Annotated in this window: 58 protein-coding genes and 2 pseudogenes (1 of these 60 only partly in view); 50 read left to right on the top strand and 10 right to left on the bottom strand. The window is 61.4% G+C overall.

What is annotated here, in order from left to right:
• The 16 genes from FHW96_RS23230 to FHW96_RS23155 form a co-directional block, all read left to right on the top strand.
• A protein-coding gene (locus FHW96_RS23230; protein WP_172342951.1) for a 4Fe4S-binding leucine-rich repeat protein crosses the window boundary here: on the top strand, positions 1-545 show its 3' portion. 328 nt of this gene lie to the left of the window's left edge; only the last 545 of its 873 coding nucleotides appear in the window; the start codon falls outside the window, past its left edge; its stop codon occupies positions 543-545.
• Complete coding sequence (gene nifT / locus FHW96_RS23225) at positions 542-754, top strand: putative nitrogen fixation protein NifT (RefSeq protein ID WP_172342950.1); 213 nt, start codon at positions 542-544, stop codon at positions 752-754. The genes FHW96_RS23230 and nifT overlap by 4 nt, the downstream gene beginning before the upstream one ends.
• Before the next feature lie 5 nt (positions 755-759).
• Complete coding sequence (locus FHW96_RS23220) at positions 760-1599, top strand: SIR2 family protein (protein WP_172342949.1); 840 nt, start codon at positions 760-762, stop codon at positions 1597-1599.
• 261 nt (positions 1600-1860) lie between these two features.
• A complete protein-coding gene (nifB, locus tag FHW96_RS23215) occupies positions 1861-3414 on the top strand; it encodes a nitrogenase cofactor biosynthesis protein NifB (RefSeq protein ID WP_371815794.1) in 1554 nt (517 codons plus the stop codon).
• Between the two features lie 12 nt (positions 3415-3426).
• Complete coding sequence (locus FHW96_RS23210; protein WP_172342948.1) at positions 3427-3654, top strand: 4Fe-4S binding protein; 228 nt, start codon at positions 3427-3429, stop codon at positions 3652-3654.
• Positions 3651-4175, top strand: a complete 525-nt coding sequence (locus FHW96_RS23205; RefSeq protein WP_172342947.1) for a hypothetical protein — start codon at positions 3651-3653, stop codon at positions 4173-4175. The genes FHW96_RS23210 and FHW96_RS23205 overlap by 4 nt, the downstream gene beginning before the upstream one ends.
• A complete protein-coding gene (locus FHW96_RS23200; protein ID WP_172342946.1) occupies positions 4168-4518 on the top strand; it encodes a nitrogen fixation protein NifZ in 351 nt (116 codons plus the stop codon). The genes FHW96_RS23205 and FHW96_RS23200 overlap by 8 nt, the downstream gene beginning before the upstream one ends.
• Positions 4515-4784, top strand: coding sequence for a nitrogen fixation protein NifZ (locus FHW96_RS23195; protein WP_172342945.1), 270 nt, complete (start codon positions 4515-4517; stop codon positions 4782-4784). Before FHW96_RS23200 ends, FHW96_RS23195 begins: the two co-directional genes overlap by 4 nt.
• Positions 4775-5134, top strand: a complete 360-nt coding sequence (locus FHW96_RS23190) for a hypothetical protein (RefSeq protein WP_172342944.1) — start codon at positions 4775-4777, stop codon at positions 5132-5134. Before FHW96_RS23195 ends, FHW96_RS23190 begins: the two co-directional genes overlap by 10 nt.
• 19 nt (positions 5135-5153) lie before the next feature.
• The gene (locus FHW96_RS23185) at positions 5154-5453 is read left to right on the top strand and encodes a hypothetical protein (protein WP_172342943.1); all 300 of its coding nucleotides are present in this window, start codon (positions 5154-5156) and stop codon (positions 5451-5453) included.
• A complete protein-coding gene (locus FHW96_RS23180) occupies positions 5450-6652 on the top strand; it encodes a DegT/DnrJ/EryC1/StrS family aminotransferase (protein ID WP_172342942.1) in 1203 nt (400 codons plus the stop codon). The genes FHW96_RS23185 and FHW96_RS23180 overlap by 4 nt, the downstream gene beginning before the upstream one ends.
• Before the next feature lie 18 nt (positions 6653-6670).
• Positions 6671-6970: a 2Fe-2S iron-sulfur cluster-binding protein gene (locus FHW96_RS23175; protein ID WP_172342941.1), complete on the top strand. Its 300-nt coding sequence runs from the start codon at positions 6671-6673 to the stop codon at positions 6968-6970.
• Complete coding sequence (locus tag FHW96_RS23170) at positions 6970-7236, top strand: BolA/IbaG family iron-sulfur metabolism protein (RefSeq protein ID WP_172342940.1); 267 nt, start codon at positions 6970-6972, stop codon at positions 7234-7236. Before FHW96_RS23175 ends, FHW96_RS23170 begins: the two co-directional genes overlap by 1 nt.
• A complete protein-coding gene (gene grxD, locus FHW96_RS23165) occupies positions 7223-7540 on the top strand; it encodes a Grx4 family monothiol glutaredoxin (protein ID WP_172342939.1) in 318 nt (105 codons plus the stop codon). Before FHW96_RS23170 ends, grxD begins: the two co-directional genes overlap by 14 nt.
• The gene (locus FHW96_RS23160) at positions 7540-7881 is read left to right on the top strand and encodes a ferredoxin (RefSeq protein ID WP_172342938.1); all 342 of its coding nucleotides are present in this window, start codon (positions 7540-7542) and stop codon (positions 7879-7881) included. The genes grxD and FHW96_RS23160 overlap by 1 nt, the downstream gene beginning before the upstream one ends.
• Positions 7882-7894: 13 nt before the next feature.
• Positions 7895-8371, top strand: coding sequence for a molybdopterin-binding protein (locus tag FHW96_RS23155; protein WP_172342937.1), 477 nt, complete (start codon positions 7895-7897; stop codon positions 8369-8371).
• A gap of 63 nt (positions 8372-8434) precedes the next feature.
• Here FHW96_RS23155 and FHW96_RS23150 read toward each other — a convergent pair whose 3' ends face one another.
• The gene (locus FHW96_RS23150) at positions 8435-8638 is read right to left on the bottom strand and encodes a molybdopterin-binding protein (RefSeq protein ID WP_172342936.1); all 204 of its coding nucleotides are present in this window, start codon (positions 8636-8638) and stop codon (positions 8435-8437) included.
• 58 nt (positions 8639-8696) lie between these two features.
• Complete coding sequence (locus FHW96_RS23145; protein ID WP_172342935.1) at positions 8697-9128, bottom strand: response regulator; 432 nt, start codon at positions 9126-9128, stop codon at positions 8697-8699.
• 494 nt (positions 9129-9622) lie between these two features.
• On the opposite strand from FHW96_RS23145, the gene nifH reads away from it, so the two are divergent.
• From nifH to FHW96_RS23080, 13 genes are all read left to right on the top strand, one after another.
• Positions 9623-10498, top strand: coding sequence for a nitrogenase iron protein (gene nifH, locus FHW96_RS23140; protein WP_172342934.1), 876 nt, complete (start codon positions 9623-9625; stop codon positions 10496-10498).
• Positions 10499-10583: 85 nt separating this feature from the next.
• On the top strand, positions 10584-12083 hold the full coding sequence (gene nifD / locus FHW96_RS23135; protein ID WP_172342967.1) for a nitrogenase molybdenum-iron protein alpha chain: 1500 nt from the start codon (positions 10584-10586) through the stop codon (positions 12081-12083).
• Between the two features lie 60 nt (positions 12084-12143).
• A complete protein-coding gene (gene nifK, locus FHW96_RS23130; protein ID WP_172342933.1) occupies positions 12144-13703 on the top strand; it encodes a nitrogenase molybdenum-iron protein subunit beta in 1560 nt (519 codons plus the stop codon).
• A 54-nt stretch (positions 13704-13757) separates the two neighbouring features.
• A complete protein-coding gene (nifE, locus tag FHW96_RS23125) occupies positions 13758-15440 on the top strand; it encodes a nitrogenase iron-molybdenum cofactor biosynthesis protein NifE (protein WP_172342932.1) in 1683 nt (560 codons plus the stop codon).
• A complete protein-coding gene (nifN, locus tag FHW96_RS23120) occupies positions 15437-16816 on the top strand; it encodes a nitrogenase iron-molybdenum cofactor biosynthesis protein NifN (RefSeq protein ID WP_253951183.1) in 1380 nt (459 codons plus the stop codon). Before nifE ends, nifN begins: the two co-directional genes overlap by 4 nt.
• A complete protein-coding gene (nifX, locus tag FHW96_RS23115; protein WP_172342931.1) occupies positions 16813-17220 on the top strand; it encodes a nitrogen fixation protein NifX in 408 nt (135 codons plus the stop codon). The genes nifN and nifX overlap by 4 nt, the downstream gene beginning before the upstream one ends.
• A gap of 2 nt (positions 17221-17222) precedes the next feature.
• Positions 17223-17678, top strand: a complete 456-nt coding sequence (locus FHW96_RS23110) for a NifX-associated nitrogen fixation protein (RefSeq protein WP_172342930.1) — start codon at positions 17223-17225, stop codon at positions 17676-17678.
• Positions 17679-17690: 12 nt separating this feature from the next.
• Entirely contained in the window at positions 17691-17894 is a 204-nt protein-coding gene (locus FHW96_RS23105; RefSeq protein WP_172342929.1) for a CCE_0567 family metalloprotein, read from the top strand.
• Entirely contained in the window at positions 17891-18175 is a 285-nt protein-coding gene (fdxB, locus tag FHW96_RS23100; protein ID WP_172342928.1) for a ferredoxin III, nif-specific, read from the top strand. Before FHW96_RS23105 ends, fdxB begins: the two co-directional genes overlap by 4 nt.
• Before the next feature lie 2 nt (positions 18176-18177).
• A complete protein-coding gene (locus tag FHW96_RS23095; RefSeq protein ID WP_216651025.1) occupies positions 18178-18819 on the top strand; it encodes a nitrogen fixation protein NifQ in 642 nt (213 codons plus the stop codon).
• Complete coding sequence (locus tag FHW96_RS23090; protein WP_172342927.1) at positions 18816-19265, top strand: group III truncated hemoglobin; 450 nt, start codon at positions 18816-18818, stop codon at positions 19263-19265. Before FHW96_RS23095 ends, FHW96_RS23090 begins: the two co-directional genes overlap by 4 nt.
• Complete coding sequence (locus tag FHW96_RS23085; RefSeq protein ID WP_172342926.1) at positions 19262-19690, top strand: Rieske 2Fe-2S domain-containing protein; 429 nt, start codon at positions 19262-19264, stop codon at positions 19688-19690. The genes FHW96_RS23090 and FHW96_RS23085 overlap by 4 nt, the downstream gene beginning before the upstream one ends.
• 27 nt (positions 19691-19717) lie before the next feature.
• On the top strand, positions 19718-19924 hold the full coding sequence (locus tag FHW96_RS23080) for a zinc ribbon domain-containing protein (RefSeq protein WP_172342925.1): 207 nt from the start codon (positions 19718-19720) through the stop codon (positions 19922-19924).
• 63 nt (positions 19925-19987) lie between these two features.
• Here the strand turns inward: FHW96_RS23080 and FHW96_RS23075 are convergent, their stop codons facing one another.
• On the bottom strand, positions 19988-20593 hold the full coding sequence (locus tag FHW96_RS23075; protein WP_172342924.1) for a hypothetical protein: 606 nt from the start codon (positions 20591-20593) through the stop codon (positions 19988-19990).
• Between the two features lie 340 nt (positions 20594-20933).
• Here FHW96_RS23075 and FHW96_RS23070 point away from each other — a divergent pair, with 340 nt between their 5' ends.
• The 12 genes and pseudogenes from FHW96_RS23070 to FHW96_RS23015 form a co-directional block, all read left to right on the top strand.
• Positions 20934-21260: an iron-sulfur cluster assembly accessory protein gene (locus FHW96_RS23070; RefSeq protein WP_172342923.1), complete on the top strand. Its 327-nt coding sequence runs from the start codon at positions 20934-20936 to the stop codon at positions 21258-21260.
• A gap of 13 nt (positions 21261-21273) precedes the next feature.
• Complete coding sequence (nifU, locus tag FHW96_RS23065; protein WP_172342922.1) at positions 21274-22200, top strand: Fe-S cluster assembly protein NifU; 927 nt, start codon at positions 21274-21276, stop codon at positions 22198-22200.
• 14 nt (positions 22201-22214) lie between these two features.
• Complete coding sequence (nifS, locus tag FHW96_RS23060; RefSeq protein WP_172342921.1) at positions 22215-23423, top strand: cysteine desulfurase NifS; 1209 nt, start codon at positions 22215-22217, stop codon at positions 23421-23423.
• Between the two features lie 34 nt (positions 23424-23457).
• Entirely contained in the window at positions 23458-24597 is a 1140-nt protein-coding gene (gene nifV, locus FHW96_RS23055; protein ID WP_172342920.1) for a homocitrate synthase, read from the top strand.
• Positions 24598-24611: 14 nt separating this feature from the next.
• Positions 24612-25382 (top strand): serine O-acetyltransferase, encoded by a 771-nt coding sequence (gene cysE / locus FHW96_RS23050; protein WP_216651026.1) that lies wholly within the window; start codon positions 24612-24614, stop codon positions 25380-25382.
• Positions 25369-25710, top strand: a complete 342-nt coding sequence (nifW, locus tag FHW96_RS23045; protein WP_172342919.1) for a nitrogenase stabilizing/protective protein NifW — start codon at positions 25369-25371, stop codon at positions 25708-25710. The genes cysE and nifW overlap by 14 nt, the downstream gene beginning before the upstream one ends.
• A gap of 1 nt (position 25711) precedes the next feature.
• Positions 25712-26581 (top strand): electron transfer flavoprotein subunit beta/FixA family protein, encoded by an 870-nt coding sequence (locus FHW96_RS23040; RefSeq protein WP_172342918.1) that lies wholly within the window; start codon positions 25712-25714, stop codon positions 26579-26581.
• Between the two features lie 13 nt (positions 26582-26594).
• A complete protein-coding gene (locus FHW96_RS23035) occupies positions 26595-27689 on the top strand; it encodes an electron transfer flavoprotein subunit alpha/FixB family protein (protein ID WP_172342917.1) in 1095 nt (364 codons plus the stop codon).
• Between the two features lie 10 nt (positions 27690-27699).
• Positions 27700-29022 (top strand): FAD-dependent oxidoreductase, encoded by a 1323-nt coding sequence (locus tag FHW96_RS23030; protein WP_216651024.1) that lies wholly within the window; start codon positions 27700-27702, stop codon positions 29020-29022.
• Between the two features lie 12 nt (positions 29023-29034).
• On the top strand, positions 29035-29331 hold the full coding sequence (locus tag FHW96_RS23025) for a ferredoxin family protein (protein ID WP_172342916.1): 297 nt from the start codon (positions 29035-29037) through the stop codon (positions 29329-29331).
• Between the two features lie 191 nt (positions 29332-29522).
• Positions 29523-31295 (top strand): nif-specific transcriptional activator NifA, encoded by a 1773-nt coding sequence (nifA, locus tag FHW96_RS23020; protein WP_305849712.1) that lies wholly within the window; start codon positions 29523-29525, stop codon positions 31293-31295.
• A gap of 690 nt (positions 31296-31985) precedes the next feature.
• Positions 31986-32449, top strand: a pseudogene (locus tag FHW96_RS23015) (transposase); the annotation flags it as partial.
• Here the strand turns inward: FHW96_RS23015 and FHW96_RS23010 are convergent.
• The 3 genes from FHW96_RS23010 to FHW96_RS23000 form a co-directional block, all read right to left on the bottom strand.
• The gene (locus tag FHW96_RS23010; RefSeq protein WP_172342915.1) at positions 32422-33726 is read right to left on the bottom strand and encodes a family 1 glycosylhydrolase; all 1305 of its coding nucleotides are present in this window, start codon (positions 33724-33726) and stop codon (positions 32422-32424) included. The pseudogene FHW96_RS23015 and the gene FHW96_RS23010 sit on opposite strands and share 28 nt — an antisense overlap.
• Positions 33727-33829: 103 nt before the next feature.
• The gene (locus tag FHW96_RS23005) at positions 33830-35329 is read right to left on the bottom strand and encodes a cellulase family glycosylhydrolase (RefSeq protein ID WP_253951182.1); all 1500 of its coding nucleotides are present in this window, start codon (positions 35327-35329) and stop codon (positions 33830-33832) included.
• 63 nt (positions 35330-35392) lie between these two features.
• Positions 35393-38710, bottom strand: coding sequence for a glycosyl hydrolase (locus FHW96_RS23000; protein ID WP_172342913.1), 3318 nt, complete (start codon positions 38708-38710; stop codon positions 35393-35395).
• Between the two features lie 221 nt (positions 38711-38931).
• Between FHW96_RS23000 and FHW96_RS22995 the strand changes: the two genes are divergently transcribed.
• The 7 genes from FHW96_RS22995 to FHW96_RS22965 all read left to right on the top strand — a co-directional run bounded on the left by FHW96_RS22995 (position 38932) and on the right by FHW96_RS22965 (position 51163).
• Positions 38932-41433, top strand: coding sequence for a TonB-dependent receptor (locus FHW96_RS22995; RefSeq protein WP_172342912.1), 2502 nt, complete (start codon positions 38932-38934; stop codon positions 41431-41433).
• A 104-nt stretch (positions 41434-41537) separates the two neighbouring features.
• The gene (locus tag FHW96_RS26825; RefSeq protein ID WP_172342911.1) at positions 41538-42272 is read left to right on the top strand and encodes a TetR/AcrR family transcriptional regulator; all 735 of its coding nucleotides are present in this window, start codon (positions 41538-41540) and stop codon (positions 42270-42272) included.
• Between the two features lie 114 nt (positions 42273-42386).
• Positions 42387-42683, top strand: a complete 297-nt coding sequence (locus FHW96_RS22985; RefSeq protein WP_172342910.1) for a hypothetical protein — start codon at positions 42387-42389, stop codon at positions 42681-42683.
• Between the two features lie 134 nt (positions 42684-42817).
• Positions 42818-45433 carry a glycoside hydrolase family 2 TIM barrel-domain containing protein gene (locus FHW96_RS22980; RefSeq protein ID WP_172342909.1) on the top strand — a complete coding sequence of 872 codons (2616 nt, stop codon included), beginning with the start codon at positions 42818-42820 and terminating at the stop codon, positions 45431-45433.
• Between the two features lie 150 nt (positions 45434-45583).
• On the top strand, positions 45584-47014 hold the full coding sequence (locus FHW96_RS22975; protein ID WP_172342908.1) for an efflux transporter outer membrane subunit: 1431 nt from the start codon (positions 45584-45586) through the stop codon (positions 47012-47014).
• Entirely contained in the window at positions 47014-48087 is a 1074-nt protein-coding gene (locus FHW96_RS22970; protein ID WP_172342907.1) for an efflux RND transporter periplasmic adaptor subunit, read from the top strand. Before FHW96_RS22975 ends, FHW96_RS22970 begins: the two co-directional genes overlap by 1 nt.
• A gap of 1 nt (position 48088) precedes the next feature.
• Positions 48089-51163 carry an efflux RND transporter permease subunit gene (locus FHW96_RS22965; RefSeq protein ID WP_172342906.1) on the top strand — a complete coding sequence of 1025 codons (3075 nt, stop codon included), beginning with the start codon at positions 48089-48091 and terminating at the stop codon, positions 51161-51163.
• 45 nt (positions 51164-51208) lie between these two features.
• On the opposite strand, the gene FHW96_RS22960 is transcribed toward FHW96_RS22965, so the two are convergent.
• From FHW96_RS22960 to FHW96_RS22950, 3 genes are all read right to left on the bottom strand, one after another.
• Positions 51209-52282 carry an NAD(P)-dependent oxidoreductase gene (locus tag FHW96_RS22960; RefSeq protein WP_172342905.1) on the bottom strand — a complete coding sequence of 358 codons (1074 nt, stop codon included), beginning with the start codon at positions 52280-52282 and terminating at the stop codon, positions 51209-51211.
• A 199-nt stretch (positions 52283-52481) separates the two neighbouring features.
• The gene (locus FHW96_RS22955) at positions 52482-52793 is read right to left on the bottom strand and encodes a hypothetical protein (RefSeq protein WP_253951181.1); all 312 of its coding nucleotides are present in this window, start codon (positions 52791-52793) and stop codon (positions 52482-52484) included.
• The gene (locus FHW96_RS22950) at positions 52787-53470 is read right to left on the bottom strand and encodes a hypothetical protein (protein ID WP_216651023.1); all 684 of its coding nucleotides are present in this window, start codon (positions 53468-53470) and stop codon (positions 52787-52789) included. The genes FHW96_RS22955 and FHW96_RS22950 overlap by 7 nt, the downstream gene beginning before the upstream one ends.
• Positions 53471-53535: 65 nt before the next feature.
• Between FHW96_RS22950 and FHW96_RS22945 the strand changes: the two genes are divergently transcribed.
• On the top strand, positions 53536-53931 hold the full coding sequence (locus FHW96_RS22945) for a hypothetical protein (protein ID WP_172342903.1): 396 nt from the start codon (positions 53536-53538) through the stop codon (positions 53929-53931).
• 181 nt (positions 53932-54112) lie between these two features.
• On the opposite strand, the gene FHW96_RS22940 is transcribed toward FHW96_RS22945, so the two are convergent.
• The gene (locus tag FHW96_RS22940; protein ID WP_172342904.1) at positions 54113-54715 is read right to left on the bottom strand and encodes a TetR/AcrR family transcriptional regulator; all 603 of its coding nucleotides are present in this window, start codon (positions 54713-54715) and stop codon (positions 54113-54115) included.
• 183 nt (positions 54716-54898) lie between these two features.
• Between FHW96_RS22940 and FHW96_RS22935 the strand changes: the two are divergent.
• Positions 54899-55059: pseudogene (locus FHW96_RS22935) on the top strand (electron transfer flavoprotein subunit beta/FixA family protein); the annotation flags it as partial.

The following is a 55059-nucleotide window of genomic DNA, read 5'->3' as shown; positions in this document are numbered from 1 at the left end:
AGCGCATCCGCGATATGATTCATGATACTGATACCGATGTGCGGATTGCCGCCGCCTCGCGCCTTTCGGGCCGGGCGCTGATGCCCGCCATCCATGACAGCGCCTATATGGTGCGGCTGACGGCGGTGCGGCGCATGCCGCCCGAATTGCTGCCGCTGGTGCGCCATGATCCGGACCCGGAGGTGCGGCAATGGGTGGCGCGGCGGATTGATCTGCGCGCCTTGCCCGACATGGCCTTCGATCCCGACCCGCTGGTGCGCCGGGCCGTGGCGGAAAGGCTGATGCCCGATCAACTGGTGCTGATGGTGGCCGACAGTGATTTTCGCGTGCGCTTTTGCGTGGCGGAACGGATCGTGGAGGATGAGCTTTTTGCCCTGCTCGATGATCCCGAGGAGGCGATCCGCGATCTGGCCCGCCAGCGCATTGCCGCCGTGCCGCAACTGGCCTCCCGGCTTGCATCACCGGTTTCGTATCCGGTGTCCCATCTGCGCCTTGTGGCGCCCGAACCCGATTCCAGCCCGTCCTCAACGGAGAATGCCCGATGAAAGTGATGATCCGGCGCGCCGAGGGCGCCCTTTCCGCTTATGTGCCCAAAAAGGATCTGGAAGAGCCGATCGTCGAGGTCGAGCATGACAGTCTGTGGGGCGGCTGGGTGCGCCTTGCCAATGGCTGGGTGCTGGAACTGCCCGCGATGGCCGAGGACACACACCTGCCCATCACTGTCGAGGCACGCAAGCGGGCCGGGGAGGAGTGAGCGTCATGACCACGATACTGACCGAAAATCGCGATGAGGTTCTGGCGGAACTGGGCGAATTGCTGGCGGGGCGGAGGATTGTGCCCTATCTTGGCCCCGGCCTTTCAGCGTACGCGCCGGTGCCCATGACCCCGGAGGATCTGGCCACCTTTTTCGCCGCCAAGACAACTTTGCCGCGCCGGGCGGTGGGCAATGCCTGGGCCGCGGCGCAATATATCGAGAGCCATCGTTTCCGCGATACGCTCACCGCCTGGATGCGCGAGGCTTTTGCCCCGCGCGTTGCGCCCGCACCATGGCATCGTTGGCTGGCCGCGCAGGGGCTGCCGCTGATTGTGGACAGCTGGTATGCGGGCGAAATGCGCGAGGCGCTGATCGAGGCGGGCGGAAACTGGGCCGAGGTGCAGGGCATCAGCCGGGCGCTCATCGGTGAGGACAAATGGTTCCGCTTCTTCGATGCCGCCGGGGCGCCGATCAGGCCCGAGCAGGGCGCCATCGCGCAGACCTTGCTCTATGCCCCCCATGGCAGCGCGCGACCTGCGGTCAATTTCCTGATTTCCGATGCAGACTATGTCGAGGTGCTGACCGAGATCGACATCCAGACCCCGATCCCCGAGGAAGTCCGCCGCCGGCGGACGGGGCAGAGCTTTCTCTTCATCGGCTGTCGCTTTCATGACCAGATGCTGCGCTCCTATGCGCGCCAGATCATCAAGCGCTCCTCGGACCGCCATTTCGCCATCGTTGATCTGGCAGGCCTGACCCGCAACGAGCAGCGCTTTCTGGATGAGCATGATTTTGCCGTCATCGATTTGCCTGTCGATGAAGCTTTTGCCGCCCTGACAGCCTGACCCGGCCGGCGGCAACAACCCTGCGGCGTCGGCGGCCCGGGCCATGGGCCGCCGACGCCGCTTTTTTGTTGCGACTTTGTGCTTTCCGCCTTGTTTCCGCTTCTGTCTCTTTCCCGACAATGGCGCAAAACCCACAAGGGCAGGACATGAAAACCCTCTGATTTCGGCCATTTTTGGTTTGGCACGGGCTTTGCTTTCTCTGGTCTCGCATGGCCTTTCCCGCACCCCCGCAAAGGGAAGGCCCGGATCAGGGAGCAACTTGTGGCCAGTTCCGCTTTGGATAGCTCCGGCAATCAGCCGGTCGTCGATATTGCCGATGTGATGCAGAAGATCGCCGAGCATAAGGGCTGCGGCACGAGCAGCGATGATGGCAAGGCCTCTTGCGGTTCTTCCGCAGGCCCGGCCGACATGGCGCCCGAGATCTGGGAAAAGGTGAAGAACCACCCCTGCTACAGCGAGGAAGCCCATCACCACTATGCGCGCATGCACGTGGCCGTGGCGCCCGCCTGCAACATTCAGTGCAACTATTGCAACCGCAAATATGACTGCGCCAATGAAAGCCGCCCCGGCGTGGTTTCCGAGCGTCTGACGCCCGAACAGGCCTCGAAGAAGGTGCTGGCCGTGGCCTCCACCATTCCGCAGATGACCGTGTTGGGCATTGCCGGGCCGGGCGATCCGCTGGCCAATCCGAAGAAGACTTTCGAGACCTTCCGGCTGATTTCCGAAGTCGCGCCCGATATCAAACTGTGCCTGTCGACCAATGGTTTGGCGCTGCCCGACTGGGTCGATGAAATCGCCAAATACAAGGTCGATCACGTCACGATCACCATCAATATGGTCGATCCTGAAGTGGGCCAGCATATCTATCCGTGGATCTTCTGGAACCACAAACGGGTGGAGGGCATCGAGGCAGCGCGCATTCTCTCGGAACGCCAGCTTCTGGGTCTCGAAATGCTGACCGAGCGGGGCATTCTGGCCAAGATCAATTCGGTGATGATCCCCGGCATCAATGACAAGCATCTGGTCGAGGTCAACAAGGCGGTCAAATCGCGCGGGGCTTTCCTGCACAATATCATGCCGCTGATCTCAGCGCCCGAGCATGGCACGGTGTTTGGCCTCAACGGCCAGCGCGGTCCCTCGGCGCAGGAACTGAAGGCGCTTCAGGACGAGTGCGAGGGCGACATGAACATGATGCGCCATTGCCGCCAGTGCCGCGCCGATGCGGTGGGCCTATTGGGCGAGGATCGCAGCGCCGAATTCACCACCGACAAGATCATGGCGATGGAGGTGGAATATGACGCCGAAGGCCGCAAGGCCTATCAGCAGGCCGTTGAGGCCGAGCGGCAGGCCAAGGTGGCGGCCAAGGCTGGCGAGCTTGAGGGCCTAGAAGGAGCGGGCGACATAAAGGTGCTGGTTGCCGTGGCCACCAAGGGCCATGGCATCATCAACGAACACTTTGGCCATGCCAAGGAGTTTCAGGTCTATGAGCTGAGCGGCAGCGGCGCCAAATTCGTCGGCCACCGCCGCGTTGATCTTTATTGCCAGGGCGGCTTTGGCGAAGAGGATGCGCTCTCCACGGTCATCGCCGCGATCAATGATTGCCACGCGGTGTTTGTCGCCAAGATCGGCGGCTGCCCCAAGGCGGATCTCCAGGCGGCGGGCATCGAGCCGGTCGATCATTATGCCCATGAATATATCGAGGCATCGGCCATCGTCTGGTTCAAGGACTATCTGGCCAAGGTTGCCGCGGGTGAGGTGATCCACACCGAAAGGGGCGATGCGGCCATCCGGCAGGGCGCGCTTCTGGCCAGCTGAGGAGAGCCTCCGATGCCTTACAAGATCGTAGCCAGTCAATGCACCAATTGCTCGGCCTGCGAGGCGGAGTGTCCCAACGAGGCGATCTCGGAAAAGGGCACGACCTTCGTGATCGACCCGGCCAAATGCACCGAATGCATCGGTCATTTCGATGTGCCGCAATGCGTGGCGATCTGTCCGGTGGACAAGACCTGCGTGCTTGATACCAGCCTGCCGCGCTATTCGGGAGGTTCGGCATGAGCGGGGCCCGGCAGGACTGGGCCGAAGGGATGGGCCTGCTCGACGATCCGCTGCTGGGCGGCGGCTTGCCGGCAGAGGCGCAGGCCCATCTCGACAAGGCGGCTATCTGTTACCACCAGTCCGATGTGGCCGAGACCCATCTGCTCGATGCTTCGCGTATTGCGCCGGGCCATGCGGCGGTGCTGATCGCTTTCTACCGCTTCTATTTCTACAAGGGGCGGTTGGTGGATGCGCTGGACGTCGCGCGTGAATGCCTGGCCAAGGCGCTGGCGGAAAATGTGCTGGGCGATGACTGGCTGGCGGTGCAGCCCGATGATGCCGATTTCTCCGATTGGGGGGCTCTGCGTCCGCGCTTCTTCCTCTTCACGCTCAAGGCCTATGCCTATCTCAACATGCGGTTGGGCCGGTTTGGCGAAGGGCGGATGGCGGCGGAAAAGCTGCTTCACCTCGACCGGGCGGACCGGATCGGCGCGCGCGTTCTGGTCGATGTGCTGGATCGGATGGAGGCGGGCGATGAGTAATATTGTCCGCGACAGCGAAGTGGTTGAACTCAATGGTCCACCCGCTTTCCGCTATGGCGAGAAGGTGCGCTCCCTGCGGGTCATCCGCAATGACGGCACCTATCCGGGCAAGGAAATCGGCGAACTGCTGGTCAAGAAGGGGGAAGAGGGGATCGTCAGTTCGATCGGCACCTTTCTCCAGCAATTCTATATCTATGGTGTGGATTTTCCGCTGACGGGCCACCGGGTCGGCATGAAAAGGCGCGAGCTTATCGCGCTGGCCGATGCTTTGGGCGACGAGGAGGAAAACCTGCCCTGCACCTTGCCGCCCAACCGGCGGGCCGGATGGGAGGCGCGATCATGATCCCCGGCCTGACCCTGCGCGAGCCGCGCTATCAATGGGGCCAGAGCGTGCGCGCCTGCGTCGATCTGGTCAATGACGGCAGCCATCCCGAACATGAGGAAAACGCGCTGCTGGTACGCGCGGGAACGGCGGGCGAGGTGGTCAACACCGGTTTCCATGCCGAGAGCAACACGCCGGTCTATCTGGTCCAGTTTGGCGAGCGGATGCTGGTGGGTTGTCTTGAGGAGGAGCTCGAAGCATCGGCGGGAGAGCCGCCTTGTCCGTAGGTCTCGCCCCTTCCCGGATCGTCAGCGTGGCCCGCCATCCCAACGAGATCGACCTCTTGCGCATCGCCCGCGCCTTGGCGGAGCGTCAACGCTATCGCTATGTCCAGCCCGAGGTCGTGCCCGTTTCATCGGGCTATCTGGTGCGCAGCCCATGCTGTTCGCGGCGCCCCGATCCGGAAGGCGGGGTGGTGGATATTGCCCGGCTCGTTTGGGCGGACGCGCCCGCCTGCTGGCTGCTCTATCGCAAGGCCCATGAGGAGGATCTCTGGGTGGAGGACAGCAGCTTTGTCCGGCTTACCGATGCGCTCGCCCGGCTCAATGCCGATCCCGACCGCCGGTTCTGGCAATGATATGGCAGGAGATGTGACCATGGCGCTGGCCGTTTATGATGTGGCCCGGATCGACGCCTTGCTGGCGGCTTTGGATGCGGGGGTGGATATTTCCGCGCTGGATGCCGCCCTGGCGCGGCTGGTGCCCGATGTGGCGCGGCGGCATTGCGATGCGGGCGATGTGCTGGAGGAACCCTTTCGCAGCCATGCGGGTTTTGATCTCCATCTGCTGGATACCAGCGGCCATTGCCTCCGCGTGACCGGCGATCCGGGCGAGGCGGGCGCGCTGTTGATTGCGCGCAAGGCTTCGGAGACGGCACAGGCGGAGATGGCGCGGTGAGCCCCGCCACACTGCAACGCCCGGACGCCAATGTCGTCTCCATCGCCACGGGCGAGCCTTTGCAGATCCCGCTGTGCGACCCTGATCTGACCGGCGATGATCTGGCGGCGGTTGAGGCGGTTTTGCGCGGCGACAGGCTGGGGGAAGGCCCATGGGTGCCCGCGCTGGAGAGGGCTTTTGCCGGGCGTCTGGGGCGCTCGCACGGGCTGGCTCTGTCCAGCGGGGCGCTTGGGCTGATGCTGGCGCTGCGCGCGCGCGGGATCGGGCCGGGGGATGAGGTGATCCTCTCCGCCCATGGTTTCCGCGAGATTGGCCATGGCGTGCTGGCGGCGGGGGCCACGCCGATCTTTGCCGATATTGATTATTGGTCGGGCACGCTGTCGCCCCTCAAGGCGGCTGATCGGATCACCCTGCGCACCCGCGCCATCATGGCCGGCAACAGCGCGGGCCACCCGGCGGACTGGCCCGCGCTGCGCAGCCTGGCCGATGCCCATGGGCTGTTCCTGATCGAGGACAGTTGCGAGGCGATCGGATCGCGCCACAAGGCGGGCGAGGTCGGCACGTTTGGCGACATTGCCTTGTTCGACTTTGCCCAACCCGGCGTGATCTGCTGCGGCGAGGGGGCGATGCTGGTGAGCGATGACGCCGATCTGGTGATGGCGATCCGGCGTCTGGCCCGGCGCGGCCTTGGCGAACGCGCCTCGGTTTCGGCCACGATGGCCCCGCCGCTGGGCGTGGGCATGAGCGAGATGGCCGCTGCACTGGCCTTCTCGCAGCTTTCGCGCCTTGATGTGCTGCTCGAAAGACGGCGCGGGGTGCAGGCGATGTATGACGGGTTCATGCAGAGCTTTGAAGGAATCAAGCCGCCCTATGTCGCCCCGGACATCGAGGAGGTGCACTGGTTCCTCTATGTCGTCCATCTGGGCACGCGCTTTTCCAAATCCTCGCGCGATGCGATCCTCGAGGATCTGCGCACCGAGGCGGTGGAGGCCCACGCCTATTCCAGCCCGCTGCATCTTCAGCGCGCCTATCGCGATCTGGGCTGGAAGAAGGGCGACCTCTTCGTGACCGAAAAAGTGGCTGACCGGGCGGTGGCCCTTCCTTTCCATGCGCATCTGGTGCCCGAACAGGTGGCCTTCATGGTCGCCCGGATCAAGGATGCCTCCATCAACAGCGGCGCGGGCGCCGCGATCTATTGACCCCATGGAGCTTGTTCGATGCCTACCCTGACCTTCAAACCTTCCGGCAACACGATCACCATTGCCGAAGGTGACAATATCCTTGCCCTCATGCTGGCCCATGGCGAGAAAGTGGCGCATAAATGCGACGGCAAGGCCACTTGCGGCGAATGCCACATTTTCCTGCTCGAAGGGCGCAAGGGCGTTTCGCGCCTTTCGCCTGATGAGAATGCCAAGCTCGACATGATGGTGGGGGTCGGCTCCAAATCGCGGCTGGCCTGCCAATGCAAGGTGCTGGGCACCGAGGATGTCACCGTTGAAGTGCTGAGTTTCGTGTGATGCCGATGGATGCCGATGCCATCAAGGCCCGCATCGAGGCGGCCCTGCCCGATGCCAATGTGATGATGATCGATCTGGCGGGCGATGGCGACCACTGGGCCGCCCGCGTGACCAGCGCTGCCTTCATCGGTAAGAGCCGGATCGCCCAGCACAAGCTGGTTTATGCGGCCATCGGCGCCGATATGGGCGGCGCGCTCCATGCGCTGGCCTTGCAAACCTTTATCCCTGCAACATCCTCCAAGGAGACCGGCCATGGCCACGTCTGATCGTATTCGCAAGCTGGTGACCGACAATGAGATCGTGGTTTTCATGAAAGGCATGCCCGCGGCGCCCAAATGCGGCTTTTCCGCCGGGGTGGTCAAAGTGTTCGATGCGTTGGGGCGGCCCTATCTCGGCGTGGATGTGCTGGAGGACCCGTTCCTGCGTGAAGGGCTGAAAGAATATTCGGATTGGCCGACCTTCCCGCAGGTCTATGTGCGCGGCGAATTCATCGGCGGCGCGGATATTGTGCGCGAAATGTATGCCAGCGGCGAATTGTCGGCGCTGCTGGCCGATCAGGGCGCGGCCTGATGGACCTGCCCGAAGAGCTGCCGCAGCTTTACAAACGCCATATCTTTGCCTGCGCCACCCAGCGCCCGCCGATGCACCCGCGCGGCAGTTGCGGCAACAATGGCGCCGGGCCGCTGTGGGAACATTTGGGCAAAAGAATTGAGGCGTTGGGGCTGAATGGTCAGGTGGGGTTTACCCTGTCGGGCTGTCTTGGCTTTTGTTCGGCCGGGCCGCTGATGGTCATCTATCCCGAAGGTGTCTGGTATCGCCCGCAAACGCTTGGGGATATCGAAGCGATCATCGACCGGCATCTTCTGGATGATGTCCTGGCCGAGGATCAGGTGGTCATTCTGCAACGCTGAAAGGAAGTGCGGCATGAGTCTGGCAGCCTATCATCCGCAACCCCGCGCGCATGGCGCAAGGTTACGCACCAGTGCGCGCAACATGCTTTACGGCATGGTGACAGCCATCGTGCACGGCCCGATCAATGCAGAGATCGGGCTGCTGGTCAATGACCATATCGTGATTGATGCGCTGATCAGCAATGCCAGCGTCGAGGCGCTGGGCCTGCGTCCGGGTGGGCGGGCGGTGGCGCTCATCAAATCCAGTCTGGTCACCCTGGTGGAGGATGTGCCGGGTCTGCGGCTTTCCGCGCGCAATCTGATCGGCGGCACGGTGGTGGCCGTGGCGCAGGGACCGGTGGAAAGCGAGATCCTGCTCGATATTGGCGGCGCGGCGGAAATTGCCGCGATGGTCACCACCCATTCCCTGCGGGAAATGAATCTCTATCCCGGACGCACGACTCTGGCCGCGTTCAAGGCATCGCATGTGATCCTTGCGGTGGAGGATTGAGCCTATCTGGCTAGGTAGGGCGGGGTGGCGACAGGCGAGGGTCTGCCGCCGCCCCGTTTGCCCTCATTTGCCGATCAGCACATCGCTGGCCTTGATAAGGACCGTCACCTTGTCACCCACGGCAAGCGCCAGTTCGGCAATCGCTTCCTCGGTGATCGAGGAGGTGATCGTGGTGCCGCCAATATCAACCTTGATCTGGCCGTTGACGGCGCCGGGAGTCAGGGCCGTGATCGTGCCGGGGATCTGATTGCGGGCGCTGATTTTCATGATGGTCGTCTCCTTTGTTGTGAAGCGGGCATTGTGAAGTGAGAAGGGGAAATGAGCGCTACAGGCCGCCCAGCTGGATCAGCGGCATGGCGCCTGCGCGGCCCAGCATCGTATCGACCTTTTGCCGCACCGCCTCGATCCGCAGCGGCTTGAGCAGCGCGCCATGGGCGCCCCGGCGCAGCGCTTCCAGCGCCATCGCCTCATCCTCCTTGCCCGTCACCAGCAGGATGCGGGCAGAGGGGTAGCGCATCGCGATATCGTCCAGCAGGCCCAGACCTTCGGTTTTAAGAATGCCCATGCCCAGCATCAGCAGATCGGGTGTCAGCCAGTCCTGCCCCTTGGCATAGGCGCTGGCCATATCGGGCAGTTCGTGGGTCTCGATCTCGTCATGCAGCATGAACTGGAGCGCGGCGCGGGTGATGTCGCAATCGTCGACGACGAAGACGCGGCGCTGATCGACGGCTTTGCTGGTCTCAACTCCGATTTGCATGGGTTTCTCCCCGTTTCAGAACGCGCCGGAATGGGGCGCGGCATGGCGATGGGGATGCAGGATCCGTTCCATATCCGCTCAGCTCCCGCAATAGGCGCATAAAAGCGGGAAAATTCGCACCTTGCCGGTTTGCGCGCAGGATTATGGCGCTCCGCCCCGGTGGGTCTGGCGGCATTTTGCGACACCGACAAACCGCAAGCGTGGGATTTGCGACAGGGCGGGGAGGAATTGTTGCGTTTGTCACATCGCGGAGGGCATGAAGGAAAATCCATAAAATAACACTATATCAGTAGGATGATCGAGTTCTTCCAATTCTGGCACGCCCCTTGCTGTTCCTGTGGTGCAGCGGTTGGACGACCCCCGGGTCCTTCCAAGCGACTGACCCGCCGCAGCAAGAACGGACGCGACGGGGGAGCAGAAGGCAGGCCGCGCCGGGCGGATGACCCGGCGGACCTGCCGAAAAACGTTCGCGTGAAACCAGACAGGAGATACCCATGTCACTTCGTCAGATTGCCTTTTACGGCAAGGGCGGCATCGGCAAGTCCACGACGTCGCAGAACACTCTCGCCGCTCTGGCCGACCTTGGCCAGCGCATCCTGATCGTCGGCTGCGACCCCAAGGCCGATTCCACCCGCCTGATGCTGCATGCCAAGGCGCAGGACACGATCCTCAGCCTTGCCGCCGAAGCCGGTTCGGTGGAGGACCTCGAACTCGAGGACGTGATGAAGATCGGGTACAAGGATATCCGCTGCGTGGAATCGGGCGGTCCCGAACCGGGCGTGGGCTGTGCCGGTCGCGGGGTGATCACCTCGATCAACTTCCTCGAAGAGAACGGCGCCTACGACGACATCGACTATGTCTCGTATGACGTGCTGGGCGACGTGGTCTGCGGCGGCTTTGCCATGCCGATCCGCGAAAACAAGGCCCAGGAAATCTACATCGTCATGTCGGGCGAGATGATGGCCATGTATGCGGCCAACAACATCTCGAAGGGCATTCTCAAATATGCCAATTCGGGCGGGGTGCGTCTTGGTGGGCTGGTCTGCAACGAGCGCCAGACCGACAAGGAACTGGAACTGGCTGAATCGCTGGCCAAGAAACTGGGCACCCAGCTCATCCACTTCGTTCCGCGCGACAATATTGTGCAGCATGCCGAACTGCGCCGCATGACCGTGATCGAATATGCGCCGGAATCAAACCAGGCTGAGGAATATCGCCAGCTTGCGCAGAAGATCCACAACAATGCCGGCAAGGGCATCATTCCCACCCCCATCACCATGGACGAACTGGAAGACCTGCTGATGGAACACGGCATCATGAAGAGCATCGACGAGAGCCAGGTCGGCCTGACCGCCGCGCAACTGGCCTGATCCGCGCCTGTCCGTCTCCGTTCGCGCCGCACCAGCGCGCGGACGGGGCGGCATGGCCGAATATAGCACGCAGGAGGACCATGAGATGAGCGTCTCGACCCCCACCAACATTGCAGAAGTCAAGGAACGCAACCGGGCGTTGATCCAGGAAGTCCTGTCGGTCTACCCCGAAAAGACCGCCAAGCGGCGCGCCAAGCACCTGAATGTGCATGAAGAAGGCAAGAGCGACTGCGGCGTCAAATCGAACATCAAATCGATCCCCGGCGTGATGACGATCCGTGGCTGTGCCTATGCCGGATCGAAGGGCGTGGTGTGGGGGCCGATCAAGGACATGATCCACATCAGCCACGGGCCGGTCGGCTGCGGCCAGTATAGCTGGGCCTCGCGCCGCAACTATTACGTGGGCACGACCGGCATCGACACTTTCGGCACGATGCAGTTCACTTCCGACTTTCAGGAAAAGGACATCGTGTTCGGCGGCGACAAGAAGCTGGCCAAGATCATCGATGAGATCGAGGAACTTTTCCCGCTCAACAAGGGCATTTCGGTGCAGAGCGAATGCCCGATCGGCCTGATCGGCGATGATATCGAGGCCGTTTCCAAGGCCAAGAGCAAGGAGCATGGCGGCAAGACCATCGTGCCGGTGCGCTGCGAGGGCTTCCGCGGCGTCTCGCAATCGCTGGGGCACCATATCGCCAATGACGCGATCCGCGACTGGGTGTTCGACAAGAGCGAGGGCAAGGCCCCGAACTTCGAACCCGGCCCCTATGATGTGGCGATCATTGGCGATTACAACATCGGCGGCGATGCCTGGTCCAGCCGCATTCTGCTGGAGGAAATGGGCCTGCGCGTGGTGGCGCAATGGTCCGGCGACGGCACGATTGCCGAACTCGAAGCCACGCCCAAGGCCAAGCTCAACGTGCTGCACTGCTACCGCTCGATGAATTACATCAGCCGGCACATGGAAGAAAAATACGGCATTCCCTGGGTGGAATATAATTTCTTCGGACCTTCGAAGATCGAGGAAAGCCTGCGCAAGATCGCCAGCTATTTCGACGAGAAGATCCAGGCGGGCGCCGAGGCCGTGATCGCCAAGTACAAGCCGCTGATGCAGGCTGTGATCGACAAATACAAGCCCCGCCTCGCCGGCAAGAAGGTGATGCTCTATGTCGGCGGCCTGCGCCCCCGCCACGTCATCGGTGCCTATGAGGATCTGGGCATGGAAGTGGTCGGCACCGGCTATGAATTCGGCCACAATGACGACTATCAGCGCACCGCCCAGCATTACGTCAAGGACGGCACGCTGATCTATGACGACGTGACGGGCTATGAGTTCGAGAAATTCGTCGAGACGGTGAAGCCCGATCTCGTCGGTTCGGGCATCAAGGAGAAGTACGTCTTCCAGAAGATGGGCGTGCCGTTCCGCCAGATGCACAGCTGGGACTATTCCGGCCCCTATCACGGCTATGACGGGTTCGCGATCTTTGCCCGTGACATGGACATGGCGATCAATTCGCCGGTCTGGAAGCTGCCCGCCGCGCCCTGGAAGCAGGATCCGGACTATGTCGCCATCGCGGCAGAATAAAAGCTGATCCGGGCGGCCGCCACGCGCCGTCCCGCCATCCCATTGCATAAGGAGGCCACCATGCCCCAGGACGCCAATCAGGTTAAAGACCACTTTTCCCTGTTCCGCGAGCCGGAATACAAGGAACTGATCGCCAACAAGCGCGCCAATTTCGAAAACCGCCATGCTCCTGAAAAGGTGCAGGAAGTGGTCGAATGGGCCAAGACCGAGGAATATAAGGAGCTCAATTTCAAGCGCGAGGCGCTGGTGGTCAACCCCGCCAAGGCCTGCCAGCCTTTGGGCGCGGTGTTTGCCGCCGTGGGCTTTGAAGGCACGATCCCCTTCGTGCACGGCTCGCAGGGCTGCGTTGCCTATTACCGCTCGCATTTCTCGCGCCATTTCAAGGAGCCGACGTCCTGCGTTTCCTCCTCGATGACCGAGGATGCGGCGGTGTTCGGCGGCCTCAACAATATGATCGACGGGCTGGCCAACACCTATTCGATGTACAAGCCCAAGATGATCGCGGTGAGCACCACCTGCATGGCCGAAGTGATCGGCGATGACCTGAATGCTTTCATCAAGACAGCGCGCGAAAAGGGCTCGATTCCCGCTGAATATCCGGTGCCCTTTGCGCATACGCCCGCTTTCGTGGGCAGCCATATCACCGGCTATGACAATGCGATGAAGGGCGTTCTGGAATATTTCTGGGATGGCCGGGCGGGAACAATCGACAAGGTTGCCCGCGTGCCCAATGGCAAGATCAACTTCATCGGCGGTTTCGACGGCTATACGGTGGGCAATATGCGCGAAGTGAAGCGCATTTTCGACACGATGAAGGTCGAATACACGATCCTTGGCGACAATTCGGATGTCTGGGACACGCCCACCGATGGCGAGTTCCGCATGTATGACGGCGGCACCACGCTGGAGGATGCCGAAAACGCCGTGCATGCCAAGGCCACCATTTCGATGCAGGAATTCTGTACCGAAAAGACCCTGCCGATGATCGCGGCCCATGGCCATGAAACCGTGGCCTTCAACCACCCCGTCGGGGTCGAGGCCACTGACCGGTTCATCATGGAAGTGGCCCGGCTGGCGGGCGTGACCATTCCCGATGAACTGGCCAAGGAACGCGGCCGTCTGGTCGATGCGATTGCCGACAGCAATGCCCATATCCATGGCAAGAAATTTGCCATCTATGGCGATCCCGACCTTTGCTATGGCCTGGCGCAATTCATCATGGAGCTGGGCGGCGAGCCGGTGGTGGTGCTTTCCACCAATGGCGGTAAGGGCTGGGCGAAGAAGATGCAGGAGCTGTTTGACAGCTCGCCTTTCGGTGCGGGCTGCAAGGCCTATCCCGGCAAGGATCTGTGGCACATGCGCAGCCTGCTCTTCACCGAAAAGCCCGATTTCCTGATCGGCAACACCTATGGCAAATATCTCGAACGCGACACGGGCGTTCCTCTGATCCGCCTCGGTTTCCCGATCTTCGATCGCCACCACAAGCACCGCTATCCGGTGTGGGGCTATCAGGGCGCGATGAATGTGCTGGTGACCATCCTTGATCGCATCTTCGATCATATGGACGCCACCACCGACGGCATCGCCACCACCGACTACAGCTTCGACATCATCCGCTGAGGCGGGCCGGTTTCGCAGGAAGAACAGGGCAACCGGGCCAACGGAGGAACCCAGATGAACAGTCTCAGTCAGACCATCCAGGATGTTTTCAACGAGCCCGGTTGCGATAAAAATCAGGCGAAATCGGAAAAGGAACGCAAGAAGGGCTGCACCAAACAGTTGCAGCCCGGAGGCGCGGCGGGCGGCTGCGCCTTTGACGGGGCCAAGATCGCGCTGCAACCGATCACCGATGTGGCGCATCTGGTGCATGGCCCCATCGCCTGCGAGGGGTCAAGCTGGGACAATCGCGGCGCCAAATCCTCCGGCCCCATGCTTTACCGCACCGGCTTTACCACCGACATGACCGAGAATGACATCGTGTTCGGCGGTGAAAAACGGCTGTATAAGGCGATTCGCGAGATCCGGGACAAATATGATCCCCCGGCGGTCTTCGTCTATCAGACTTGCGTTCCGGCCATGATCGGCGATGATATCGAGGCCGTGTGCAAGGCGGCCAGCGCCAAGTTTGGCCTGCCCTGCATCCCGGTCATGTCGCCCGGCTTTGTCGGCCCGAAAAACCTTGGCAACAAGCTGGCGGGCGAGGCCTTGCTCAAGCATGTGATCGGCACGGTGGAGCCGGATGTCACCACGCCCTATGACATCAACATTATCGGCGAATATAATCTGGCGGGCGAACTCTGGCAGGTAAAGCCGCTGCTCGACGAATTGGGCATTCGCATCCTGTCCTGCATTTCGGGCGATGCGCGCTACAAGGAGGTGGCGTGGAGCCACCGCGCCCGCGCCGCGATGATGGTATGCTCCAAGGCGATGATCAATGTCGCGCGCAAGATGGAGGAGCGCTATGGCATCCCCTTCTTTGAAGGCAGTTTCTACGGCATTGGCGATATGTCGGAAAGTCTGCGCCAGATCGCCAGCCTGCTGATCCAGCGCGGCGCCGATCCTGAGCTGATGGAGCGTACCGAGGCGGTGATAGCGCGGGAGGAGGCCCACGCTTGGGCGGCCATCGAGCCTTACCGCCAGCGCCTGACGGGCAAACGTGTGCTGCTGATCACCGGGGGTGTGAAAAGCTGGTCGGTGGTCAGCGCGCTGCAGGAGGCCGGGATGGAGGTGGTGGGCACTTCGGTCAAGAAGTCCACCGACGAGGACAAGGAGAAGATCAAGGAGATCATGGGGGCCGATGCCCATATGATCGACGATCTGCCCCCGCGCGAAATGTATCGAATGCTGAAAGCCAGCGAGGCTGACATCATGCTCTCGGGCGGGCGGACGCAATTTGTTGCGCTCAAGGCTACGATGCCATGGATGGACATCAATCAGGAGCGACACGAAGCCTTTGCCGGTTATCACGGCATGGTCTCGATGGTGCGCGAGATCGACCGTACACTTTCCAACCCCATGTGGCAACAGGTACGCGCGCCTGCTCCATGGGAAGAGGCAGGCGCGGCGACATGGCAAAGCCGCGCTCTGCAGGATGAGGGCGAAGGCGCGGCGGGGGCAGGGGGGGCGCAGGCATCCCCTCCCGCCGACAGCGAGGAAAGGCGCCGCGCCCGCGCCATATGTCAGTGCAAGGCGGTCAGCGTGGGAATGATCGAGGATGCGGTGGCGCTGGGCCATCACAGCACCGAAGCTGTGTCCCGCATGACCCGCGCGAGCACCGGGTGCGGCGGCTGCGCCCCCTTCGTGGCGCGCACCATTGCCGCCGCACAGGAGCGGCCCGTGGCCACGGAGGCGGCATGATGGCGCGGGTCGAGAAATCCGCCAAAGCCTGCACGGTCAATCCGCTGAAAATGAGCCAGCCCATCGGCGGGGCGCTGGCTTTCATGGGGCTGGCCGGGGCTATGCCGCTGCTGCATGGCTCGCAGGGCTGCACTTCATTTGGGCTGGTGCTGTTTGTCCGCCATTTCCGCGAGGCCATTCCGCTGCAAACCACCGCGATGAGCGAGGTGGCCACTGTGCTGGGCGGTTTTGACAATGTCGAGCAGGCCGTGGTTAACATTGCCAACCGCACCAAGCCCGCGGTGATCGGCATTTGCTCGACCGGGGTGACCGAGATAAAGGGCGATGATCTGGCCGGTTTTGTCAAGCAGATCCGCCAGCGGCATCCTGAACTGGATCATATCGCGCTGGTGCAATGCTCGACGCCGGACTTTGCCGGAGCCTTTCAGGATGGCTGGGCGCGTGCGGTCGAGGCGATGGTTGAGCAACTGGTCGATCCGGTGGCATCGGATGCCACGCCGATGCGCGATCCCCGCCGGGTCAATATCCTGCCCGGTTGCCATCTGACGCCGGGCGATATTGATGAATTGCGCGATCTGTTCGAGGCTTTCGGCCTGCAGCCCCTGTTCGTGCCGGATCTCTCGGGCTCGCTCGACGGGCATATTCCCCAGGATTTCACCCCCACCACGCTGGGCGGGGCCGGGGTGGGCGATCTGCGCAAGATGGGCCTGGCCGCGCATACGGTGGCCATTGGCGAACAGATGCGCAAGGCTGCCGAGATGCTTGGTGCCAAAACCGGCGTGCCTTATCGCCTGTTTGAGCGGGTGACGGGATTGACCGCCTGCGACGAGTTGATTCAGCATCTTTCGACCATTTCCGGGATGCCGGTGCCGCGCAAATATCGCCGTCAGCGCGGGCAATTGATTGATGCCATGCTGGATGGCCATTTCCACATCGGCGGTCGCCGCATCGCCATTGCGGCTGAGCCGGACCTGCTCTTTGCGCTGGCCTCTTTCCTGCGCGAGATGGGCGGTGATATTGTCAGTGCGGTGACAACCACCGCCAGCCCGCTCAATGCGCGCGTGCCCGTCGGCGTGGTAACCATCGGTGATCTGGAGGATATGGAGGCGCAGTCGCGCGAGGGCGATGCGCAGATCATCCTGACCCACAGCCATGGCCGTCAGGCTGCGGAGAGGCTCGGGGTTTCCCATTTCCGCATCGGCCTGCCCATGTTCGACACGCTGGGCGCGGGCCATCTGGTCAGCGTGGGCTACAAGGGCACCCGTGATCTGATTTTCGCTATCGGCAACATGCTGATGCACAGCCATCACGAGGCCAGTCCGCAGGATTGGCGGGACGCCTGGAACGACCACACCATCAAGGAGGCAGCGGAATGAAAGTAGCCTTTGCCACGCAGGATTTGCTGCGGATCGACGCCCATTTCGGCTGGGCGCGCAATCTGGCCATCTATGATCTGGATGCCGATGGTTGGTCGCTGGACCGGGTCGTCGAATTTTCCGGCGAGCTCAACGAGGATGGCAATGAGGACAAGCTGGCCCCCAAGCTGGAGGCGCTGGCCGGGGTTTCCATTCTGGTGGTGGCGGCCATCGGCGGATCGGGCGCGGCCCGCGTTGTCGCGCAGAATATCCACCCGATGAAAGTGGCCGAACCCGAACCCATCGAGGGCATGCTGGCCAAGTTGCAGGAGGTGCTGAAAGGCACGCCTCCGCCATGGCTGCGCAAGGTGATGGCCAAGGGCGAAAAGGCCCGCAGCCTTGATTTCGAGGAAGAGGAAGCCTGAGCATGGCCGAGAATGCAACAATGCCCGTGATCGAGGGCTTTGCCGCCGATCTTGTGCGCCAGATCCGCGCGCAGGACACCCATGGTTCGTGGGACCGCAAGAGCGACTTTCAACTGATCGAGGATTTCATCCTCGACAAGGAGAAGCGCCGCGCCATCCCGATCATCGGCGATCCCGATCCCGACACGATCTGGCGGCTCGAACTTTTCTATGGCGCCCTGTGCCTTGCCATCGAGAAGCGCTGCGGCAAGATGGTCAGCCCGCTGATGAAGCTGTCCCATGAAGGGTTCGGGCGGATGGTGCTGACCTGCGGGCGGCTGATCGTCATCAACAAGAGCCTGCGCGATGTGCATCGCTTTGGTTTCGACAGTCTCGAAAAGCTGAATGCCGAGGCTGAAAAGCTGATCGGGCAGGCGATCGAGATGATTGAGCAGTTCCCCGCCGTGGCGGATTATTGAGAGGGGGCGGGCATGAGCGATCCGGAGGCGATGAAGGCCGAGGTCAGGAAACTCTCCGCGCAGGCGATGCAGGCGAAGATGGATCTCCACGATCTGTCGGAGGAACTGCCGCTGGGGGTGGAAAAGGTGCTGGCCGTGGCGCAGCGGGTGGTGGATGCCTATGGCGCGCTGGCGGCCAAAAAGGCGCAGATGGCCGCCGGGGAGGCAAAAGCATGAGCACGCCCCGGACGCGCGGCGGGCGGGACTGGACCCCGGCCTATCTGCTCTCGATCAACCCGGAACTGTGCATCGGTTGCGGCCGCTGTTTCAAGGTTTGCGGACGCAATGTCATGGGTTTGCGCGGGCTTAACGAGGACGGCGTATTGGTTGAGGATGACGAGGATGATGATGAGATCGTCAAGCGCGTGATGGCAATGGAGGATGCCGATGCCTGCATCGGCTGCGGCGCCTGTGCCCGCGTTTGCCCGACCAATTGCCAGACCCATGGAGCCGCCTGAGCATGGATGTGACGCGCGGGATGTATGAGCGCCTGATCGCCGGGGCCACAATGGCGGGAACGCCGCTGCTCATGGCCCATGTGATGGCCTGCATTCTCGCGCTGGCCTATGCGGAAAGTGCGGAAGAGGGCGGCGATGCAGGAGAGCTGTGCGGGCTGGCCGGCCATGAACTGGATGAAGTGGCGCATCTGGTGTTTGGCGGAACGGGCCTGCCTGATGGGGCCGGGCGCAAGGGCGCACCGGGCGCCCCGGAGATGGATCTACGCGCGATCCTGATGATGCATGCGGCCTCGGCCTGCCGGTCTGAGATGCTGCTGTCAGCCATGATCGCGCGCCGCGCCCTGCGGCCCAACCATCTGTGGCAGGATCTGGGCCTTTCGCATCGCGGCGAACTCTCCGAACTGATGCGCCGCCATTTTCCCGGTTTGGCCCGACGCAATGCGCAGGACATGAAGTGGAAGAAATTCTTCTATCGCATGATGTGCAGCGCGGAGGGTTTTACCCTTTGCGCCGCGCCGGTCTGCACCGAATGCGACGATTTCGAGGATTGTTTCGGCGCCGAGGATGGCGAAGCGCTGCTGGCACGGATGGCCAATGGCAAATGGCTTTCATCCTCGCAACCCCTGCAAGGAGGCATGGCATGACGGACCCGATCTGCGCATCACCCCCCGACGGCCCGCAACCCGATCCCGACCGGGGCGACCCGGCGGAGGAAGCCCGGATCAGCGCGATGGTCGCGCGCTTCTATGAATTGTGCCTTGCCGATGACCTGCTGGGGCCGATGTTTCGCGCCGCCATTCCTGATCTTGCTCCGCATATGGTGATCGTCGAGGATTTCTGGAGCCATGCGCTGCTGGGCACCCATCGCTATCAGCGCGGCACGCCCTATTCGCATCACACCCGTCTTTCCGTGGTCGAGCAGCATTTTGATCGCTGGATGGCGGCCTTTGCCACGGCCACGCACGAATGTCTGAGCCCGGATATGGCCGAACTGGCGATGAAGCGCGCCGCGCATATGACCAAAAGCTTCAAGATGGGCATGCTGCCTTTGCCGGAAGTGAAGGTGTCTGCCGGTGAGGCTAGGCCATGAATCCCCAGCCGCGGCCCGCGCCGCGCCCGGCGATTTATGCGGTCTGCGCGCTGGAGGATATTCCCAACCGCCGCGCACGGGCTTTCGTGCTGGCCCGGCCTGATGCGGACGGCGCGCCCCGGCCCTGGCCGATCCTGATCCTGCGCTGGGGCCGCCATGTGCGCGCTTATGAAAACCGTTGCCCGCATCAGGGCGTGCATCTCGATTGGGAGCGGGGCGAATTTCTCGACAGCGAAGGTGTGCGTATCCAGTGCGGCAAGCATGGGGCGTTGTTTGATCTCGGCTCGGGCGAATGCGTTGATGGCCCTTGCCGGGGCGAAAGGCTGACCGCCATCGACGTGATGATAGACGAGGACGAGATCTGCCTGTCGGGGATCTCGCTGATCGAGGATGAGGATTTCGACAGCGGGCAGGGCGTGGATTGAAGGCGTTGGGCCTGAAGGAGTTCGAGAATGCCGCTTTATGACATAGAATGCGAGGCTTGCATGGCCGTCAGCGAGGTGCTGGTGAAGGCGAGCGATCCGGTGATCTGCCCCGCCTGCGGCAGCGAGCGGGCGCATCGCCTTGTGTCGCGCCCCGCCGCGCCGGGCACCTCACGCGCGATCATGGCCGCCGGGCGCGAGGTCGCGCGCCGCGAGGGCCATCTTTCCAATTTCTGATCCAGTCTCTTTCAAGATCCGGTGGCATACACCACCGGATCTTTTGGAGATTGCCATCGGCCGTCAAACCGGACGGTTCTCGTTGCGGTTGCGCACCGGCTCCATGGCCGCCACGCCATCCTCATAGCTGAGTTCGGGATAGAGGGCGCTGAAAGCGGCCACCTTGTCCAGCACATATTCGAGTTTTTGCGCGCCATTCAGCTTCTTCACATCATTCTTGTCGATATCGACCAGTTCGAGCGTTTCCTTCCACACGGTTGATTCATCGAGCGGCAGGACATAGGCGGTGGCGCTCGCAAAGGACACACGGTATTTCTTCAGAAAATCAATGTTATTGGCAAAGAGCACATAGGTTCCTTTGGGATCGATGAAATCCCCCAGCACTTCGCCCGCATCCTTGAGCCAGGCGAAATTGTGCAGATAGCCCACCAGCACCGGGATCTTGCCCGTGGCCACATCGGCCACGGCCAGCACCTGTTCGAGCGAGTAGGCCGGGGGGCGAGCTTCGTCGGCCACCTGATCCTGAAAGGCCAGCGCGATATCGCCGCGAAAGCCGAAAGTGCCCGTGCGCGGCAGAGGTTCCTTCAGCACGGCATTGAGCAGGCGGCGCGCGCTATCCAGCTTGCCAAAGGCGGTATCGCCCAGCGCTACGGCGTCGATTGTGGTCATGGACAGGTCTCCTTGAACGGAAGGTGAGATGGTGGCGGGTCGCGGGGGAACGCCCCCCCGGCGGGGCCGACGCGCCTCGCGCCATGCCCACCCTTCGCCCTATGCAGGAAACGGGCCGTTTTCGCTTTCGCCCTGTGTTTGCGCATCTTTGGCGCAAAAGTGCTGATGGAGGTGCGCCCAGTGTGTGCATTGCAACATGGCCCTTTGTCGCAAACCCGCCAAACGGCCTGTCTCAGCCCGCGTGCCGCCATGGCCATTGGCGGAAATCGGGCGATTTCGCGCTCTGGCACGGTGTTTGCGATACCTCCCTTCGTCAACCATTCGTCGGGGAGCCAGTTCGATGATTATCCTGACCGACAGTGCGGTCGAAGCGGTCCGCACCGCCATGAGCAAAGCGCAGGGGGAGCAAAATCCCGCCGGCCTGCGCATTCAGGTCGAGGCCGGGGGATGCGCCGGATACAAATATATGATGGGTCTGGTGTCTCAGCCGCATCCTGATGATGCGTTGGTGCGCAGCGGCGATGTGGCCGTGTTCATCGATCCGGCGAGCCAGCCCCTCCTGGCCGGAACCACGGTGGATTTCGTGGTCGCCCTCGAAGGTTCGGGCTTCACGTTTGAAAACCCCAACGCCGCCAACAGCTGTTCTTGCGGCAAATCTTTCGGCTGAAGGAGACAAGTTCATGTGGGAATATAGCGAGAAGGTGAAGGATTACTTCTTCAACCCCAAGAACAGCGGTATTCTGGAAGATGCCGATGGCGTGGGCGATGTGGGCGCGATCAGTTGCGGCGATGCGCTGCGCCTGATGATCAAGGTGGACCAGCCCACGCAGACCATCATCGATGCCAAATTCCAGACCTTCGGCTGCGGCAGCGCGATTGCCTCCTCCTCGGCGCTGACCGAGCTGATCATCGGCAAGACGATCGAGGAGGCGATGGGCCTCACCAATCAGGATATTGCCGAATTCCTGGGCGGATTGCCGCCGGAAAAGATGCATTGCTCGGTGATGGGGCAGGAGGCGCTGCATGCGGCCATTGCCAATTATCGCGGCGAGGTCTGGGTGGATGACCATGAGGAAGGCGCTCTGATCTGCAAATGCTTTGGCATTGATGAAGGTATGATCGAGCGCACCGTGCGCACCAACGGCCTGACCAGCATCGAGGAAATCACCAATTACACCAAGGCGGGCGGTGGCTGCTCCACCTGCGCCGAGGGGATCGAGGAAGTGCTGGCGCGGGTCAATGCCGAGATGGTGGCCGAGGGCGCTCTGGCGGCGGACCGGGCCTTCGTGGCGGGCGCGGCGCCGCTGCCGGTGAAGGAAAAGAAGGTGGTGTCAGTCAATGCGGGAGCCAATACGAGCAAACCGCTGACCAATCTGCAAAAGATCCGCCTGATCGAGGAAACGCTCGAAAGCATCCGCCCCAGCCTTCAGCGCGACGGTGGCGATTGCGAACTGGTCGATGTGGAAGGCAACCGGGTGATGGTCAAGCTCACCGGCGCCTGTGTCGGCTGCCATCTTTCCTCGGCCACGATCGAGGGCGTGCAGGCCCGCCTTGTCGAGGCGCTGGGCATGCCGCTGCTCGTCATCCCCGTCACCAATGTTCATTGATCGGGAGCTTTGTCATGACCGTTTCCCCCGTCTATCTCGACAATAACGCCACCACCCGCTGCGATCCCGAAGTCGTGGCCGCGATGCTGCCTTTCTTTACTGAGCAATTCGGCAATGCTTCCTCCATGCATGCCTTTGGCAGCGAGGTGGGCGGGGCGATTGCCAAGGCCCGCCGCGCGCTGGCCGATCTGCTGGGCGCCGAGTTCGACCATGAGATCGTCTATACCGGCGGCGGCACCGAGGCGGACAGCACAGCGATCCTTTCGGCGCTGGAAACGCAGACCGGACGCACGGAGATCATCACCAGCGCGGTCGAACATCCCGCCGTGCTGACGCTGGTGGCGCATCTGGAAAAGACCGGGCGGGCCAAGGTGCATGTCATCCCGGTGGATGCGCGCGGGCGACTCGACATCGAAGCCTATGCCCGGGCGCTCTCGGACAAGACCGCCATCGTCTCGATCATGTGGGCCAACAATGAAACCGGCACGATCTTTCCGGTCGAGCAACTGGCCAGGATGGCCCATGGCGTGGGCGCGCTGTTTCACACCGATGCGGTGCAGGTCGTGGGCAAGATCCCGATGGATCTGAAAAACAGCGCCATCGACATGCTTTCGCTCTCGGGCCACAAGCTGCATGGGCCAAAGGGCATCGGCGCTCTCTATGTGCGCAAGGGCGTGCGGCTGCGTCCGCTGATCCGGGGCGGCCATCAGGAGCGTGGACGGCGCGCGGGCACCGAGAATGCCCCGGCCATCATCGGCCTCGGCAAGGCGGTAGAGCTGGCCGCGGCCCATATGGCGCAGGAGCAGACCACCGTCAAAGCCCTGCGCGACCGGCTGGAAGCGGGATTGTTGCAGCGCATCGGCAACAGTTTCGTCACCGGCGATGTGGAAAACCGCCTGCCCAACACCTGCAACATTGCCTTTGAATATATCGAGGGCGAGGCGATCCTGCTGCTGATGAACCGCGAGGGGATTGCCGCTTCATCGGGATCGGCCTGCACCTCGGGCAGCCTGGAGCCGAGCCATGTGCTGCGCGCGATGAACATTCCCTATACCGCCGCCCATGGCGCGATCCGCTTCAGCTTCTCGCGGGAGAACAGCGAGGGCGATGTGGACCGCGTGCTGGAAGCCATGCCGCCGATCATCGAAAAATTGCGCGACATGAGCCCCTTCTGGCGCGAGCGCGATGTGCATACCGCCGCCTTCAACCCGACCTATGCCTGATATCAGCCTCTGACCCGTCAGAAAGGAGAGTTCCATGGCCAGTCCTGCCCCTCCGGTTATCATCAATGACAGCACTTTGCGCGACGGCGAACAGGCCCCCGGTATCGCCTTCACGCTGGATGAAAAACTGGCCATTGCGGCCATGCTCGATGCCGCCGGGGTGGACGAGATCGAGGCCGGCACGCCCGCGATGGGGCCCGAAGAGCTTGATGCGATCCGCACCATTGCCGGGATGAACAGGCGGGCCGCCGTCATCCCCTGGTGCCGGATGACGCGGGGCGACATTGATCTGGGGGCGATGGTCGGCTCCGGGCGCATCCATCTGTCCGTTCCGGTTTCCGACCGCCAGATCCGCGCCAAATTCGGCACGGGGCGTCAGGATGTGCTGGCGCGCATTGCCGATGCGGTGCCCTATGCGCTGGATCAGGGGCTGCGCGTGTCGGTGGGGGGAGAGGATGCCAGCCGCGCCGATCCCGATTTCCTCGCCCGCGTGGTGGTGGCCATCGAAGAGGCGGGCGGGCATCGCTTCCGCTATGCCGATACGCTGGGCGTGCTTGATCCCTTTGGCACGCGCGACATCTTTGCCCGTCTGGCCCGCGAAACCGACATAGAGCTGGAATTCCATGGCCATGACGATCTCGGGCTGGCCACGGCCAATACGCTGGCCGCTGTGCGCGGCGGGGCGACCCATGCCAGCGTCTGCGTGCTGGGGCTGGGCGAGCGGGCGGGCAATGCGCCGCTTGAGGAAGTGGTAACCGCTCTGCGCGAGACGCTGGGGCGACGCACCGGTGTCGATTTGGCCCAGCTTGGCACTCTTGCAGACAAGGTTGCCAATGCGGCCTGTCGCCCGATCCCGGAAAACAAGCCGATTGTGGGGGGCAGCGTCTTTGCCCATGAATCGGGCATCCATGTTTCGGGTCTGCTGCGCGATGCGGGCACCTATGAGGCGCTTGATCCCGCACTGTTCGGGCGCAAGCGCAAGATTGTGCTGGGCAAACATTCCGGGCGCAGCGCGGTGCGCTCGATGCTGCGTTCGATCGGGCTGGATGCGGAACATGAAAGGCTCGAACAATTGCTCGACGCAGTGCGTTCGCGCGCGGTGCGCACCAAGCGGGTGGTCGATCTGCCCGATCTGGCCGAGCTTTATGTGCAAACCATGACGCCGGTGCTGTGATGGCGACGCACGCGATGCCTCTCGCCACCGGCGGCGTTCAGGACGCGGATCGCCCCTCGATCCGGGGCGAATGGCGGGCGGATGTGGCCTGCGTGGCTGCGCGCGATCCGGCGGCCAATGGCATGCTGGAGGTACTGCTCACCTATCCGGGGGTGCATGCGGTCATCTGGCATCGTCTGGCGCATCGCCTGTGGCGGCGCGGGCATCGCTTTGCGGCGCGCTTTCTCTCGTGGTTTTCGCGGGTGCTCACCAATGTCGATATTCACCCCGGCGCGCGGATCGGCCGGCGCTTTTTCATCGATCACGGCGCTTGCGTCGTGATCGGTGAAACGGCCGAAATCGGCGATGATGTCACGCTTTATCACGGCGTCACGCTGGGCGGCACCAGTTGGCAGGGGGGCAAGCGCCACCCCACGCTGGGCGATGGCGTGGTGGTGGGATGCGGGGCCAAGATTCTGGGGCCGATCACGCTGGGCGCGGGAGCGCGGGTGGGCGCCAACAGTGTGGTGATCGAGGATGTTCCGCCGGGCATGACCGTTGTGGGCATTCCGGGCCGGGTGGTGCGCGATCGGGCCGAGCGGCGGCGCATCAAGGGCCGCATCGATCTGGACCATCATTTGATGCCCGATCCGGTGGGCGAGGCGATTGCCGATCTGCTCGACCGGATCGATTTTCTCGAAGCGCGCCTGGCGCACCGCGAAGCGGCCCAAAACCACCGTGAGACGGCTTGCAATCAACGCGAAGCCCGCCAGCTCATGCAGGAGGATAGTCATGAATCTGCTTGACCGTCTGCAATCCCTGTCGAGTGCCGAAGATTTCTTCGTCACGCTTAATGTGCCCTATGACGAGGCGATCCTGCGTGTGGCGCGGCTCCATATCCTGCGCCGCATGGGGCAATATCTCAAAGGCAGCGCGGTGAACGGGGAACTGGACGAGGCCGATCCCGCCGCGATTTACCAGACCTGCCGCGACCATCTGATGCAGGCCTATGAGGATTTCGTCGCCTCAAGCCCGATCGCCCAGCGCATCTTCAAGGTACATCAGGATGCCATCGCCCCCAAGCCCGAACCCAACCGGCCCTTTGTGCCGCTGTCTGCCCTGACGGGAGAGTGAAATGAATCAGCCCTTACACAGCGTCGTCTGCATCAAGCAGGTGCCCGACAGCGCCCAGATCCGCGTTCATCCGGTGACGAACACGATCATGCGGCAGGGTGTGCCCACGATCATCAACCCCTATGACCTGTTCGCGCTGGAAGAAGCGCTGCGCCTGCGCGACAGGTTTGGCGGCAAGGTGACAGTGCTGTGCATGGGGCCGATGACGGCGGAGGATTCGCTGCGCAAGGCCTTGACCTTCGGGGCGGACCGGGCGGTGCTGCTCTCGGATCGCTATTTTGCGGGTTCGGATACGCTGGCGACCTCCTATGCGCTGTCCATGGCGCTTTTGCAGATTGCGCGTGAATTTGGCGCGCCCGACATCATCTTTACCGGCAAGCAGACCATCGATGGCGACACCGCCCAGGTCGGCCCCGGCATCGCCAAGAGGCTGGGCTATAATCAGCTCACCTATATTTCCAAAATCCGCGATCTTGATCCCGATGGCGGCGCGCTGGTGGTGGAACGCCGGGCCGAGGGCGGCACGCAGGTGTTGCAGACCAAGCTGCCGGTGCTGATCACCATGCTGGAGGGCAGCAATGAGATGCGGCGCGGCAGCATCGAGACCGCGCTGGCCGCCGCCAGAGCGCAGGTGACGATCTGGAACGCGGCCGCCGTGGGCATCGAGGATCTGACCCGATGCGGGCTGCGCGGCTCGCCCACCATTGTCAAAAAGGTCTTTGCGCCCGGCGCGCGCAGCGAAAAGGCCGCCATGATCGGCGCCGAGGCCACCCCCGAGGCCAGCGCCCATGCTGTGATCGATGCAATTTTCGGGCGCATGCCTGCCATCGAGGCGCAGCTTTTCGAAACCGCCGCCCAAGCGGCCTATTGAGGGGGACGGAACTATGGCACAGCAACCACAGGCCGGCGGCGGCAACAGCAGGGCCGGGACCAAGAAGGAACTGCCCGAACATTTCAAGGCCTACAAACATGTGTGGGTGGCCGTGGAAATGGAGCATGGCGCGGTCCATTCGGTGAGTTTTGAACTGCTGGGCGAGGGGCGCAAACTGGCCGACAAGCGCGGCGTGGAACTGGCCGCGGTGGTGATGGGCGAAAGTCGCGCGGAGCTTGACGCGGCGGCGGCGCAATGTTTCGAATATAGCGCCGATCTGGTCTATCTCGCGCAGGATCCGGCGCTGGCCCATTATCGCAATGAAACCGCGTGTCAGGTTCTCACCCATCTGGTCAACACCTATAAGCCGGAAATCCTGCTGCTGGGCGCGACCAATCTCGGGCGCGATCTGGCAGGCTCGGTGGCCACCACGCTGGCCACCGGGCTGACAGCGGATTGCACGGAGCTTGAAATCGACGAGGAAGGCTCGCTGGCCGCCACGCGGCCCACCTTTGGCGGCTCCCTGCTTTGCACGATCTTCACCCTGAATTTCCGGCCCCAGATGGCCACCGTGCGCCCCCGCGTAATGCCCATGCCCGCACGGCAGGAAGGACGCAGCGGTCGTATCATCGAATATAGCCCGGCGATCAACGAGGCCGACATCATCACCAAGGTGCTCGATTTCATCGCCGACCGCGACAGTGACAAGGCCAGCCTGCCCTATGCCGATATTGTGGTGGCGGGCGGCCTGGGGCTGCGTTCGGCGGAGAATTTCCAGTTGGTCAAAAATCTGGCCGAGGTGTTGGGCGCCGAATATGGCGGCTCGCGCCCGCTGGTGCAAAAGGGCTGGATCACCGCAGACCGCCAGATCGGCCAGACCGGCAAGACCATCCGCCCCAAGCTCTATATTGCGGCGGGCATTTCGGGCGCGATCCAGCATCGCGTGGGCGTGGAGGGGGCCGACCTTATCCTGGCCATCAACACCGACCCCAAAGCGCCGATTTTCGAATTTGCCCATCTGGGCATCGTGGCCGACGCCGTCACGCTGTTGCCCGCGCTGACGGAAGCTTTCGCAAACCGGCTGCGCATCAACCGTCTGGCCAGTTGAGGAGGGAAGCATGAGCGAGATGCAGGCGCAGGAGCCGCAATTCGATGCCATCGTGGTGGGCGCTGGCCCTTCGGGCAATGCGGCGGCCTATGTGATGGCCAGCGAGGGGCTGAATGTCCTTCAGATCGAGCGTGGCGAATATTCGGGCAGCAAGAATGTGCAGGGGGCGATCCTCTATGCCGATGCGCTGGAAAAGATCATTCCCGATTTCCGCGAGGATGCGCCGCTCGAACGCCATGTGATCGAACAGCGCATGTGGACGATGGATGATCGCAGCCACACCGGGGTGCATTACCGCAGCGATGATTTCAACGAGGAGAAGCCCAACCGCTATACGATCCTGCGCGCCCAATTCGACAAATGGTTCAACGCGCGGGTGCGGGCGGCAGGCGCGACCGTGCTGTTTGAAACCACCGTCACCGAACTGGTGCGCGATCTGTCGGGCAAGGTGATCGGCGTGCGCACAGACCGGGGCGGCAATCCGATCATGGCGCCGGTGGTGGTGCTGGCCGAAGGGGTCAACGGGCTGGTAGGCCAGCGCAGCGGATTGCGCGAGGAGGTGAAGCCCGGCACGGTGGCGCTGGCGTTGAAGGAAATGCATTTCCTGCCGCGCGAAGTGATCGAGGCGCGCTTCAACCTCTCGGGCAATGAAGGCGTGGTGATCGAGGCGATGGGCACGATCACCAAGGGCATGACCGGCACGGGCTTCCTCTATACCAATGAGGAATCGATCTCGGTGGGCATCGGCTGCATCGTTGATGATTTCGTGGAGGGCGGTGAAACGCCTTATGGTTTGCTCGAAAGTTTCAAGAACCATCCCTCCATCAAACCCTTGCTGGCGGGCAGCGAGATCAAGGAATATGCCGCCCATCTGATCCCGGAAGGCGGATACCGGGCCATTCCCCAGCTTTATGGCGATGGCTGGCTGGTGGTGGGCGATGCGGGGCAATTCGTGAATGCGGTGCATCGCGAAGGGTCCAATCTGGCCATGACCACCGGACGCATTGCGGCGGAAACCGTGGTGATGCTGACCCGCAAGCGCGAAGCGATGAGCCGCGCCAATCTGGCCATTTTCGCCAAGCGGCTGGAAGAGACATTCGTGATGAAGGATCTGAAGAAATACAAGGGTATCCCCGGCCTGCTGCATGGCGGCAAGGCGCAGTTCTTCGGCACCTATCCGCGTCTGATCAGCCAGGCGATGCAGACATGGTTCCGCGTGGATGGCGTGGACAAGAAGAGCAAGGAGGGTGCCATCTTGCGCTCATTCCGCGAGGCGCGCGGGTGGCGGGGCATGATGGGCGATGCGTTCCGGCTGGTCCGGGCTTGGCGATAAGGGAGCAGGCAGATGAGCGAAGTTGCAGCGATCAAGGTCGAGGAAAAGCTCTTTTCCAACCGCTATCTGGTGGATGCGGGGCGGCCTCATATCAGGGTGAAACCCCATCAGACGCCGTCGCGCGGCTTGCTAGCGATGACAAGGCTCTGTCCGGCCGGTTGCTATGCCCAGAATGAAAGCGGGCAGGTGGAGGTTTCGGCCGATGGCTGCGTGGAATGCGGCACCTGCCGCATCGTTACGCAGGGCACCGGCGAGCTGGAATGGAACTATCCGCGCGGTGGCTTTGGCGTGCTTTACAAATTTGGTTGATGTTGCGGGTGCAATAGAGCGCTTCCGGTGTTTTGTGGCCAGGAGAACCTCGCTTTTCTGTCATATTCCCTTGCTCCCCCACAAGGATTTTGAGACCTTATGTTGCAATGCGAATATGATTCGGCGCCCCGAAAGGACCAATGGCCGGACGAGGGAGAAGCGATGAGCCTGAGGGCAGGGAGGTGCTTGTCATGCCCATGTCTGCTGGTTCCGATACTGTCCGTTCCGATGACGCCAATGTCGCTTTCGCACCGGCACTGACTCTGCCCATGCCGAAACACAACATGCCGAAACGCAGCCAGAGCCACACGCGCGCCGACATCGCGCTGCGCGGCATTTACGAGATATCCAAGATACTCGCCACGCCCGCAAGGCTGGAAACCACGCTGGCCAATGTGATGACTCTGCTCTCCAGCTTCATGGACATGCGCCACGGGATTGTTGCGCTGATCGATGAAAAGGGCGATCCGCGCAGCGTCGTGGGCATCGGTTGGAGCGAGCAGCAGGCGCATCGCTATTTCGAGCGTCTGCCCGAGCGCGCGGTGGGGCAGGTGGTGACCACGCAGATGCCGGTGGTGATCCACAATATCGACAAGAGCGCCCTGTTCGCCGGTTGGGAGCGGAGCGAAAAAGTGGCGCGCGACGCCCGCGTTTCCTTCATCGGCGTGCCGATCAAGGATGGTGACAAGGTGATCGGCACGCTGACCATTGAGCAGGTGTGGGACGATGACACGACCTATCATGCCGCCGATGAGGATGTGCGCTTTCTGACCATGGTGGCCAATCTGATCGGCCAGACGGTGCGCCTGATGGATCTGATCGGGCGCGATCGCGAGAGACTGATGGATCAGCAGCGCTTGCTGGAAAAGGAACTGTCGCGTCAGGAAGGCGGCGAAAAGCGCGGCGAGGCGCGCGGCATTGTCGGATCCAGCCCGGCGCTGGGCCATGCGCTCAATCAGATCCGCGTGGTGGCGCGCAGCCATTCGGCGGTTCTGCTGCGCGGCGAAAGCGGGACGGGCAAGGAATTGTTCGCTCGCGCCACCCATGACTTTTCGCCGCGTGCGAAAAAGCCTTTCATCAAGCTCAATTGCGCTGCTCTGCCCGAAAGCGTGCTGGAATCCGAACTGTTCGGCCATGAAAAGGGCGCCTTCACCGGGGCCGTTACCCAGCGCAAGGGCAGGTTCGAACTGGCCGATGGCGGAACGCTGTTTCTGGATGAAATCGGTGATACCAGCCTGTCGTTTCAGGTCAAATTGCTGCGCGTGCTGCAGGAAGGCGAGTTTGAGCGCGTGGGCGGGATGAACACGATCAAGGTCGATGTCCGGCTGGTGTGCGCCACCAACCGCAATCTTGAGGAAATGGTGGCGCGCGGTGAGTTTCGCGCCGATCTCTATTACCGGATCAATGTGGTTTCGGTCCGTCTGCCTGCGCTGCGTGACCGGCGCGAGGATATTCCGCTGCTGGCGCTCGAATTTCTGCGGCGTTTCGATGATGAGCATCGCACGCGGCATGAGCTTAGCCCCTCAGCGATCCGGGTGCTCGATAATTGCTATTTCCCCGGCAATGTGCGCGAGCTGGAGAATTGCATTCGCCGCACCGCCACACTGGCGCCGGGAGATCGGATTTGCGAAGATGACTTTGCCTGCCGTCATGACGAGTGCCTGTCCGCCACCTTGTGGAAAACAGCAGTTTCTCAGCCCTTTTCCATCATCCAGCCACGACCCAAGGCCCCGATCGGCATTGCCAGTCCGCCGATTCCAACCGCTCCTAGCGATTTTGCCGGCGCGCCTTTTGACGCAGAGGATGGCGGGCAGGATAATGTGAAGATCACCCGCAACGAGTTGGTAGCCGCCTTGGAAGCAACGGGATGGGTACAGGCCAAGGCGGCGCGCATGCTGCACCTGACGCCGCGCCAGATCGGCTACGCTTTGCGCAAATATGGCGTGGAGGTGAAACGGCTTTAAGCACCTCTAATACGGACCACGGCGGATTTCCGGCCTCATCCGCGTGTTTGCTGGTCACAACCACCCCATGTCTCGTTATGATTGATGGACTGGGGCGGGGCAGGTTAGCAGGCGAAAATCAGCTCTGACTCCATCAAAATTGCTACCATCAAAGTGTGAAATGGGCGCTTTGGCTGCTTTGAGGAAGCCAAGCATTTCAACTTCCGAATCAAGCTGCGAATCGGGAGAGAATGGCTTCGATTCCGGCATTTGGCATCGAACCCAGATTAGAATCAGGTCTGATGGACTTGGTGATGGTAAAATTTCTCAACTGGAATTATTATTAATTTAAATCAAATATTTATTTTATGAATTCGATTCCGGCTCGGCCTCCACCTCTATGCCACAGAACCCTTTAGAATCCAAGGGTTTTCGGGCTAGGGCCATGCCTTACCTCCCATCGTTCTCCGCCCCCTGCCATTTCTGGGCAGCATCTGGGCAGCAACGGACCTAGCTTCGGCTCCTAGCTTTGCCGCCCCTCCTTGCCCCGTATTCTAGCCATCGAATGCAGATGGCAGGCGCTGGAGGAGAGGCGGGGTGTGCGGGCCTAATGGGTCCTCCGCTGGGAGCAATTCGCGGGGATGGGGTGCGAAGTGTTAAGTCGTGCGTTTTCCTCTGCCCACTCCATCAAGTCCCGGTGAAGGTAACGTCCATGTGCTGCGCGCTGTTCAATACGCCATCGACTGCGGCGACAGGGCTTTTGCCTCCAAGGTCCGCGATCACCTGCGCTGGGCCATCCGCATCGGCAAGCGACGAGGAAGCCTGAAGGATACAATCCTGGCGAGTTACGCGGCCAAGGCCAACAATGTGCTCACCCGCTTGATGCGCATGCCCATTGCCCATCCGGCAGGAAAGGTGCTGCTCAAGCAGATCAAGGCCTAGCGGGGCAAGTTTTTCGTATTCCTCACCAACCGGCCACCAACAACATATCCGAGCGGGAGATCCGCCCCTCGGTCGTGTTCCGAAAGGTCACCAACGGCTTCCGGTCAGACTGGGGCGCCCAAATCCACGCAGGCTATCGTTCTGTCACCGGAACCGCCCGCCTCTCGGGGCAATCAGCCCTCGGCGCTACTCAACAGACGGCGCTCTACAACCTGTTCGCTTGTGCTATTTGACCAAGGATGGAAGCGCTGGGTTTGAGGGTACGCTTGAAAGTCGCCCGGTCGACCGAGGACAGTCCGAATGTGGGCCAGTAACCCAGCGACCATTCAAAGTTGTCGACCAATGACCAGTGGATATAGCCCAAAACTGACACGCCTTCTTCCATGACCTTGTGCAGTTCCTTGAGCGCTGCGGGAATGAAACGAGCGCGAACCGCGTCATCTCTGGTGGTGATACCATGTTCTGTTATAAGCACGGGCCTGTTGGTCATCTGATGGGCATAGCGCACCGCACCGGCCAGTGAGGCGGGATAGACCTCGCCGCCAAAACCGTTGCGCGGCGTCCCGCGCTCGGGCGGGATGCGGTCGGTTGCGCTCCAGACATTGCGTTCATAGTTCTGGACGCCGATAAAATCGTCGTCCCTAGCGGCTTCCAGCCATGCGCCATAGATTTGTGCGCGAACCTCATCGCGCCTTTTCTCGCCGCTCGGTACGGCTTGTTCGTCAATGATGGCCAGACTGACGCCGACGGGCAAGTCGGAGCGCTCCGCCTTGATCGCCGCGCGGCCTTGCTTATGGCCGGCGATTTGATGGCGGGTGATGATGTCGAAGTCTTCGGCATTGGCGGCATTGCCTGCAACGAATTTCTCCACTCCTGCCGCTTTGGCGGCGGCGACCAGCATTTTACGACGCTGCTCTTCCCGTGCCGGCATGACGGTCATTTGCATCAGGCGCAGCACGTTGGGCTCGTTGAGGGTGGTGGCATAGCCGATCTGGCTGGCCAGATGGCGGGCAGCAGTTTGACAGAACCGGGCAAAAAGCTCGACGGATTCAGAATTGGTCCAGCCGCCTTGCCGGGCAAACCAGATGGGGGTGGTATAATGGTTGAAGGTGACAACCGGGGTAATCCCCATCGCCCGGCAGCTTATGACAATCCGCTTGTAATGGTCGAGCATGGCGGTGGAAAAATGGCCTTTGTCCGGCTCGATGCGCGCCCATTCCAAAGAAAAGCGGTATGAATTGAGTCCAATGGATTTGACCAGATCGAGGTCATCCTGCCACAGCTCGAAGCTGTTGAGAGCGTCGCCGGAACGCTCGGCATAGAGCGTTGGCGTAACATTTTCGAGTAGCCAGGTGTCGGCATTCACATTGTTGCCCTCGACCTGATGGCCCGCCGTGGCCGCACCCCACAGGAAATGGTCGGGGAAACTGGTGTTGGTTGTGGCGGCGATGGCCCGTGCGACAGGGCTGATTGCGGCCAGTGCGATCATCGATCGGCGAGAAAGATCCATGGTATAAACTCCGACCCTAAGGGGCGTGCTTAGGTAACTGGCGCTGAGCCAACATGAATGAAAAGGGGCCGGAGGCGCCATCATGGCACCCCCGGCCTTCCAGTTACACCAGCGTGATGAGGGCGACGCCCTCTGCCGGCAATGTCAGGGTCAGGGAACCCTGCGCATCCAGTTTCATGCTGACGGGCGCGGCGATCTCGGCTGCCTTGCGCAGCGTGGCCAGTTGATCGGCGCGCGGATATTGCGGCGATCCCATCGCGCGCCAGGCTGGCAGTGGAGAGCCGCGCTGCTGATCGACATACTGGACCGAGACGGTTTTTCCGGCGGCCCCCTCAAATTTCACCTGAAAGCTTTTGTCCTCGCCGGTCACATTGCGCGTGCGGGCCTGTCCGGGAATGCCCGAAGGTTGCTGCACCTCGGCCAAGTTCCAGATGAGCGTCGCAAGGCTGCCATCAGCGCGCTTGCTGGCCAGCGCAGGCCCTTCGGCTGCAAGGCGAACCTCACCGAGTTGATGCATCAGCTTATAGGTGTTGAAAGGAACCTTGGGGATCTGATGGATCATCGTGCCATAGCCCATGTCGCCCTCTTTAAGGACATAGTCGGCTACGCCCAATTCCTCATAGGTGCTGCTCATGGTCCATTGCGACATGGCCTGACAATGAGGCAGACAGTTGGTGATGATATGGGCGATCAGCGCCGGACTGTCGGCGGACCATTCGCTCAGCCACAAGGGCCTGCCCGCATAGGGCGAGGCGTCGATCTGCTGGCGGCAACGTTTGATGACCTCGGGAATGACCTGAGATTGCGGCAGATTGAGGTTCTGCCCGAACAGCTTATCCTGATTATCGCCAGCGTAACAATGGGTTGAAAAGAAATCGACCGGCAGGTTGTTGGCCGCGCAATAGGCGGCAAAGTCGCTCAGCCATGCGCCCTGCGCCGTCGACGGGCCACCCACCTTGATCGCCGGATCGACGCTTTTGATCGCGGTCACGGTGGCCTTGTACATGTCGAAATAGGTGGCCTGATCGCTGGTCCAGAAGAAGGGCAGGTTGGGTTCGTTCCACACTTCCATCGGCCATGTCCGCACCGTTTGCGCGCCATAGCGGTCGATCAGATGGGTGATAAACTGGCGAATAAAATCGCCCCAGCTATCCATGGTCTTGGGCGGGGTGATGTTGCCATTATAGAAACCGAAACTGGGTTTCCCCGAGGCCAGCTTGGCGGGCATGAAGCTCAGTTCGATGAACGGGGCCACACCGCGTTCGAGCAATCCGTCATAGACCTCGTCAATGGCCTGAAAATTGGGCGCGTCCAGCTTGCCGCGATTGAGAATCGAGGGGGCAAACACGCCCAGTTCATCGTTGAAAATGCCATGAAACCGCACCCTCTTCAGCCCGGTTTCCGAGGCCCAGCGCCCCAGATCCTTGCGCCATGATTCGCGTAAGGTGATCGCCGCCCGGTCGGACCCTGCGCATTCGGACCAGATATGCGGCAAGGCGCCGATCTGTTTGCGCGGGTTGACCGTGACTGCAACCGTGGGAGTCGCAGCAAGAGCAGGAAACCCCGTCATCGCGGCGGCGCCCAGCGCGGAGAACTGAAGCATTTCTCGCCGGTTATAGGTCATGTATCTCTCCCATAGGGGCCGGTGTGAGCGGCCCGGTCATCGTTAAAATGCAAAGGCGCTCGGCACGATCGGACGCAGCACCACCGGCCCGATCAGACCCGACGGCGCGAGCGGCGAGCCCGCCCGATAGGTCGATTGCGGGGCATAGGCGATGGGCTTGGCTCCGGGCTGGCGGTCGCCGATCAGGCGGTTGACCCAAAGATTGGCGACGGTGATCTGAATGCGGTTTGCGCCCGGTTTCAGATAGGAGCCGATGTCGACCAGATAGGGCGCGTGCCATGCGATGCCGACAGGCCGATCATTGATGGTGACGCGCGCCACCTCATGCACCTTGCCCAGATCCAGCGCCAGACGCCCCGCCTTGAGCATTGCGGCAGGCACATTGACGTTCCGGCTATAGGTCGCCTCGCCGGAAAAATAACGGATGGCAGGATCTGCCACCGTGGCCAGATCCTGAAGATGGTCGAGGGTTACATGATTCGGGGCGCCGCGATTGGCCTCGAAACGGACATCCCATGGTCCGTCCAGCGCAAGCGGGAGGGGCTGCGCCGCCCGATCCGTCGCAACCGGGTTTGCAGGCGTATCGGTGAGCACCACAAAACCCGCCTGCTGGGGCAAGAGGTCCAGTGTCACGGTCGCGCGCATGCCGTCTGAGGAAACCGGGAGCGGCGTAATCTTCCCCGTTTCGGGCGACCACCATTGCGCGTAACGCATGGTGCTGCGCAGGCTTAACGGGCCTTGGTGGGCGGTGTCGGACTGGTTGGTGATGTAATAGGCATTGGCCCCTTCCATCCGGCGATGCAGCCACATCAGCGACGAGCCAGCGGGAAGGTCGACATCGGGGGCGAGGCCCATAATAGCGGTGGCCTTAGTCAGATCCTGCGTGGCGATCACCCGGCCCTTGCCCACGGCATGATCCATTGGCGCCTGTTCGGGCCACAATTCACGGGTGATGGCGGCAAAATCTTCCTCACGCCCTTTCATGCCCAGACGGCCCGTAGGCGGCAGACCCACCAGCACCGCGCCCGCCCGCACCAGATCGCGCAGGCCTGTCAGATAATCGATGCCGAGCCTGCGGGCTTCCTGCCCCAGATAGAGCAGACGATATTGCATGCCCGAAGGCGTGCCCACTTGCGCGCCCCGGATCGCCAAACCCGATTTCAGCGTGGCGGCGTCCATGTAGTCATAGGCGAATCCGTCCGGCACTGCCTCGTTGAAGCGATGGTTGAACAGCGCGGTCAGCGTCTCTTCCTCGCCATAGAGATAGGCGATGTCGGCGCTATATTGGCCCTGTTGCAGCATGAACGAAGAGCGCGCGAGATAGCTGACCCATGGCCCCGCCATGCCTGCCCAGCTCTCATTGCGATTGAACCACTGGCCAAAAATGCCGAGCTGTAATCCCGGCTTTTTGTCGACAAAGGGCTGGTGGTGGGAATCATGGATCAGGATGCGGTTGATGCCGGTGGCAAAGATCCGGTCGATTACCGGCTTCAAGCGATTGGGCGCGGTACTCCAAGGATCGCCCAGCGCGGCCATGGTCAGCGATTCCGCCGCCGCCATCTTACGCCCATAAAGATGCGCGGCCGAGGCAGCTTCCTTCAAATCGACCACCAATGGCGGTTGGCCAGCGTCTGCCGTAAAGGGGCGGAACCAGAATTCGGCTGAAGGTATATCGGCCTGCCCCTTGGCGGTCAGCCCGTCGCTGATCGCACGGGGCAGGTCGCCCTGAACCTCGGTGTAATAGGTCATGCCGTGATCGTGGGCGGCGCGGGCCAGTACCTGATAGTGGCTGGATACCACCAGATCTTTGAGCGTCTGGCGGAAATCGGAGAGGAAATTGTCGCTGGCCTCGCGGCTTTGCACGACCACGCCGGTCAGCACCGGCCACCATGGCGTGGGGTCATAGCCGCGCAGACGCCGGAAGGCTTCGGGCAGTCCCGGCGTCCAGTTCTGCACGCCTGCCTCCCAGCTATCGGTCAACAGTCCGCTGATCCCTTTGGGCCCCAACGGGCTTTGCGTGCCTTTTTCATAGCTGGCCAGATAGGTTTCGATGTAGTCGCGCACTGCGTCTGCATCGAATTTGTCCACTTCCAGCCCGGTGGCTTCCGGTTCTGCCGGGGCATTGGTCTGGCCCGTCAAAGACCAGCCCATGCGCAAGATGGTCCAATCGCCGGGCGGAGCAACCCATGACAGTGTGCCATCGGCCGCAACCTTGTGGGTCAGGTCCACAACCTGATCGGTGGCGATCCCTTGCGTCTCGGGCAAGGTGGAGGCCGGGGCGGGTGTCGGTTCGAAACCGGCCTTGCTTTCCACGCGATCGACTATGGGCGCGGTGCTGAAACGCAGGAGGCGCAGAGCGGTATTCATCGGCCCTTTGGGCCCCAGCGAGGGCACGCCGGGCAGGGGCTTTGCCGGGGGCGGGCGGTGTAGGATGATGCGCATCACCGTCGCGCGGACTGGGGCAAAGGCGACCGATTGCTGCGGCGAAGGTGCCTCGCCTTCGGGCACATCATAGGTGCCGATATGGTTGAAAGTCTGCCCATCCACGCTTGCCCAGATGTCAAAGGGAACAGGCGCGTCCATGGCCACCTTTACACCGTGGAACGAGGCGGCCTGCGCATAATGCGCGTCGATCGCCACACCGTCAGCCCCATCCAGTGTGATTGGCACGCGGGTGGCAAGATCATCTGTAGCGGAGGCCAGATCGGGCTGAAGCTTGCCGCCGAGCCTGTAGGCTTTGGGCGCGATGTCGGTGCGGCGATAGGCGACAACTGGCCCAATGCCCGATGCGATGGGCACGGAAGCCATCTTGGAAGGCTTTTTGGGGGGCAGGGCCTGTATCGGGCCGGTGGCATTGGGCAGGGCTGGCAGGGTGAGGCGAAGCAAGCGCCCGCCCTTGACGGTCGTCTCGCGCCAGACCAGTTTTTTCATGCCATTCTGTGGTTTTACCCATGGACCGCCGGTCTGGCTCCAGCCGGGGGAACCGGCAATGGTGACTTCCAGTCCGCGCATTTTTGCGTGATCAACGGCTGCGTGAAACGCTTCGCGCCAGCCATCGGACATGAATGTCAGCGGGCGCTGCACCACGGTGGGTTCGAACAAGGCGCCCGAAAAGGCGTGAACTCCCCCGATGCCGACATTGGCCAGCCAGTCTAGGTCGAGGATCATCCCTTCCTTGTCGATATTGCCATTCATCAGGTGCCACCAGACCTGCGGTTTGGCGTCCTGTGGCGGGGCGGTGAAACCGGCTTGCAGTGATGCTACGGACGAGGATGACGCAGGCTGGGCGTGGGCTGGATGGGTCACGCACAAGGCGCCCCATGCCACGGCGCCCAGCAGCGCGGGCGTTGATTTTGCCATTCCTTCATCCTCTCGTCTTATAACGAACGGTATCGTTCCATAAAAGCCCTGTCGCTGTCAAGATCCTGTGTGAGCGCGGAGAGAATGTTGCGAATGCACAACGCAAAGGGGCTTTGTGGACCATTATAGTTCGCTTGCGTACGATATATTGACATCCCGCCGTATGTGGTTCACCCAAGAGAAGACAGATGACATCAGAATCTGCAAAACAGGAGGGGATTATGGGGCGCAAGACCCAAATATTGCTGTGTGCTGTCAGCACTTTGGCCTGCATGGCGGGCTCGCAGGCCATGGCGCAATCATCGAGCGGCGGCAATTCGGAGCCCGCAAAGGGCATCGTTCAGGCCCCCGACTCAGCGGTCGATATCGTGGTTACGGCACGGCGCCGTTCGGAAAGCCTGCAGAATGTACCGCAAACGGTCAGCGCGGTGACAGGCGATGCCATCAAAAAGCTCAACATCACCCAGTTTCAGGATGTTGCTTCGGTGGTCCCCGGTCTGTCGTTGAACAATGGCAGCGTTTCGGGCGGGCGCGCACCGGCTCCCTCGATCCGCGGCGTGACCTATGATGGCAGCACGCAGGCATCGCCCACCGTTGATATCTATCTGAACGAAGTGCCGTTTGGCGCAAGCGAAGCGTTTCAGGCAATGTATGATGTCAACGGGCTGGAGGTGCTGCGCGGACCGCAGGGTACCTTGCGTGGGCGCACCGCGCCATCGGGCGCCATCCTGATTTCGACGCGCAAGGCCAATACGCATGAATGGGGCGGCTATGTCAGCGGCCTTGGCAGCAGTTTGAGCGCAATTAACGCACAGGGAGCCCTGAACGCGCCGATCATCAAGGATGTTTTGGCGGTGCGCGTGGCCGGTCTGGTGGACCAGAATGATGCCGACAACATCCACAGCATCAATTCGGGCCTGCACCCTTATCGCAACACGACCAGTGGTCGTGTCAACCTAAGCTTCACGCCAACCGATAGTTTCGACGCCAATGTCATGTACCAACGTATGGACAATAGCTCGCGGGTGTTTACCCAGGTTGTCGGGCCGGGTGCGCCCGGTGGCGTGACGGCGCTGGCGCCTGCCAACTATAATGGTCCGGCTTTGCAGGCCCGCGACCGTATGGGCGTGGACGATGCGCCGCGCGATGGTACGCTGCGCTCCAATCAGGTGATCGCCTCGGCCAACTGGCAGGTGCTTGGCCATCGGTTGAGCTATATCGGCGGCTGGAATTGGGGCGGGACCACGACCCATAGTGCGCTCGACTATGGCAACGCTTTGGTCGGCAACACCTATTATCAGGATATCGCGACAAATTCGCGCAACGTTTCGCAGGAAGTGCGCCTGTCCTCGGTCGGCAATAAACTGATCGACTACACCATCGGTTACTTCAATTATCTAAGTGTCAGTTCGACCGGCGGCCAGCAGCCCGCGACGTCGCTGGCAGGCGCCTTTGGCAATCCGGCGCAACCCAGTCCCTACGTGTTCAATCCCAAATATGTCCTGCCTGCGTTTATCACGGTGCGCAGCCGTCAACTCGAAGCCTCGGTCTTTGCGAATGCCAGCCTGCATCTGGGAGATCGGCTGGAGGTGGCCGGAGGCCTGCGCCGCATCGTATCCAGCACTGACGATACCCAGTTGGTTATGCTTGGGGCAGGCATGATTGCAAGGCAATTGCCGTTCCCATGTTCGCTGGCGGGTTTTGGCAGCACCTATCCGGGCTATTGCGACATTCCCATCGCGGCTTCGACTACGCCGGTCCAGAATGCCTCGCGCAACCAGAAAGACAAGCCTTGGATTTATAATGCTTCGGTGCGCTATCGCTTCTCGCGCGATGTGCTGGCCTATGCCAATGTGGGCACGTCATGGCGGCGCGGGGCGGTGAATATCACCATCCAGAATGCTGCGAATGACCCGACCTTGGGGGCTTATACGTTCCTGCCAAATGAAACCTCGACTTCTTATGAAGCGGGCCTCAAGACGACCTGGCTTGATCGCCGCCTGCGGGTCAATGTCGCTGGTTTCTATCATAAGTTTAAAGGCCTGTTGTTCCAGCTGAATGGTATTCCGATTGTCCAGAACAACGGCGCTTCGACCTTTGTCAGCTATGGTCCTCTCAACGTTGGCGCCGATGCTATCGTGAAAGGCTTTGACGTTGATGCCGCCTTTCAGGCCACGCCGCGCTGGTCCATTGCCCTTGCGCTCAGCTATGCCGATGGTAAGGTCAATAATCAGTCGATCCCTTGCAACGATTCCAATTTCGACGGCGTGGCCGATACCGGCACCGCAACGCTGGCCGGGTTTCAGGCGGCCAAGACCAGCGTGGCGCGCTGTGTGAGCAAGCAGGCCGTTTCGCGCGATCCCGTGTGGAATGCAACTTTGCAGTCGGAATATCATATGCCCGTAGGTCAGTCGGAAGGCTATTTGCGCGGGCTGCTTAACTATTATCCCAGCAACAGCCGGGCCAATGCCGGATTTGTTGCGCCAAGCTATGGCTTGCTGAACCTGTTTGCGGGTGTGCGCGCACCTGATGGGCGATGGGACATCGGCGTTTTTGCGCGCAATGTCACCGGCACAGGTGTTCAGTTGACGCAGGAATCCTCCTATCTGACCCCGCCCGCGGGCACCGATGCGGTGTTCGGAACCAGCGGCTATCGTTATGCATCCTATACCCGCCCCCGTGAGGTGGGGGTAAGCGTGCGGTTTGCATTCGGCGCCCGCTGACCATAAATTGTTGTCCCCGATCACAAACCGATCGGGGACATTTCTATGTTGGGCCTATGGTGGTCCGATGGGGGCTGGCATCAGCTCATGCGTGAGGACATGGCGTGAAACAAAACATTGAAGGTGTTGAAAAGACGGCCACGGGCGCCAAACGGGCTCCCAAACCGTCGCCAAAGGCCAAAGTCACCGCAGCCAAGAAAACACCAGCCGAAGCGTTCACCACCAAGCGAGGCCGCCCAAGCGCATCACAAGTGGCCGCCATAGACAGTGCGATCATCGACAAGGCCAAACAACTGTTTCTCGAAAATGGTTATGCCAATACGTCGATGGAAGCTGTGGCCAGTTCACTGGGCGTCTCCAAGGGGACTCTCTATTCACGTTACCCCAACAAGAGCGACCTGTTCCGGGCCATCGTTGCCGAGCGACTGAACGCATGGACCCCGTCGGCAGCGGGGCAGGCCGAGCCGGTCGCCGGCGATGTATCGGAATTGCTGTTCAATACGGGTATCAAATTGTTGGGCGCTTTCAGCGACCCCGAGGTGGCCGCCTTCGATCATCTCATATTCAGCGAAGCCCCGCGTTTTCCCGAACTGTTTCGGGAATTTCACGATCAAGGCTCTGTGCCGTTCACCGAGCGGGTCATTTGCGACATTGAACGCCTGTCATCTGAGGCAGGCTGGCCGATCAGCGACGCTCGCAGCGTGGCGGTGGGTTTCATTTCCTCGCTTTTGGGCTGGTATCGGACAGCCAGCATGCAACAGGAAATGACCAGTCAGGTCGTCGCCCAGTTTGTCGCCCGGCAGGTTGCGATCATGGTGGGGGGGCGCGCAGCCTGGTGATAAAGAGGGCGTGAGGATTTTGCTGGATTCTTCCCTTCAGTCATTATAGAACGATATCGTTCGATTAAACCTAATCGTACGATGTGACAAATGATTTGGAGAGAAGGATTGGTTATGCGTCACCTTGCCTATGCCCTTGCCATTGCGTTGACTGCCCCTGTGGCCGGATCGGCGATTGCCGCCGCAGCGCCCGCTTACAGTACCGCAGGCACCACCATCGGCACGCTTATGGCAAATCCCCAGACCAAGGCCGTGCTGGTCAAATACATTCCCGATGTCGTCAACAATGGCCAGATCTCGTTGGCCAATGGCATGACGCTCAAGGCGATCCAGTCCTATTCGGGCGACGCGCTCAATGATGATGTTTTGGCCAAGATCGACGGCGAACTCGCCAAGATCGCCAAGAAGTGACCCGCGACCGGCCGCCGGCGCATTGCGCGGCGGCCGGATCTGTCTCCCGGGGGCAGACTACTATCCACAAGCACGATGATATGTTGGGGGATGCGATGAAGAGGTTTGCCTGCAGGGCGCTGCTGTTGACCGCCATGATGATGCCATTTGCGCCCATGGCTTCGGCCGCATCGCAACAGGCCGCTGAGGCCGCGGGGCGATCCGTTCAGGATCTGACCAGAGGCTGGCGTTTTCACTATGGCGCCGACACGCCAGAGGCCGCGATAAAGCCGGTTTTCGACGACAGCCAATGGGAAAGCGTCGATCTTCCACATAGCTGGAATCGCATTGGCGCTTATGCCACCCAACGCTCGAAGGGTGAGGGCAACCGTCAGGGCGTGGGCTGGTATCGCCTAAGCCTGCAGGCGCCCGCCGCGCAGGCCGGGCAGCGCCAGTATCTCGATTTTGCAGGTGTGGGCAATATTGCTCAGGTGTGGGTCAATGGCGTGGCGGTGGGGGAACATCGCGGGGCCTACACCCGTTTCCGTTTTGATGTGACGGACGTGTGGAAAGCGGGCGCCGCCAACACGATCGTGGTCCGCGCCGACAATTCCAAACCCGAGCCAGGCAGCAGCACCAGCGAGATCCTGCCGCTGGCGGGGGACTTCTTTATCTATGGCGGGCTCTATCGCGGGGTCCAACTGATCACCACGCAGGGAGCTGGTTTCGACCTGCTCGATTTCGGTGGACCGGGCGTCTATGCCAAAGCGACATCGGTCGATCAAAATGCCGCCGAGGTTGAAGTGCTCTCCCGCTTGCGAAACAACTGGAAGGATCCGGCAAAACTGACCGCGCAGACTGTCATTCTAGATGCACAGGGCAAGGTTGTTACCGAGAAGATTCAAGCCCTTGCTTTGTTGTCGAACAAAACGGGGGAATTGCGTCAGACCCTGCATATCGATCACCCGCATCTGTGGCAGGGGCAGGTCGATCCCTATCGCTATACAGTCGCCGTCACGCTGAAAAAGGGCGCGCAGGTGATCGACAAGGTGGTGCAGCCGCTGGGCCTGCGAGCCTTTCGCTTCGATCCCGACAAGGGCTTTTTCCTCAATGGAAAGTCTTTGGCGCTCCATGGCGTGTCGCGCCATCAGGACATCATGGCCAAGGGCGCTGCGTTGAGCCCGCAGGATCACGAGGCCGATATGGCCATGATCGAGGAGATCGGTGCGAACACCATTCGCGGCGCGCATTATCCCCATGACGATTTGTGGTATGATCTGGCGGATCGGCGCGGGATGGTGATGTGGGCGGAGGTGCCCTATATCTCGGCTTCATCCTATGATGGGACCGATGGTACGCCTGCCACTTTCGTCAATGCGCGTCAGCAGCTGAAGGAGTTGATCCGCCAGCAATTTAATCACCCCTCGATCTTCATGTGGTCCACCGGAAATGAGGTGGACGCCAGTATGCTCTATCTGAAAACGGATCGTCCGGCGCGGGGGCAGGCGCTGCTCAAGGATCTGTCGGCGCTGGCTCGCGAGGAAGACCCTTCACGCCCCACGACCTTTGCTGATTGCTGCGAGGATTCGCCCTTCTCCCGCCCGGATCAAGAGGCATTGTCGGGCTTTACCAACCTGACCGGCTATAACCGCTATTACGGCTGGTATTATGGCAAGCCCGGGGACTATGCCGCTGAACTGGACAAATTGCACGCCAAGCACCCCGCCTTGCCGATGTCGATCAGCGAATATGGCGCAGGCGGCGCGCTGACCCAGCATTCCGACAATCCGCATGGCGGGTCGATTGCCGCCTTTGGCCGCCCCCATCCCGAGGAATATCAGAGCTGGTATCACGAGGAGGCATGGAAGGGGCTGAAATCACGGCCCTATCTCTTTGCCACATGGGTCTGGAACATGTTCGACTTCGCCTCCGACCTGCGCGAGGAGGGTGATGCCATCGACATCAATGACAAGGGATTGGTGACGTTTGACCGCAAGGAAAAGAAGGAAGCCTTCTACTTCTATCAGGCCAACTGGTCGGCCAAACCGATGCTCTATTTGACCGGCAAGCGTTACACTGCCCGAGCCTATCCGGTGGCCGATGTTAAGGCCTATAGCAATGCCGCCAAGGCCAGCCTGACCGTCAATGGCAAGCGCGTGGGCGAGGCGGATTGCAAGGACGGCATCTGTCTGTGGCCAGCGGTCCACCTGAACGGTGGGAGCAATGCCCTGTCGGTTTCGGCGCAAAGGGATGGCGTCGCGTTGCAGGACAGCGTGACATGGATGGCGCCCGATCCTGAGGCCGGCTTGTCGATTGATGTCGGAACGCTGGTCGGCCATGTCACGGCTGACGGGCGGCGCTATGGTTCGGACAATTATGTCGAGGGCGGTTCGACCTCCTCCCTGACCCCGCAAATGCCGCGCATGCCAAAGGGTGGCAAAGTGGTCAGCGGGACGAGCGATCCTGTCTTGTTCGACACCTATCGGTCGGGGGCCTTCGTTTACACCTTGCCCGTGCCGGACGGCCGCTGGAATCTGGTGCTCCATATGTTTGAAACCAGTCAGGCTATGGCCGATTCTCGCAGTTTTGCGGTGAAGGTCGATGGCATGACAGTGCTGGACCAATTCAACCCTGCCAAGGCGGCGGGAGGTATCCTGAAGGCCGTGACCAAGGTGATTCCGATCACGGTGAAGGGCGGGGTTACCAAGGTTGAATTTGTGAAACAGGGCGGGTCGGCCTTGCTGGCCGGGCTGGAATTGCGGCGCCCCTGACGAGGAAATGGAGCGCCATCGCGCGATCTTCCGATTGTTGGTCGGAGGTTGCGCGATGGCGCTTTTTTGTGGGCCAGTATGGCGCAGGCAAAAAGCGGCAAGGCCAGCAACCTTGCTTGCAATAGTACGATACCGTGCTATTAAATTTCCATGTCACATTCCCGCTTCATTCCCCGAATCGCCGTACTCGCACTGTGTGCCAGTATGGCAGCCTGCGTTTCGGATGCGCACCGCCAACCCTCTGTCGCGGTGCCCACCGGCTTTTCCGATCACAAGATGGCCGCCACCGCTGGCGAAGAAGCGCTGGACGCCTGGTGGCTGCTGTTTAACGACGAGCAATTGACCGCTCTGGTCAATCAGGCTCTGGGCAATGCGCCCGATGCGCGCACGGCGATTGCGGTTCTGCAACAGGCGCAGGCCACGCGGGCGACCGCGATGAACCGCTTTTCGCTGCAGGGTGCCGCCACGGGCAGCAGGCAGGATCAGCAGAACAATACGCAGGGCGTTCCCGGCTATCATCAAACGACCTATACGGGCGCGTTCTCGCCATCATGGGAATTAGGCCTGTTCGGGCGTGAGGATGCAATGCGCCGCGCGGCCAATGCCGATCTGGATGCGGCGCGGTTCCAATATGAGGCCAGTCGCCAAAGTCTGGCCAGTTCGGTTGCTGGCGATCTGATCGAGGCGCGCGCGAACGCTATCCGCCTGCAGCAGGCGCGCGAAACGCTGAGGGTGGCGCAGGAACTGGCGCGCGTGGGGGATCGTCGCGCTGCACTTGGCCTTGCCTCGCCCGCCGATGCGGCCAGCCTGACTGCGGATGTCGCCACCGCTCGCGCCAATGTGCGCGCCATTGCGGTCCGGCTGGAAATTGCCCGACGCACGCTGCTGGTTCTTCTGGGGCGCGGCACCGAGCCGATCGAGGTGATCCCCATCGCGGCGGAATTGACCTCTGCCCCGGCGATCCCTGCCGCAACGCCCGCTTCCCTGCTCGTGCGGCGCCCCGACATCCGTCAAGCCGAGGCCCGATTGCGCTCGGCGGCGGGCACGCTGACCCTTAATGCGCGCGAACTGTTGCCCACGGTCAGCTTGTCGGCGTCGGGCTCTTTCACCAAACTTATCGGCCCGGCCGGTTATGCCACCGCGCTCTGGTCGCTGGGCGAGGGGCTGGCCTTGCCGGTGCTCAACCGTCCGCGCCTGCTGGCGCAGGTGAGGGGGCAACGCGCGCGTACCGAACAGGCCGTGATCGCCTATGAAAATGCGGTCCAGTCCGGCTTTGCCGAGGCGCAGAATGCGCTGACCACCTATGCCGGGGATCAGGCGCGCCTCAAGGATCTGGCGCAGGCCGAGGAACGCGCCCGCTTTGCCTTTTCGGCGCAGGCCGAAGGCTATCGCCGGGGCGTGGTCGATCTGTCCGCCCTGCTTCAGGCTGAGCGCACATGGCGCGCCAATCTGGCCAGCCTGTCGGATCTGAGGGCCGGAACCCTGACCGATAGTGTGAACCTGTTCCGCGCGCTGGGCGGCGGATGGCCCGCCAGCCAGCAAGCCGGCACCAATACAGCCAAAAACGAGAAGGATTCCTGATGCGTCACGTTTTGCCGGTGGGGTTTTTGGCTCTGCTGACGGCCTGCAGCTCTGGCCATGACCAGAAGCGCCCCACCAATTCGCCAAGAGCCGTTTTCGTGGCGCCGGTGCGGCAACTCGATCTGGGCGACGGCCTGGTCGTTTCGGGCCGGCTTGTTTCGCGTGAGGAGGCCGCCGTGACCAGCCAGCTCTCGAACTATCCGGTGTCGAGGGTGCTGGTGGATCAGGGCGCGGTGGTGCGTGCGGGTCAGCCTCTGGCCATGCTCGACGACACCTTGCTCAAGGCCGATATCGCCCAGCAGCGCGCCAGCGTGATGCAGGCCGAAGTCGCCGCCCAGCGCGCCCAGCAGGAGGCCGAGCGTGTTTCCACGCTGGATAACAGCGGGGTCCTGTCCGGTGAAGTGATCGCCGAGCGGCGATTGGCGGCCAAATCGGCCAATGCGCAACTGGCGCAGGCCCGCGCCCAGCTTTCGGCGCAACTGATCCGGCAAAAGCTGATGGTGGTGCGTGCGCCGGTCGGTGGCATCGTGCTGTCGCGCTCGGTGCGCCCGGGCGATGTGGCGGCCCCGTCCAGCATCATGTTCACTTTGGCCACGGATCGCGTTGTCGAACTCGACGCCGAGATTCCCGAGCAAAATATGAATTTCATCAAGCTCGGCGATGAGGCGAAGGTCATTCTGGCGACCGGCGAGACCGTGACGGGCAAAGTGCGCCTTGTTTCCGCGCAGGTTGATGCCTCTACCCGGCTGGGGCGCGCGCGCGTTACCCTTCCGGTGCGCGCGGATCTGCGCCCCGGTGGCTTTGCCAAAGCGGAATTTCGTACCATCAGCCGTTCCGTGCGCGCTGTGCCGGAAGCGGCCGTCACGGTCAGCGCGGAAGGGTCGGCGGTGATCGTGGTGGATGGGCGCAATGTCGTGCATCGCATGGGCGTCACTTTGGGGCGGCGCGGGCGCGGGCTGATCGAATTGATGTCGGGACCAAAACCGGGCGAGCGTGTGCTGACCGGGTCGCAGGATTTCGTTCTTTCCGGCGATACGGTCAAACCCGTCGCCGATGCCAAGTGGGGGCAGTAAGATGCGTCTATCCGCCTGGGCCATCCGCAATCCCATTCCCGTTGTCGTCATGGTCATTGCGCTGACGCTGGCTGGCTTTGTGTCCTATGCCCGTCTGACTATCAAGCAATTGCCCAATGTCGAATTTCCCATCGTCTCGGTGACGGTGACGCAAAATGGCGCCTCGCCCACCGAGATGGAGGAGCAGATCACCCGCCCCATCGAGAATGGCCTGTCGGGCATTTCGGGGCTGCGCCATATTTCCTCCAACGTTTCGTTGGGCGTGACGACCACCACCGCCGAGTTCGAAATCGGCAGCGACATGCAAAAAGCGGTCGATGATGTGCGCACATCGGTGGAGCAGACCCGCGCCATTCTGCCCACTGGCATCGACCCGCCCACCGTGCGCCGGGTGGATATTTCCAGTGCGCCTATCATGACCTTTGCGGTCAGTTCGCCCAAGATGAGCGCGGTGGAATTGTCGTGGTTTGTCGATGACGCGGTGACGCGCAAATTGCAGTCGGCCAAGGGCGTGGCGCAGGTGCGTCGCATTGGGGGCGTCGACCGCGAGATCAATGTCCTGCTTGACCCGGAAAAGATGCGCTCGACGGGGGTAACCGCCTCGGCGGTAAACACCGCGCTGGCACAATTTAACCGCGACGACAGCGGCGGGCGTGCAGGCCTTGGAGAGCGGGAGCAGACGATCCGCGTGCTGGGCTCGGCTGCCACTGTTGCGGCCCTGGCGCAGGTAAATGTGCCGGTTTCGGCCCAGCGCTACGTGCGGCTTGCCGATATTGCCACCGTGGCCGATGGTCGCGCCGAACAGCGCGGCTTTGCCCGATTGAACGGCGCGCCTGCCGTGGCATTTCAGGTCAGCAAGACCACCAATGCCAGCGACGTCAGCGTCGAGCGCGAGGTCAGCCGCCTGATCGAGGAATTGAATCATTCCGGACGCGGCGTGGAGATCCGCAAGATCGTCTCGACAGTGGATGACACGCGCAACAGCTATACCGCCACCACCCATGTGCTGATCGAGGGCATGTTCCTTGCTGCGGTTGTGGTCATGTTCTTTCTGCGCAACTGGCGCGCGACGGTGATCGCGGCACTCGCCATGCCCTTGTCACTGGTCCCCACATTCAGCGCGATGCTGCTGTTCGGCTTCAGCCTGAACACGATCACCTTGCTGGGCCTGACGCTGGTGATCGGCATTCTGGTCGATGACGCCATCGTGGAAATCGAGAATATCGAAAAACGGATCGAGGCGGGCGAGACGCCTTATCAGGCCTCGCTGATTGGTGCCGATGCAATCGGGCTGGCGGTGATTGCCACTACGGCGGCGATCATCGTGGTGTTCACGCCGGTCTCGTTCCTTGGTGGCCAAATTGGGCCGTTTTTCCGCGAATTCGGCCTGACGGTGGCGGCCGCTGTGCTCTTCTCGCTGATCATCGCGCGTTTCGTCACGCCGTTGCTGGCAGCCTATTTTCTGCAACCTGTGGCCCATCGTCAGTCTGAGCCCGCCGCCAACAGCCTCTATGCGCGCCTGCTGGACTGGTGCCTGTTGCATCCATGGAAGTCTGTGGCTGGTGGGGTCGGGCTGTTCGGCCTTTCCATCGTGTTGGCTGCCAGCATTCCGGTCGGTTTTCAGCCGACGGCAGATCCCGGTTATTTCTATCTTTCGGTTCAGGGCACCGCTGGCTCCACGCCGGAATCGATGGATCGTGCCATCCGCAGGGTCAGCCATGATCTTTTGGCCAAGGATGACGTGGACACCGTCTTTGCCCAGATCGGATCGGTCAGCGCCGGTTTGCAGGGCAGTACCAATGCCCAGATCAATTCGGGCACGATCACCGTCCTGTTGCGCCATGATCGTTCGATGACCACCGATGCGTTTCAGCGCTCACTGGTGACCTTGCTGCGCGATGTGCCCGATGTGCGGATCGCCAATCAGGGCGCCTATGGCACCGCCGGATATGAAGTGGTTCTGGCAGGCGATGATGCGAAGCAACTGGAAAAGGCGCAACTTGAACTTTTGCGTCAGATGCGCGGCGTTGGTGAAATTGCCGAGCCTCGTGCCGCCCCGCCGCCTTCCGCGCCCGAACTGATTGTGCGTCCCGATCCCGAGGCTGCGGCGCGCCTCAACGTGTCGTCTCAGGCCATTTCCAGCGTGGTGCGGACGGCGACCATCGGCGACATCGACGCCAATGTCGCCAAATTTTCCGCCGGGCGCCAGCGCCTGCCTATCCGTGTGCGGCTGGACAGTGCCAGTCGCAAGGATCTGCAAAGCATCGGCAATTTACAGGTGCCGACGCTGGACAACAAATTCACCCCGCTGTTTTCGGTAGCGCGCCTGTCTGTGGAAACCGGCCCCAGCCAGATCGTGCGCTATGATCGCGAGCGGCGCGTGTCGGTTCAGGCCGACCTGAACGGCACCACGCTTGGGCAGGCGACCAAGGCGGTGGCGAGCTTACCGATCATGCGTCATTTGCCGCCCGGCGTGCATGAAGTGCGTACCGGCGACATGGAGGCCTTTGCCGATCTGATGGGCAATATGGTGCTCGCCATGACGGCGGGGATCATGATGATCTATTTCGTGCTGGTCCTGCTGTTCCGCAGCTTCTTCAAGCCCTTGACGATCCTTTCGGCGCTGCCGTTGACCATGCTGGGGGCCTTTGCAGCGATCAAGCTGGTCGGTCTGCCCATTACCTTGCCGGTGTTGATCGGGCTGCTAATGCTGCTCGGGCTGGCGGCGAAGAATTCGATCCTGATTGTCGAATTCGCTATCGAGGATGAGCGCGCCGGGCAACCCCAGCGCGAGGCGATCCTCAACGCCTGTCGCGAGCGCGCGCGCCCGATCGTGATGACCACCTTTGCCATGGCGGCGGGCATGTTGCCTACCGCGCTTGGGATGGGCGAGGGGGCGGCATTCCGCCAACCCATGGCAGTGGCGGTGATTGGCGGTCTGGTCAGTTCGACGGCGCTGTCGCTGATTCTGGTGCCGGTGGTTTATGAACTGGTGGACAGTTTTGAAAGCTGGTTGCGGCCAAAGCTGGCCCGTTTGACCAATGGTGGCAATCGCAAGGCGGAGGTGGTGTCCTGAGCCATAAAAGCCCGGCGCTACCGATGGGGCGCCGGGCTTTTGCACTCAGTCTTTGCGGAGCAATCGTGCCGCCGCTTCGCTGAAGGGCAGATCCTTGTGCAGATCGCGGTTCTTCAGATAAGGCGACTTGCCTTTGAGCACTCGGAAGATGATGGGCGAGAGCAGCCTAACCAGATAATAGGCCATGCCCATTCTCTTGCGTCTTTCTGCCAGAAATTCGCTGAAACTGTGCTGCTGATAGTTCAGGACGGCCTGACTTTCGCGCGTATCGACCCAGTTTTCATAAAACCACGTTTCGTCCCGCGCCGGATCGGCCTGACGATAGCAGGTTGCGGGCAGTGGCGGCAGGCCCGATGATGTCATCATGGCCCCCGTCAATTCGCCTCCGATCCCCTGCCACCCCTCGCCGCCGCCCAGTACGAAGAGCCGATTGAGCGCTCCCTCCGCTACGGTGGCCTGCGCAATGGCATAGGCGGCATCGCGTACGTCGATGGCATGTTCGCGCCGGTCATAGGGCAGGGCGAAAGAGAAGGTCAGCGTGTCGGGATCGGGCGCCGTATCCGTCAACGGGAAGACCGCGCACAAACGAATGATCGTCCACGGCAGGCCAGCGGTTCGCACCAACCCTTCGGCCTCCGCCTTTTGGAGGCCATAATCGTCTTGAGGCGCGGGTTGGGTATTGCCATCCCATGGCGCTGGGGTGCGATGGGGATTAATCGGGCCGCCGACCGAATAGCTCGACACAAAAACAAGGCGCCTGAACGTGGGGAGGGCCGATGCTGCAGTGAGCAAATGCTCCGTTCCGCCAACATTGACCGCGCGGGCCAGTTTGGGCTTCTTGACCGACAGCGGGGGGATGATCGCGGCGGCATGGACGATCATGTCGGGCTGAACCCTGGCAACCACTTCGGACACCGCCGAAGAATCGGTCAGGTCGCACCATTCGACATCAAAGCGCGACGTTACGGCCAGTTTTTTCGCCACTTTGGTTGACCGTGGAGAGGGCAGATCGAGGCAGGTGACATGATGCCCTAAAGCCAGCAGGTCTTGGACGAGCCACTCGCCGACGCCGCCAAAAGCGCCGGTCAGCAATATGCGTTGGGATTGGCGGGATGACATGACACTCTCCGTATGACAAATTTATCGTACGATAATGTATCATATGTAATCCACGGTCAATTCTATCCAGCAACGCTTTTGGACGTGGGATGGTTGTGCCTGATTCCCTAAATTAAAATGCATCAATAATCATATTACCCTATTTAAAAGTCGCTCTATGAGTCGGCGCAATAATGCGGGAGAGAACTCATGAGGACCATCATTTTAATGGCCGTATCGCCTCTGGCGCTGATGGCCCACAATGCTCTGGCTTTGCGAAGCGATACAAGGCCCGCGCTCCTTCACTGCGCTGCTGGATTTCGTAGCCTCCCGCTTTGACAAAGGCCATGAAGGCCTCTGAAAATGCAGGATCGAGCGCCTCGATGATCAGCACGATATCCAGATCCTTGGTCGCGCGAAAATTGAGACCGGCGTCGTCCATGATCAGTTCGCATGCCGCGCCTCCGATCAGGACATACTGATGCTCATGATCCACAAAATGGGCGCGGAAGCGATCGACGCCAGTTACCATTCAAAGGGCTCGAGAAGTTGCTCGGCTGCCTGGGCAATACGTTCGTCAGGGTCATGCCGTGTGCTCAGGTACAGCGAAATCCGGTCGGCCGTTCCGTCCTCGCTTAGAGGCTGCGGATCATAGGCCCAGGTCTGGACTTCCTGTCTGCGCTCGTCACGATCCCAGCTGCTCTCAAGCCTGTAATCTTTAGCTATCCGCTTCCAGGCTGATGCCGGTAAGGCTCGGCATATGATCTTCGGCTCTGCTAGCATGGTATAGCGTGCAAGCGCGCTTTCATCGGCCAGGACCGCGAGATCGTCCGGCAGTTCGCCTATGACGGAGCGAGATTTTCGTACCGGGGATTGCAGCCGATCTTCGATGGCGCGCCATAGCTGCGCACCGCTCATGCGCAGGCGCAAGCGGCGCTGACGACCGACATGATGCGGCTGCGCCAGTTTCAATGCTTCCAGTTCATCGACGGCGCGGCTGATGCTCATGATCGCTACCCGATAGTGATCGGCAAGCTGGGTCATGTTCGCATCGTTGACCTCGTGGCCCAGCAAGGCCGCGAGCACCAGAACCTGGGCTGTCGGCGACAATTGCTCGGATGGCGCTGCAGGCCGGCTGGAATAGATTTCGCGCAGATCGAGAAGCGCCTCGGGCACATAGAATTGCCTGCCTGGAGAGATGAAGGCCACGCGCTTTTCGACAAGACGACGGCGCAGCCCAGCCCAACGCCACCCCGGCCAAGCGTGCGCGTACCGTGGCGGCGGGTTTTGATGATGCCATCGATATCGAGCGGACATCCCCGGCCGAAGCGGTCTGGCGGTCGCGGGCCATGTGGCGCCGCTATGCTCAATCGATGGAGCAGCATTTCAGGGATCGGCGCCGGGATGATCAGCTTGTCGAGATTGCGGATGTTTCGCGGCTTCCGCGAAGGCACAAGCAGATCTTATCAGGCCTTATACGCAAAAAGAACCACTATGTTTCCTATCATGAAATAAACAACATGATAGGGAATGGTGTTGATGAAATGAGCATCAAGCATATTCAAGTTATCATTTATCAAATCCGTAAATATCTTAAAGGAGATTATAAAATAACTTGCGAAAAGCAATATGGATACAGGTTGGTATCTGGAAGGCAGAGCGCATTCTGAAATGGGAATGCCGCGAGATCAAAAAGATCTATGATGCCGCCCATGTCCATAGGAGCCTTGAGGGATAGTCCGAGTTTTATTCCTAAAGACTATGTCATTCGCGGTTGAAATTCTGAAAAGTCTTGACGAGCGTGTTGCGTCCCCCGCGCATCGGGGGTGAATGTTTCTCCGGCCCCATGTTTCACGCTTTGCCGCCGCGCATGATGGCAGCGACCTGCCGTCCGATATCGGCAGGGCTCAGGCGTCCGGGGCGATACCAGTCGGTCGTGTGGTTCAGCATGGTCAGCAGCGTGTTGCGATAGATCGACAGGTCGATATGCGGCGGCAGGCCAAGCTCGGCGATGATCCGCGCAAAGATCGTCTCAAAAGCATCGCGCCGCTCGATCAGCAGGCGGCGAAGCGGTTCGGGCGCCATGCGAAAATCATTCATCAGCGGCGTGGTCAGCGATTGCGGGTCCAGCTGGATTTCCAGCATCGTAATGCAGGCAGTTTCGAGCTTTTTCCAAGGCTCGTCGAGGCTCGCAATGGCCTCCTCGATTCGCGCGCCGGCCTGGTCGAGCGCGTTGTTATGCAGCTCGGCAAAGAGCGCGTCCTTCGATTTGACATGGTGATAAAGCGAGCCGCCGAGCACGCCCGCTTCCTCGCCGATGTCGCGCATCGAAGTTCCGGCATAGCCCTTGGCCGCGAAAAGATGGGCGGCGATTTCAAGAATTTGCGCGCGGCGATTGCTGCCCTGTTCGGTGGGCTGGCGACGCGCGCGCGGTGCTGCTTTTGCCTTGGTCATACCCAAGCTGCCTGCCTCGGCGCGGCCTTGCCGGATTGCTTGATGATGGCATGGCAGGAGGGGGTGGGCAGGGGCAAAATGCGCTTCCTCGTTTGACTGTAACAGATGTTTGGTATAGGCCTTGTTCAACGGCCATGCAAGCGCCTGTGGAATCGGGTGCTGGAAGCTAAGGGTGATGCAGCCATGAAGTGTTTAGTCCCGATCAAGCGAGTGTTGGATTACAACGTGAAGCCACGTGTGAAGGCGGATGGCACGGGTGTTGACTTGTCGAATGTGAAGATGAGCATGAACCCGTTTGACGAGATCGCGGTGGAAGAGGCGGTTCGGCTGAAGGAGAAGGGCGT

It is taken from the genome of Novosphingobium sp. SG751A (assembly GCF_013149295.1).
Classification (GTDB): Bacteria; Pseudomonadota; Alphaproteobacteria; order Sphingomonadales; family Sphingomonadaceae; genus Novosphingobium.
This window is presented reverse-complemented; position numbering and strand designations above follow the sequence as displayed.

What these genes read in the sequence shown, in the direction of transcription:
- FHW96_RS23220 (WP_172342949.1), top strand. Translation starts at nt 760, where the DNA reads ATGACCACGATACTGACCGAAAATCGCGATGAGGTTCTGGCGGAACTG.
- nifH (WP_172342934.1), top strand. Translation starts at nt 9,623, where the DNA reads ATGTCACTTCGTCAGATTGCCTTTTACGGCAAGGGCGGCATCGGCAAG.
- FHW96_RS23145 (WP_172342935.1), bottom strand. Translation starts at nt 9,128, where the DNA reads ATGCAAATCGGAGTTGAGACCAGCAAAGCCGTCGATCAGCGCCGCGTC.
- FHW96_RS23210 (WP_172342948.1), top strand. Translation starts at nt 3,427, where the DNA reads ATGCCTTACAAGATCGTAGCCAGTCAATGCACCAATTGCTCGGCCTGC.
- nifD (WP_172342967.1), top strand. Translation starts at nt 10,584, where the DNA reads ATGAGCGTCTCGACCCCCACCAACATTGCAGAAGTCAAGGAACGCAAC.
- nifA (WP_305849712.1), top strand. Translation starts at nt 29,523, where the DNA reads ATGCCCATGTCTGCTGGTTCCGATACTGTCCGTTCCGATGACGCCAAT.
- FHW96_RS23090 (WP_172342927.1), top strand. Translation starts at nt 18,816, where the DNA reads ATGACGGACCCGATCTGCGCATCACCCCCCGACGGCCCGCAACCCGAT.
- FHW96_RS23040 (WP_172342918.1), top strand. Translation starts at nt 25,712, where the DNA reads ATGAATCAGCCCTTACACAGCGTCGTCTGCATCAAGCAGGTGCCCGAC.
- FHW96_RS23175 (WP_172342941.1), top strand. Translation starts at nt 6,671, where the DNA reads ATGCCTACCCTGACCTTCAAACCTTCCGGCAACACGATCACCATTGCC.
- FHW96_RS23085 (WP_172342926.1), top strand. Translation starts at nt 19,262, where the DNA reads ATGAATCCCCAGCCGCGGCCCGCGCCGCGCCCGGCGATTTATGCGGTC.
- FHW96_RS22970 (WP_172342907.1), top strand. Translation starts at nt 47,014, where the DNA reads ATGCGTCACGTTTTGCCGGTGGGGTTTTTGGCTCTGCTGACGGCCTGC.
- FHW96_RS23170 (WP_172342940.1), top strand. Translation starts at nt 6,970, where the DNA reads ATGCCGATGGATGCCGATGCCATCAAGGCCCGCATCGAGGCGGCCCTG.
- FHW96_RS23160 (WP_172342938.1), top strand. Translation starts at nt 7,540, where the DNA reads ATGGACCTGCCCGAAGAGCTGCCGCAGCTTTACAAACGCCATATCTTT.
- FHW96_RS22980 (WP_172342909.1), top strand. Translation starts at nt 42,818, where the DNA reads ATGATGATGCCATTTGCGCCCATGGCTTCGGCCGCATCGCAACAGGCC.
- FHW96_RS22940 (WP_172342904.1), bottom strand. Translation starts at nt 54,715, where the DNA reads ATGACCAAGGCAAAAGCAGCACCGCGCGCGCGTCGCCAGCCCACCGAA.
- FHW96_RS23080 (WP_172342925.1), top strand. Translation starts at nt 19,718, where the DNA reads ATGCCGCTTTATGACATAGAATGCGAGGCTTGCATGGCCGTCAGCGAG.
- FHW96_RS22960 (WP_172342905.1), bottom strand. Translation starts at nt 52,282, where the DNA reads ATGTCATCCCGCCAATCCCAACGCATATTGCTGACCGGCGCTTTTGGC.
- FHW96_RS23070 (WP_172342923.1), top strand. Translation starts at nt 20,934, where the DNA reads ATGATTATCCTGACCGACAGTGCGGTCGAAGCGGTCCGCACCGCCATG.
- FHW96_RS23200 (WP_172342946.1), top strand. Translation starts at nt 4,168, where the DNA reads ATGAGTAATATTGTCCGCGACAGCGAAGTGGTTGAACTCAATGGTCCA.
- cysE (WP_216651026.1), top strand. Translation starts at nt 24,612, where the DNA reads ATGCCTCTCGCCACCGGCGGCGTTCAGGACGCGGATCGCCCCTCGATC.
- nifV (WP_172342920.1), top strand. Translation starts at nt 23,458, where the DNA reads ATGGCCAGTCCTGCCCCTCCGGTTATCATCAATGACAGCACTTTGCGC.
- FHW96_RS22995 (WP_172342912.1), top strand. Translation starts at nt 38,932, where the DNA reads ATGGGGCGCAAGACCCAAATATTGCTGTGTGCTGTCAGCACTTTGGCC.
- FHW96_RS22975 (WP_172342908.1), top strand. Translation starts at nt 45,584, where the DNA reads ATGTCACATTCCCGCTTCATTCCCCGAATCGCCGTACTCGCACTGTGT.
- FHW96_RS23105 (WP_172342929.1), top strand. Translation starts at nt 17,691, where the DNA reads ATGAGCGATCCGGAGGCGATGAAGGCCGAGGTCAGGAAACTCTCCGCG.
- FHW96_RS23195 (WP_172342945.1), top strand. Translation starts at nt 4,515, where the DNA reads ATGATCCCCGGCCTGACCCTGCGCGAGCCGCGCTATCAATGGGGCCAG.
- nifS (WP_172342921.1), top strand. Translation starts at nt 22,215, where the DNA reads ATGACCGTTTCCCCCGTCTATCTCGACAATAACGCCACCACCCGCTGC.
- fdxB (WP_172342928.1), top strand. Translation starts at nt 17,891, where the DNA reads ATGAGCACGCCCCGGACGCGCGGCGGGCGGGACTGGACCCCGGCCTAT.
- FHW96_RS23025 (WP_172342916.1), top strand. Translation starts at nt 29,035, where the DNA reads ATGAGCGAAGTTGCAGCGATCAAGGTCGAGGAAAAGCTCTTTTCCAAC.
- nifW (WP_172342919.1), top strand. Translation starts at nt 25,369, where the DNA reads ATGAATCTGCTTGACCGTCTGCAATCCCTGTCGAGTGCCGAAGATTTC.
- FHW96_RS23035 (WP_172342917.1), top strand. Translation starts at nt 26,595, where the DNA reads ATGGCACAGCAACCACAGGCCGGCGGCGGCAACAGCAGGGCCGGGACC.
- FHW96_RS23075 (WP_172342924.1), bottom strand. Translation starts at nt 20,593, where the DNA reads ATGACCACAATCGACGCCGTAGCGCTGGGCGATACCGCCTTTGGCAAG.
- FHW96_RS23150 (WP_172342936.1), bottom strand. Translation starts at nt 8,638, where the DNA reads ATGAAAATCAGCGCCCGCAATCAGATCCCCGGCACGATCACGGCCCTG.
- nifT (WP_172342950.1), top strand. Translation starts at nt 542, where the DNA reads ATGAAAGTGATGATCCGGCGCGCCGAGGGCGCCCTTTCCGCTTATGTG.
- grxD (WP_172342939.1), top strand. Translation starts at nt 7,223, where the DNA reads ATGGCCACGTCTGATCGTATTCGCAAGCTGGTGACCGACAATGAGATC.
- FHW96_RS22955 (WP_253951181.1), bottom strand. Translation starts at nt 52,793, where the DNA reads ATGGTAACTGGCGTCGATCGCTTCCGCGCCCATTTTGTGGATCATGAG.
- nifK (WP_172342933.1), top strand. Translation starts at nt 12,144, where the DNA reads ATGCCCCAGGACGCCAATCAGGTTAAAGACCACTTTTCCCTGTTCCGC.
- FHW96_RS23095 (WP_216651025.1), top strand. Translation starts at nt 18,178, where the DNA reads ATGGATGTGACGCGCGGGATGTATGAGCGCCTGATCGCCGGGGCCACA.
- FHW96_RS22965 (WP_172342906.1), top strand. Translation starts at nt 48,089, where the DNA reads ATGCGTCTATCCGCCTGGGCCATCCGCAATCCCATTCCCGTTGTCGTC.
- FHW96_RS23030 (WP_216651024.1), top strand. Translation starts at nt 27,700, where the DNA reads ATGAGCGAGATGCAGGCGCAGGAGCCGCAATTCGATGCCATCGTGGTG.
- FHW96_RS23205 (WP_172342947.1), top strand. Translation starts at nt 3,651, where the DNA reads ATGAGCGGGGCCCGGCAGGACTGGGCCGAAGGGATGGGCCTGCTCGAC.
- FHW96_RS23010 (WP_172342915.1), bottom strand. Translation starts at nt 33,726, where the DNA reads ATGGATCTTTCTCGCCGATCGATGATCGCACTGGCCGCAATCAGCCCT.
- nifN (WP_253951183.1), top strand. Translation starts at nt 15,437, where the DNA reads ATGATGGCGCGGGTCGAGAAATCCGCCAAAGCCTGCACGGTCAATCCG.
- nifU (WP_172342922.1), top strand. Translation starts at nt 21,274, where the DNA reads ATGTGGGAATATAGCGAGAAGGTGAAGGATTACTTCTTCAACCCCAAG.
- FHW96_RS23110 (WP_172342930.1), top strand. Translation starts at nt 17,223, where the DNA reads ATGGCCGAGAATGCAACAATGCCCGTGATCGAGGGCTTTGCCGCCGAT.
- nifE (WP_172342932.1), top strand. Translation starts at nt 13,758, where the DNA reads ATGAACAGTCTCAGTCAGACCATCCAGGATGTTTTCAACGAGCCCGGT.
- nifX (WP_172342931.1), top strand. Translation starts at nt 16,813, where the DNA reads ATGAAAGTAGCCTTTGCCACGCAGGATTTGCTGCGGATCGACGCCCAT.
- FHW96_RS23185 (WP_172342943.1), top strand. Translation starts at nt 5,154, where the DNA reads ATGGCGCTGGCCGTTTATGATGTGGCCCGGATCGACGCCTTGCTGGCG.
- FHW96_RS22985 (WP_172342910.1), top strand. Translation starts at nt 42,387, where the DNA reads ATGCGTCACCTTGCCTATGCCCTTGCCATTGCGTTGACTGCCCCTGTG.
- FHW96_RS23005 (WP_253951182.1), bottom strand. Translation starts at nt 35,329, where the DNA reads ATGCTTCAGTTCTCCGCGCTGGGCGCCGCCGCGATGACGGGGTTTCCT.
- FHW96_RS23000 (WP_172342913.1), bottom strand. Translation starts at nt 38,710, where the DNA reads ATGGCAAAATCAACGCCCGCGCTGCTGGGCGCCGTGGCATGGGGCGCC.
- FHW96_RS23155 (WP_172342937.1), top strand. Translation starts at nt 7,895, where the DNA reads ATGAGTCTGGCAGCCTATCATCCGCAACCCCGCGCGCATGGCGCAAGG.